This is a genomic window from Embleya sp. NPDC055664, from assembly GCF_053618075.1.
On the sequence record NZ_JBSHGZ010000055.1, the window covers coordinates 1 to 53,678 of the forward strand.

Here is a 53,678-nt window from a genome sequence, read left to right on the forward strand (position 1 = left end):
ACTTGGGCCGGGTGGCCCGGAGCGAAGCGGAGGGACACCCGGCCCCGAGCGAGGGGCCGCTTTTTCTTGGAGGAGCGAAGCGGGGGAAAGAAAAAGTGGTCCCTCGCGAGCCGGCGCGAAGCGCCCAAACAAGCAGCCCTCGCGAGCCGACGGCAAAGCCGCCCATCAGGCAGAGGACAATGGCCCCGTGAGCCCCCAACCCGATCTTCGTGCCGCGACCGTCCGCCGGCTCGAGAAATCCGCCGGTGCCCTGGCCGGCGCGGCGCTCGCGAGGATGGACGAGGCGCTTCCCTGGTACCGGAACATGCCCGCCGACAACCGGTCCTGGATCGGCCTGGTGGCCCAGGCCGGCATCTCCGCGTTCACCGAGTGGTTCCGGCATCCGGAGACCCCGCAAAAGGTCAGCGCCGACGTATTCGGTACCGCGCCGCGCGAATTGACCCGCACCATCACACTGCCGCACACGGTCGAGTTGATCCGCACCACCATCGAGGTGGTCGAGGCGGAGATCGCCACCCTGGCCGCGCCCGGCTACGAACAGGAGTTGCGCGAGTCGCTGCTGCTGTACTCCCGGGAGATCGCCTTCGCCACCGCGCAGGTGTACGCGCACGCCGCCGAGACGCGCGGCGCGTGGGACGCCCGCCTGGAGGCCCTGGTGGTGCACTCGCTGCTGCGCGGCGAGGCCGACGAGGGCATCCTGTCCCGGGCCTCGGCGCTCGGCTGGGGCTCGCCGGACTCGGTCATGGTGGTGGTGGGCAACGCCCCGGACGCGGACGCCCAGGAGGTCGTCGACGGCATCCACCGGGCGGGCCGACACGCCCGGCTGAACGTGCTCACCGGAGTACAGGGCGAACGGCTCGTGGTGATCCTCGGCGGCACCGACGACCCGATCCGCGCGACCCGGTCGCTGATCGGCCAGTTCGCCCCCGGTCCGGTGGTGGTCGGCCCCCAGGTGCCCGACCTGTTGGCCGCCGTACGCTCCGCCCAGGCCGCGATGTCGGGACACCGCGCGTGCGTGGCCTGGCCCGACGCGCCGCGCCCGGTTTCCGCGGACGATCTCCTGCCCGAGCGCGCGCTCGCGGGAGACGACGAGGCCCGGGAGCAGTTGGTGGAGGAGATCTACATACCCCTGCACGCGGCCGGCTCCGCGCTCCTGGAGACGCTCTCCGTCTACCTGGAGCAGGCGGCGAGTCTCGAAGGAGCCGCCCGGATGCTCTTCGTCCACCCCAATACCGTGCGCTACCGGCTGCGACGCGTCGTGGACGTCACCGGCCTGGTACCGACCGAGACCCGTTCCGCATTCACCCTCCAGGTCTCGCTGATCCTCGGCCGACTGGCCGCGATCGAGAGCTAGTCCCCATCTATTTGTACGAACCCAACAAAGTCACCATCGGATCTTCGTCCCTGCCGATAAGGGGATGCCACCCCTCGCAGGAGAGAGGCTTGACCTCGTGCTCGTACTCGTCGCCCCCGGACAGGGCGCTCAGACGCCCGGATTCCTCGCCCCCTGGCTCGACCTCGACGGCGTGGCCGACCGGCTCCGCTGGTGGTCGGCCGTCACCGGTCTCGACCTGATCCACTACGGCACCAAGGCCGACGCCGACGAGATTCGGGACACGGCGGTGGCCCAGCCGCTGCTCGTCGCCTCGGGTCTGGTGGCCGCGTTCACACTGTTCCCGCAGCCCGACGACGTCCCCGGTGCGGTACGCGCCGCCGCCGGTCACAGCGTCGGCGAGCTGACCGCCGCAGCCGCCACCGGCGTGATCTCCGCCGAGACGGCGCTGACCCTGGTGCGCGAGCGAGGCCGGGCGATGGCCGCCGCCGCCGCGGTCACGCAGACCGGGATGAGCGCGGTCCTGGGCGGCGACCCCGAGACGGTGCTCGCCAAGATCGCCGAGCACGGCCTGACCCCGGCCAACATGAACGGCGCGGGCCAGATCGTCGCCGCCGGCACCCTGGAGCAGTTGGCCGCGTTCGCCGCCGATCCGCCGGAGAAGGCGCGCCTGCGACCGTTGGCCGTGGCCGGCGCGTTCCACACCGAGCACATGGCACCGGCGGTGAACCGCCTGGCCGAACTGGTCCCGGGCGTGAGCGTGCGCAACCCGAGCGTCCCGTTCCTGTCCAACGCCGACGGCACCGTGCTGAACGACGGCCACGACGTGGTCGCGCGCCTGGTCAGCCAGGTCTCCAACCCGGTCCGCTGGGACCTGTGCATGGAGACCATGAAGGACCTGGGCGTGACCGGCCTGATCGAGGTCACCCCGGCCGGCACCCTGACCGCTCTGGCCAAGCGCGCCATGCCGGGCGTGGAGACGGTCGCGCTGAAGACTCCGGACGACCTCGAGGCCGCCCGGAAACTGGTCGAGGCGCACGGCGGCCCGACCGGCTCCCAGAGCCCGTCGTGACCCCCGTCGCGACACCCGCTCTGCACCCGGCCGCGAACCCACCCGGCCTCGAACCCGTACGGGAGGACCACGCGTGACCGCAACCATCACCCCCCGCGCCGGAGCCGCGCACGCGCGCATCCTCGGCGTCGGCGGTTACCGCCCGGCCCGGATCGTGCCCAACTCCGAGCTGGTGGACCGGATCGACTCCTCCGACGAGTGGATCCAGTCCCGTTCCGGGATCCGGACCCGGCGCTGGGCCTCCCCCGAGGAGACCGTCGCCGAGATGTCCATCGCGGCGGCCGGCAAGGCTCTGGCGCACGCGGGTCTGGACGCCTCGCAGGTCGGCTGCGTGATCGTCTCCACGGTCACCCACCTCAAGCAGACCCCGGCGATCGCCACCGAGATCGCACACCGCCTGGGCGCGGGCGGCGGCCGAGCGGCGGCGTTCGACGTCTCCGCGGCCTGCGCGGGCTTTTGCTACGGCGTCTCGCTCGCCAGTGACATGGTCCGCGGCGGCAGCGCCGAGTACGTCCTGGTGATCGGCGTCGAGCGGCTGAGCGACCTGACCAACCTGTCCGACCGGGGCACCGCGTTCATCTTCGGCGACGGCGCGGGCGCCGTGGTGATCGGCCCCTCGACCACCCCGGGCATCGGCCCCGTGGTGTGGGGTTCGGACGGTTCCCAGGCCGAGGCGATCACCCAGACCGTCGACTGGAACGACCTGCGCGACGACCGCGAGCAGGAGTTCCCCACGCTCAAGATGGAGGGCCAGAAGGTCTTCCGCTGGGCCGTGTGGGAGATGGCCAAGGTCTGCGAGCAGGCCCTGGACGCCGCCGGCGTCAAGGCCGAGGATCTGGACGCGTTCATCCCGCACCAGGCCAACATGCGGATCACCGACGCGATGATCAAGGCGCTCAAGCTGCCCCCCGAGGTACCGGTCGCCCGCGACATCGCCGAGAACGGAAACACCTCCGCCGCGTCCATCCCGCTCGCCATGGAGCGCATGCTCGAAAGCGGCGAAGCGGTCAGCGGCGGGACCGCGTTGATCATGGGATTCGGGGCCGGCCTCGTGTACGCGGGGCAGGTCATTACGCTTCCGTAGTCCCCCGTCGGTCGCCGCGAGGCGCCGATCGGACGAGCAGCACAGCTTTACGTCACCGCAAGATTCCAATCAAGGAGCATCATGGCTAGCCAGGAGCAGGTCCTCGAGGGCCTCGCCGACATCGTCAACGAGATCGCCGGCGTCCCCCAGGACGAGGTCGAGCTGGACAAGTCCTTCATCGACGACCTGGACGTGGACTCGCTGTCGATGGTCGAGGTCGTCGTGGCGGCCGAGGAGAAGTTCGAGGTCAAGATCCCGGACGACGACGTCAAGGGCCTCAAGACCGTCCGCGACGCGGTGGACTACATCGTCAAGGCCGCCGCCTAGGTCGGATGTAGCGCCGGTCGTTCTCCGGGCCGGACCGCGTTCGCGCGTCCGGCCCGGTCCGTCGCAGTCACATCACGGGCCCCGGCATCGCCGCACCCTCGGCCCGCCGGCCGCCCGAACCCACAGCGTGAGAGTGAGAAGACAGTGAAGTCGACCGAGCGCAACGACGCCACGCGGGCCGTGGTGGTCACCGGTCTGGGTGCGACCACGCCGGTCGGCGGCGATGTCGCGACCACGTGGTCCGCGCTGCTCGCGGGCACGTCCGGCGCGCGGGCGCTGACCGAGGAATGGGCCGAGCAACTGTCGGTCACCTTCGCCGCGCGGATCGCGGTCGAGCCCCTCGAGGTCATGCCGAAGGTCGAGGCGCGGCGCCTGGACCGCTCCGGCCAGTTCGCCATGATCGCCGCGCGCGAGGCCTGGCTCGACGCCGGCTACGCCGCGAAGAACACCGCGCCCGAGGACGCCCCGGACGCCCTCGTGGTGAACCCGACCCGCCTGGGTGTGGTCATCGCCTCCGGCATCGGCGGCGTCACCACCCTGCTCGACGCGTGGGACACCTTCCACGAGAAGGGCCCGCGCCGGGTCGGCCCGCTGACCGTGCCGATGCTCATGCCCAACAGCCCGGCCGCCAACGTCGGCATCGAGCTGGGCGCGCGGGCCGGTGTGCACACCCCCGTGAGCGCGTGCGCGTCCGGCGCCGAGGCGGTCGCCTACGGTCTGGAGATGATCCGCTCGGGCCGCGCCGACGTGGTGGTCTGCGGCGGCACCGAGGCCGCGATCCACCCGCTGCCCATGGCCGCGTTCGCGAACATGATGGCGATGTCCAAGCGCAACGACGAGCCGCAGCGCGCGTCCCGCCCCTACGACAAGGGCCGCGACGGCTTCGTGATGGGCGAGGGCGCCGGTGTCCTGATCCTGGAGAGCGCCGAGCACGCGGCGGCCCGCGGGGCCCGCGTGTACGCCGAGGTCGCGGGCGCCGGGCTCAGCTCCGACGGCCACCACATCGCCCAGCCCGAGCCCACCGGCCGCGACATCGCCCGCGCGATGGCGCTCGCCCTGGCGGACGGCGGCCTGGAGCCGGAGGAGATCGTGCACGTCAACGCGCACGGCACCTCGACCCCGGCGGGCGACGTCACCGAGCTCAAGGCGATCCGCGCGACGCTGGGCGACGCGGCGGCCGACAAGGTCACCGTCACCAGCACCAAGTCGATGACCGGCCACCTGCTCGGCGGCACCGGCGCGGTCGAGTCGGTGGCCACCGTGCTCGCCCTGCACCACCGCCTCGCGCCGCCCACGATCAACGTCGACGACCTCGACGACGAGGTCGACCTGGACATCGTGCGGGGCGAGCCGCGCACGCTGCCCGACGGCACGATCGCGGCGCTGAACAACTCGTTCGGCTTCGGCGGGCACAACGTCGTGGTCGCCTTCCGCAGCTTCGAGTAAGGCCCCACCATCGCACACCCGTTCGTGCCCCCGTCGCGGATCTCGCGGCGGGGGCACGAATGTTCGCGGCCGAACCCGGCGCCGCCGGCCGGGTGGTCGACGTGCCCGGGAGTACTCGCGTACCGGCGGCGACCGACCCGAGTCAACCCACAAGAGGGACGAATCACCCACGCCGGGGCGACCGTTCGTCCCGCGGTGCCCCCGGGGCGCATCCGCCGGCAACCCGCTCCGCCGGCCGCTCTCGATCCCAAGGCGGAGACGCGAGCGACCCTTCCGGATGATTCGGGAGGGCCGCTCGTATCGGTATGTCTATACGCATGTCTTCGTCTCGGGGATCCCCCACGTGCTCAGACCACCTGGTGCAGCCAACGCACCGGGGTGCCCTCGCCCGCGTAGCGGAAGGGCTCCAACTCGTCGTCCCACGGCTTGCCGAGCAACTTCTCCACCTCGGAGCGCAGATCGACCTCGCCCCGCGCCGCCCGACCGAGCACCGCGCGCAGCCGGTCCTCCGGGATCAGGATGTCGCCATGCGCCCCCGTGACGGCGTGGAAGATGCCGAGCTCGGGGGTGTTGCTGTAGCGCTCCCCCTCGGCGTTGGCCGAGGGCTCCTCGGTGGCCTCGAAGCGCAGCAGGTGCCAGCCGCGCAACGCCGAGGCGAGGCGCGACGCGGTACCGGGCGCGCCCTGCCAGCACAGCTCGGCCCGCAACATCCCGGGCGCCACCGGTTGGCGGACCCAGTCCAGACTCACGCGCACGCCAAGAACGCCCGCTGCGGCCCACTCGACGTGCGGGCACAGCGCACGCGGCGCGGAGTGCACGTACAGAACTCCACGTGTCGTCACCGGGACCTCCAGGCTTCAAGGACGAGGTTCGCCTTCCCCAGCGGCCTCAAGCCTTGTCTCGGACTGCCTGTTCGAATCCCGGTCTTCCATTGTGCCCCACAGACCACGGATGTACCACAGGCATCAGTTGCTGTCCGTAATCACATGTGGGCAATTGTCCGATGTGAGCGAACAATTCGTTACTCACCGTCTCGGAATGGTGAGCCACTGCACTCAACGTGCCCGGCCGTCGACGACGCCACTCCCGGCATTGTCGGCCTTCACACGAAGGAGTGACATACCGTCGATGGACATCGTCGTGTCGATGCTAGGGGGCGGAGGGGGCGGCGTGGGTCGGAAACGACGAGTAGGGGCGGCAACCGCGATGATGGTCGCGGCGTTGTTGACGTTGTCCTCCTGCATGGATTCGGGTGACGGCGACAAGGCCGATCCGGCTGCTGCCGGGGATCGACTTATTACCGGGCCGAGTGGTGGGCAAACCCCGACACCCGGCAACCCGACCGCGGCCGAACAGCCCAACGGCAAGGTGCTGTCGCCGGCACCCGAGAAACCACCCACCGCGACCGTGCCACCCCGACCCCATTCGATGGCGGCCCTCGGCGACTCGATCACCCGAGGGTTCGATACCTGTTCACCACTCCAGGACTGCCCGGAGAAGTCGTGGGCCACGGGCACCTCGGCCGATGTGAACAGCCACGCGAAGCGGCTCGGCCTGCCGGCCGACGCCGTGTTCAACAACGCGAAGACCGGCGCGAAGATGACCGATCTGGCGAGCCAGGCCCGACAGGCGGTCGGCCAGCGGGTCGACTACGTCACGATCCTGATCGGCGCCAACGATGCCTGTCGGCACACCGTGGACGAGATGACCTCGCCGGGCACCTACGAGAGCCAGTTCCGCGACGCGCTGGGCATCCTGCGCACGGGCCTGCCGAACACGCGTGTGCTCGTGGTCAGCATCCCGGACCTGGGTCGCATGTGGGAGACCGGGCACGACGAGTTCCTGGCCCGCACCGTGTGGTCGGTGGGCAACGTGTGCCAGTCGATGCTGGACGACCCGCAGTCGACCAAGCCCGACGCGCTGGACCGCCGACAGCGGGTCCGCGACCGGGTGACCGCGTACAACGCCAAGCTGCGCGAGGTGTGTTCGACCTGGACCAACTGCCGCTACGACGGCGGTGTGGTCAACACCCAGCGGTTCGGCAAGAACGACGTGAGCCACTGGGACTGGTTCCACCCGAGCGCGTCCGGCCAGCGCACGCTCGCCGAGGTGACGTCCCGCCAGGGATACACGTGGGGATAGCCCGTTCGAGTGATTTCACTCCCGGAATCCAGCAAGAGCCCGCTAAGCTCTGACTCGACTACGGAAAAGAGTCGCCCGACGACACACAGCAACCAACACATCGGGTGGGACGAGCCGACACGCAAGCACGCGGTACGAGGGCACGGCATGAGAGCACGAATGCGGTCGGCGCTCGACGGCGCCGAGAAGAACGGGTGGGGCGGGTGGGGCGGGTGGGACTCGAACCCACGGCCAGAGGATTATGAGTCCCCTGCTCTAACCAGCTGAGCTACCGCCCCTTGCCGTCCGCTGCCGGACAGCCTGACGCAGCATAACCGGTCAGGCCCGACCAACGCCCGGGGGGATCCTCGCGGGCGTGGTCTCGTCCTGCCCGAAACCGTTCGCATCCCGCCGTCGATCGCAGACAGTCGATCGTCCGTGCCACACGCGCGATCCGCTCGCCGCTTCCTCGCCCCCGGCGCCGGGGGCGGGGGGCGAGGCGCGGAGGGGTGGGGCGCGGGGGGTGGGGCGCCGAGGCAAGGCGCCGCGCTATGCCACCAGCGGCGCCAGGCGGGAGCACAGCGTGCTCACGTGGGCGCGGACCATGTCCTCGGTCATCCCGCTCAGCGAGGCGAAGAACCACACCGTCTCGATCGGCGTATCGGCCACGTACGCCCGGATCTCCCGCGCCGCGTCCTCCGGGGTGGCGTGCAGGAAGTGGCCGGGCGCCGCGGACAACCCGCGTGCCCGCCAACGGTTCGGGTCGATCGGGCGCGGCGGCGCGGCCCCGGTGCCCTCCGCCGCGTACCGGTGGTAGCCGTCCCACTGGTGCGCGAGATGGCGGGAGACCACCGGCCAGTCCCGCTCGGGGTCCTCGGTGATCCAGCCGTTGAGCAGCCCGGCCATCCGCGCGGTCGCCGGATCGTGGCCGCCGGCACGCAGGCCGTCCAGATACGGCGCGGCCATCGCCGGGTTCGCGGTGAGCAGCGACTCGCCGAGCAGTCCGGCCCGCCGCGCGCCCTGCGGCCCCTGGTAGCCCAGCCAGATCCGCGGCCGGCGCTGCACGGGCGGCGGGCTGATCGTGCCGGTCTCCCACAACCTGCGGATCTCGCGCGCGCTCGCGTCGGTGGCGCCGAATCGGGTCGCGAGCAGGTCGCCTCGGTCGAAGAGGTCGTATTCGGGCCTGCGGTAGCCGGTGCCGATGCCCAGTTCCAGCCGCCCGCCGCTGACCAGGTCCACGATCGCGGCCTCCTCGGCCAGGTGCGCGGGGTGGCGCAGCGGCGCGATGGTCACGCCCGTGCCGATCCGGGCCCGCCTCGTGCGCGCGGCGATCGCGGCGGCCAGGGTGAGCGGCTGGCTGAGGTAGCCGTCGTCGAAGCCGTGGTGCTCGGTGGTCCAGATCGAGTGCACGCCGAGCCGGTCCGCCTCCTCGCACAGCTCCAGCGTGAAGGCGTACAGCCGGGACCAGTCCTGCCGCCACTCGACCGGATTGCGCAGGTCCAGATAGATGCCGACGTCGACCATGCGCGCGCTCCCCACGGGTGGGCGTCCCGACGGGCCGACCCGGGGCGTGGTCCGGGGCGGTCGTCTGACACCGTGATATCTGACTGGTCGTCAGCTTACGGAGGCAGCATGTCGGATTCGATCACCACCCGGCTCGATCGCCTGGAGGCGTACGAGCAGATTCGCCAACTGGCCGCCCGCTACGCGCTGGCGCTGGACAGCCGGGACGTGCCGGCGCTGGCCGACCTGTTCGTGCCGGACGTGCGCACGGGGGCGGGCGGTGTGGGTCGGGCCGCGCTCGCCGAGTGGTTCGATCCGGTGTTGCGGCCGTACGGGATCACCTTCCACCTGATCGGGAACCACGTGATCGACCTGGTCGACGAGGACCACGCGACGGGTGTCGTGTACTGCCGTCCCGAGCACGAGGTGGGCGACCTGTGGGTGGTGATGCCGATGCAGTATCGGGATCGCTACGAACGGCGGGACGGGCGCTGGTACTTCCGCAGCCGCAAGCCCGAGGCCTTCTACGCCGCCGATGTGCTGGAGCATCCGCTGGCCGTGCCGGGGCGCTTCCACTTCCCCGACAACCCGATGATCACCGATGCGCAGTTGCCCGAGAAGTGGCCGTCCTGGCAGGAGTTCTGGGCCCGGACCGGGAGCGAGTGAGCCGGGGCGGCCCGGATACGCGACAGCGCCCGCCGGTGGACCGGCGGGCGCTGTCGATGGCTCCCGCAATTGGACTCGAACCAATAACCTGCCGGTTAACAGCCGGCTGCTCTGCCAATTGAGCTATGCGGGATTGCGTCGGACCGTCTGGCGGTCGCTGCGTGGAATACATTAGCGCATTCCGAGGGGTGGCCCGCACCAGGGTTTTTCCGGTAGGACCTCACAGGTTGCCTACGCACGTCGCCCGGGTAGGCGCTGACGTGCACGGGCGGGACAAACGACCGCGGAGGACATCATGATCAACAAGCTCACCTTCGTCACCGGCCTCGCCATCGGCTACGTCCTGGGGGCGAAGGCCGGGCGGGAGCGGTACGAGCAGATCCGCAAGCTTTCCGGCACGGTGGCGAGCAGCCCGCCGGCGCAGAAGGCCGGGCACGCGGCGGCCGGGCTCGGCCGCGAGGCGGGCGTCAAGGCCGGCCGCGCGATCGGCGAGCACCTGCCCGAGCGGGTGGGTCGGCACCTGCCGGACCGCTTCGGCGGACACGGCACGAACGGCACGTCGGTGACGTCGTCGCGCCACGGCCAGGGGCTGTAACACCTCGGACGACGCCCACAACGCGCCGGTGGTCCCGGGCGGACCGACGGGGACACCCGTGGGCCCGCCGGGGCCACGGGCGCGGGCACCCATGGCACGCCCGGACGGGCGAGCCGGCGTCTCCACCCACATCTGTCGATTCCCGCGGTGGTCGTGGGCGGAGCGGGTGGTCAGTCTCTTCGGTGGCGACCGCTTGTTTCGGCGTTTTCTCGTGGTGCGGTCACGGCGCCGGGGTGCAGGCGGTTGCGTACCTCGCGGTACTGGGCCCGGACCGCGTCGCCGAGGGCGAGTTCGTCCTCGTCGGCCCGAATGAACGTCTCGATGTCCGCGGGCCACTCCGGCAGCACCCCGAACAGCGCCCAGGCCGCCTGCCGGGCCGCGCCCCGGGCCACGAACCGGCCCGCGAGCGCCGCCGGCGGCACCGCGGTCGGCACGCCGAACAGCGCGGGCGCGATCCCCGCCACCGCCGCCGAGCGTGCCCCCGGGCCGATCAGGATCAGCCGCTCCACCGCCACGTCCCGATCGCGCAGCGCGTCCAACGCGTCCGAGATGCCGCACAACATCCCCTCCACCCCGGCACGCGCGAGCGCCGGCGGGGTCATGCTCTCCCGGCGCAGCCCGGTGAGCGTGCCCGCCGCGTGCGGCAGGTCGGGGATGTGTTCGCCCTCCAGGTAGGGGAGCAGGACCAGCCCGCTCGCACCCGGCGTGCACTCCAGCGCGATGCGATCGAACTCCTCGGCGTCCACGCCCAGCATCGAGGCGGTGCCGCGCAGCACCCGAGCCGCGTTGAGGGTGCGCACCAGCGGCAGGTGGCGCCCGGTGGCGTCGGCGTACGAGCCGACCACGCCCGCAGGGTCGGCAAGCGGCACGCGGTGGACCGCGAACGCGACGCCCGTGGTGCCGAGCGCCACCACCACGTCGCCGTCGGCCGGGTCCGCGCCGAGGGCCAGGGCCGCCTCGGCGCCGGTGCCGGGCGCGACCAGGATCCCCTCCGGCGTGCGCCCGGCGGCGGCGCCCGGCGGCAGCACGATCGGCGTGCGCGGCACCCGGCCGATGGCCAGGTGCATGAGGTCCTCGCGCCACTCCCCCGTGGTCGCGTAGTAGCCCGTGGTGGAGGCGTCCGCCCGGTCGGTGACCGGGTCCGGCGGGCAGCCGAGCAGTTGCCAGGTCACCCAGTCGTGCGGCAGCAGCACGGTGGCGATCCGGGTCACCGCCTCGGGTTCGAACCGGGCGAACCGGCGCAGCTGCGCGATCGCGGACGAGGAGCCCGGCACCGCGCCGGTGGCGGCCGTCCACGCGGCCGGGCCGCCGAGCGCGTCGACCAGGTCCGCGGCGGCACCGGAGGCCGAGGGGTCCTCGTCGGGCAGCGGATGCCCCAGGATCACCCCCTGGGCGTCCAGCGGCACCGCGCCGTGGTTCTGCGCGGCCACCGAGATCGCCGCCACGCCGTCGAGGAGACCGCCCGCCGCGGCCTCGCCGAAGGCCCGCAACCACGCGCCCGGCGTGGTCGAGGCGCCCTCCGCGTACGCGGCGCGCCCCTGGCGCAGCGGGGTACCGGTCGCGGCGTCGCAGACGAGAATGCGCAACTGGTGCGCTGAGCAGTGCACCCCGGCGACGAGGGTGGGTGTCGGGCTTGTCGGCATGGGCGAATTCTGACAGCAGACGTAAGCCGAAACGCCAGGGATCAGTCGAGATAGCCCCGCAGTTGCTCCGAGTACGACCGCTCGCGAAGCCGGGACAGCGTGCGTGACTCGATCTGGCGTATGCGCTCCCGGGTCACCCCGAAGACCCGGCCGATCTCCTCGAGCGTGTGTGGTTCGCCGTCGGCGAGCCCGTAGCGGAGCTGTACCACCTGCCGCTCACGGTCGCCGAGCGTGGACAGCAGCGCCTCCAGGTGTTCGCGCAGCATCAGGTAGGCGGCGGCCTCGGCCGGGGCGGTCGCGTCGGTGTCCTCGACGATGTCGCCGAGCAGCACCTCGTCCTCGCCGACGGGGGTGTGCAGCGACACCGGCTCCTGGGCCAGCCGCAGGATCTCGGTGACCCGCTCGGCGGTGAGGTCGAGCACGGCGGCGACGTCCTCGGCGGTGGGTTCCTCGCCGCGCTCCTGCAACAGGCGGCGCTGGACCCGGATGACCCGGTTGATCAGTTCGACCACGTGTACCGGGACCCGGATGGTCCGGGCCTGGTCGGCCAGCGCCCGGCTCATCGCCTGGCGGATCCACCACGTGGCGTAGGTGGAGAACTTGTAGCCCTTGGTGTAGTCGAACTTCTCCACCGCGCGGATCAGACCCAGGTTGCCCTCCTGGACCAGGTCGAGCAGGCCCAGGCCGCGGCCGACGTAGCGTTTTGCGATCGAGACCACCAGGCGCAGGTTGGCCTCGATCAGCCGGCGTTTGGCGCGTTCGCCGTCGCGGACCAGAGTGGCGAGCGCGTCCCGGGCGGCGGGATCGGCGGGCGGGTCGTCGAGCAGGCGGGCCCCGGCGAACAATCCTGCTTCGACCCGGCGGGCCAAGTCGACCTCGTCGGCGGCGCTCAGCAGCGCAACCCGGCCGATCTCGCGCAGGTACTGGCGCAGCAGGTCGGCGGAGGAGCCGGCGGATTCGGCGGGGCGGGCGAATTCGTCGGGTTCGCCGGCGCCGGCCGGCGCGGCGGTCGCCTCGACCGCGGTCGGGGCGGGTGGCGCGGTTCCTGGGGTGACGTGCTTCGTGAGGACGGTGGCCGGGCCCGGTTCAGGCTCATCCGTCCGTTCCATGTGGGAGGGGTCGCCGCCGGGCGTTTTCCCCCCTCTGGTGTGCCGATGCACCTTCCCCAGTCTGCTGCACGAGGGGGCCTGTAGCCGAGAGTCCGGGCACGGAAATCTCGCCCGGCGTGGGCGGTTCGCCCGATTCGGCCCGGCCGGGAGGGGGCTTTCGGGTGCCCGGCCGGGCCGTGGTCAGCCGCCGGGGGCGTAGAGGGCTTCGGCGCCGCGGTCGAGCAGGGCCCGCTTGTACGTCTCCAGGGTGGTCAGCTCCTGCCAGACCCACCCGTACTCCTCCGCGTCGCGGCCCGGGTCCAGGCGCAACAGGCGGGATTTGGCGTCGGCGATCCGGCGTTCGGCGGAGAAGACCCGCAGCCGGACCAGGTTGCCGTCGGCGTACGCCCGATCCGGGTCGCTGCTCAACCGCATGTTTTCCACGGCCAGTTCGGTGACCATGTGCCGCACGGCGTCGTCGGGCGCCGCGACGCGCACCTCGCCGACCCAGTTCGGGGTCTGCGCGAGGTCGCAGCACACGCCGCCGGCGGTCGCGATCGCCGTGCGCACCGCCGCGTACGGCGCGGCGGTGAACTCGTCCACCTCGTAGTGATCGAACGCGGGCGCGACCAGCGCGGGCGCCTGGAGCGCGAGCTTGAGCACCTCGCGCTGGACCGCCTGGCACATGTCGCGCGGGTCGGGTCGAAAGCCCACGGGCCGCTGCGGGGCCGCCGGCTGTCGGCCGTTGGCCGGGGTGGCGGGCCCCTGGGTGGGGCCGCCGCCGCGCTCGCCGCGCGCGGCCCGCTCGCGCTGCCAGCGGTTGACCTGGGCGACTCGGCCGACCACGAACTTCTCGTCCAGGAAGCCCAGCATCGAGTCGAGCCGAACCGCGTAGGTGTGGCGCAGTGCCTGGTCCTTGATGCCGGCGATGACCGGCGCGGCGGCGTCGAGGGCGGCGACCCGGCCCTCGGCGGTGGACAGGTCGTGGCCCTCGATCCGACTGCGGATGGCGAACTCGAAGAGCGGGACGCGCGCGTCGATCAGGGCGAGTACGGCCTCGTCGCCCTGTTCCAGGCGCAGGTCGCACGGGTCCAGGCCGCCCGGCTCGACCGCGACGAACGTGCGGGTGACGAACTTCTGGTCCTCCTCGAACGCGCGCAGCGCGGCCTTGCGGCCGGCGGCGTCGCCGTCGAAGGTGAAGATCACCTCGCCGCGGAACTCGCCGGAGTCCATCAGCAGTCGGCGCAGCACCTTGATGTGCTCGTCGCCGAAGGAGGTACCGCAGGTGGCGATCGCGGTGCCGGCGCCGGCGAGGTGGCAGGCCATCACGTCGGTGTAGCCCTCGACGATGACCGCCCGGCCGGACTTGGCGATCTCCTTCTTGGCCAGGTCGAGGCCGTAGAGCACCTGGGACTTCTTGTAGATGGGTGTCTCGGGGGTGTTCAGGTACTTGGGGCCGTTGTCGTCGTCGTAGAGCTTGCGCGCGCCGAAGCCGATCACGTCGCCGGTGATGTCGCGGATCGGCCAGACCAGCCGGCCGCGGAAGCGGTCCATCGGGCCGTTGCGGCCCTCGCTGGCCAGCCCGCCCTCCAGCATCTCCTGCGGGGTGAAGCCCTTGCCGCGCAGGAATCGCACCAGGTTCTCCCAGCCCTTGGGCGCGTAGCCGAGGGAGAACCGCTCCGCGGCGTCCTGCGGGAAGCCCCGGTCGGCGAGGAATCGGCGGGCGGTCTCCGCCTCGGGGGTGCCGAGCTGGTCGGCGAACCACGCGGCGGCGATCCGGTGCGCCTCGACCAGGCGGGTGCGCCGGCCCTGCTGGCGCCCGGGGGTGTAGCCGCCCTCCTCGTAGTGCAGCTCGATGCCGTACTGCTGGGCCAGCCGCTCCACCGTCTCGGAGAACGTGGTGTGGTCCAGGCGCATGACGAAGTCGAGAACGTCGCCGCCTTCGCCGCAGCCGAAGCAGTACCAGAGGTTCTTGGCCGGGCTGACCTGGAAGGAGGGGGACTTCTCGTCGTGGAAGGGGCAGAGCCCCTTGAAGTTTCCTCCGCCCGCGTTGCGCAGTTGCAGGTGTTGTTCCGCGATCTCCGCGATGCGTGCCGTCTCGCGGACCCGCCTGACGTCTTCTTCACGGATACGGCCGGCCACGATCGTCGAGTCTACGGGTCCGTCCGACACCCGGGGGCGGTGACCGGTCGGCGCGGTTCATCGGGTGGTCAGCGTGGCGTGCAGGGTGAGGGCGGCGCGGTCGGTCAGGGAGGCGACCTGGTCGATCACCACGCGCAGCCGGGCCGCGTCGGTGTCGGCTTCGATCCAGTCCTCGCGCAGGGACGCGTCCAGCCGCTCGGGGGCACCGGCGGCGAGCAGTTCGACCAGTTCGGTGAGGACGGTGCGCTGGTGCTCGCGCAGTTGTTCGGCGCCCTCGCGGGCCATCACGTAGCGCGCGGTGATCGCCTTGAGCACCGCGCATTCGAGGCGGATCTCGCGCGGGACGATCAGGTCGGCGGCGTAGCGAAGGACCGGCGCGGTGCCGTACAGCTCACGGGTGGCGTGCTCGGCGGCCAGGCAGAAGCGGCCGATCAGGCCGCTGGTGGCGTTCTTGAGCCGGGCCTGGGCGCGGCGCGAGCCGTCGTAGTCCGCCGGCCAGAAGTCGAGCGCGAGCAACCGGTCCAGCGCCTCGCCGAGTTCGTCGGCCACGCAGTCGGGGCGGTAGCGGCGCACGGTGAGGTCGAGCAGTTCGCGGCGCTCGCCCGCGTCGCGTAGGCGGACCAGGTCGAGGCGGTGCGACTGGACCGCGTCCTCCAGGTCGTGCACGGAGTAGGCGACGTCGTCGGACCAGTCCATCACCTGGGCCTCCAGGCAGCGGCGGCCGGGGTCGGCGCCCTCGCGCACCCAGTCGAACACGGCCCGGTCGTCGTCGTACGCGCCGTAGGCGTGCTTGTCCTGGCGGCGCGGCCACGGATATTTGAGCACCGCGTCGAGGCCGGCGCGGGTCAGGTTCAGGCCGACGCTGCGGCCGTCGGGGGCGAACGTCTTGGGTTCGAGCCGGGTGAGCAGGCGCAGGCTCTGCGCGTTGCCCTCGAAGCCGCCGCAACTCTTGGCCGCCTCGTCGAGGGCACGTTCGCCGTTGTGGCCGAACGGCGGGTGGCCCAGGTCGTGCGCCAGGCAGGCGGTCTCCACGAGGTCCGGGTCACAGCCGAGCGCCTGGCCCAGCTCACGGCCGATCTGGGCGCATTCGAGCGAGTGGGTGAGCCGGGTGCGCGGGCTGTCCTGGCCGGCCGGGGTGCTCTCGCCGGGGGTCACCACCTGCGTCTTGCCGGCGAGTCGGCGCAGCGCGGCCGAGTGCAGCACCCGGGCCCGGTCCCGCTGGAACGCGGTGCGCCCGCGTCGCTTGTTGGGCTCGGGGACCCAGCGGGCGAGGTCGTCGGGGCCGTATCGCCGCGGTACGGAGCGGGGTGTCGCCGGGTCTGCCGATGTGCTGTCCACTTGTCCACATTAAGGAATTGCTCCGACATTCGACGGAGGCCGGGCCGCGAACACTGCGCGAAGCCTTCACCGCGCGTCGGACAACTTGCCGCGCAGTTGGAGCACGGCCTTGGTGTGGATCTGGCAGGTGCGGCTCTCGGTCACCCCGAGCACCTGGCCGATCTGGGACAGGGTAAGTCCCTCGAAGTAGTAAAGCGTGACCACGGTCTTCTCCCGTTCCGGCAGCGCGTTGACCGCGCGGGCGAGCAGGTGGCGCATCTCGCGGCTCTCGGCCACCTCGACCGGGTCGTCGGCGGTGGTGTCCTCCAGCGTGTCGACCAGGCTGAGCCGGTCGCCGCCGTCCTGGCCGGTGTGCAGGAGTTCGTCGAGGGCCATCACGTTGATCAGCGAGAGCTGGCTGAAGATCGCGTGCAGGTCCTCCAGCGCGATGCCCATCTCGCGGGCCACCTCGACCTCCGAGGGGGTGCGGTTGAGCTTGGCTTCCAGTCCCGCGTACGCCAGTTCGACCGCGCGGGCCTTCTGCCGGACGGATCGGGGGATCCAGTCCAGCGCGCGCAGTTCGTCGATGATCGCGCCGCGGATGCGACTGATCGCATAGGTTTCGAATTTGATCGCGCGATCAAGATCGAACTTCTCGATCGCGTCGATCAGGCCGAACATCCCGTACGAGACGAAATCGGCCTGGTCCACATTGGCCGGAAGGCCGACGCCGACCCGCCCGGCGACGTACTTCACGAGCGGCGAGTAATTCAGGATGAGGCGTTCCCGCAGGGTGGGGTCCCCCGAGCGCTTGAAGTCGCTCCAAAGGTTCTCCAGCGCGCGGTTGGAAGCGCCACCGTCCTCGACGGTGACGGCCGGTCCGTTCTCGGACGCGGCCGCGGTGGCGCTCTTACGCCCTGGGGTGTGCTTGGGCATACGTGGCCTTGTGTCGTTCCACGGAAACGTGCGTGTAGATCTGCGTCCTCGCGAGCGTAGCGTGACCTGACGACTCCCGAGCGCTACAACGACGGGGCGCGGCCCCGATCGCCCGAATCACGGCATCCCACCCGAAGCCGCCCGGCGTGTGCCGAACCACCTCGGACCGCGGCGAAGGGGTCGCTCGGCGCCGCCCGGACCACGCCCCTCGACACACCCGCGCACGAGGCGACCCCCCTGCGGCGGCCCCACCGGCCCGGCCCGCACGGCATTGCCCACCGACGACACGCGCACCCTGGGGGGCGCAGACCCCACTCCCCGCACGCCCCCACGCTCCGGCACCGGCGCACAGGCAACCGACACCCCGGGTGGCGCGCCGGTGGTGGGGGTGGGCTCGGAGGTGGGGTGCGCAGTGGAGGTGGGCTCGGGGGCGGGGTACGCCGGGGGCTTCGTCGTGGGCCGTGTCGAAGTGTGGTGGGTGAGTCCTGCGGGGCGGCGACGGGTCGCCGTCGGGGCGACTGCGGTCGCCGGTGGGGTGATTCCGTCCGGGTCGGCGTTCTCGGGCGCGCGCTCGTCGGTCACGGGTATGGCACACCTCCTCGATCGGGCCTCCTCCCCTCACGGTGATGATCACTGCGGCCCCAGGTCAAGCACCGCCACGGCGACGCCACCCCTTCGGGGTGCGATCGACGAGTTCGCGGGCCGCCAGCACGTCGAGTCGGCGTCGCGTGGCCGCCGGCGCCGATCCCGCCTCGTGTGCGATCGCGGCCGTGGACAGCGCGCCGCGCCACGGCACCACGTCCAGGATCCGGCGGATCTCGGGCGGCAGATCGTCCCCCGGGCGGCTCGGGCCGGCCAGGACCGGCGCGAGGTCGTCGCCGATCGCCCCGACCTGCTCGATCACCTCGGCCGCCCGGGTCACCAGGACCGACCCCGGCTCGCGCAGCAGCACGTGTACGCCCGCCGAACTCGGCGAGCCGATCGGCCCCGGCACGCCCATCACCTGGCGGCCGAGCAGCGCGGCCCGGCGGGCACTGATCAGCGCACCGCTGCGCAGCGCCGCCTCGACCACCACGGTGCCCCGGGTCAGTGCCGCGATGACCCGATTGCGCTCGATGAAGCGATAGCGGGTCGGATGCGCGCCCGGCGGCAGCTCGGTGACCAGCACTCCCTCCTCGGCGATCCGGGCCAGCAGCCGCTCGTGCCCACGCGGATAGTTCACGTCGATGCCACATGCCAGCACGGCGACGGTGGACCCGCGCACCGCGAGCGCCCCCCGGTGCGCGGCCCCGTCCACCCCGTACGCGCCACCCGAGACGACCGTCCAGCCCGCCTCGGCCAGCTCGGCCGCGAACGCCCCCGCGACGTGTGCGCCGTAGTCGGTGCACGCCCGCGCGCCCACCACCGCCACCGACCGCAGCGCGGCGAGCCGCAGCGGGGTCGCGCCGCGCGTCCACAACCCCAGCGGCCGGGCGTCCCCGAGGTCGTCGAGTTGAGTGGGCCACCCCGGATCGCCGGGAACCACAAAGCTCCCACCCACTTCGGCGAGCCGAGCCAAGTCCTCGTCCGGATCACGCGCCCCGAGCCGAACCCGATACCCCGCCGGATCCCGCCGCGCCAACTCCCCCGGCAACGCCCCACGCCCCCGCAGATCCCGCAACAGCCGAGCGGCCCCGTACACCCGCACAGCCCGCCCGAACACCGCGTCCCCGGGCTCCACCAGCCGACTCAACACCGCCCGAGCCGCCCGCTCCCCCTCCACATCCCGCTCGGGAAAGTCCCCATCCCCCCACGGCAACGACTCCACCCCACCCACCCCCCACACCTTCCATCCCCCGACGCCCCCGTCGGGCCCAACAAAACCCCCGCACCCGCCAAAAGACCGCCACCCTTCGGACGCCGACCGCGTGCGGTAGCCGAACCGGTGCGGGCGTTGACGCTTGCCCCGGGCCACCCATGCGCAACTCCCACCCACCCCACCGTGGCCGCCCCCGACCGTCCGCCCCACACACCCGCACCGCCCCCACCCGCCGCACACGAGGCCGCGAGCCACCGGGGCGAGCATGGGGGCGCGGACCCGGTCGGGGGCTGCGGTGCGGGTGAGCCCCGGGGCGAGGCGACGGCGATGCCCCGGACGTGTGGTGACGGGCGAGTCCACATCCGACGCTGCCGGACGTACGTGGTGACGCGGTGGCGCGGGCGGTGATCCGATCGACCCGGACCACGCCCGTCGCAACTCCCATCCACCCCACGGGCCCGCGCCGGCCTTCCGCATCCGGACGCCCGCACCACCCTCCACCATCGCGCGAGGCCGCAGGCGGCCTGTCGTATCGGCGGTTCCTCATCTCTCGAACCCGTCGTCGTCCGCCGTGTCGCCTCGGATCACTCCCGTGCGCAGTTCGAGGGCCGTGTCCACGTCGGAGCGGGTGGGGCGGGGGTGGGCGTGCAGGTCGGCCAGGGTCCAGGCGACGCGGAGGACTCGGTCGAGGCCCCGGGCGGTCAGGAAGCCTCGCTCCATGTCGCGCGCCGCCCGGTCGAGGGCGTCGGCGTCGACCGTCCACCGCGTGCGCAGCTCGCGCCCCGGCACCTCCGCGTTGACCGTCCACCCCGTGTCGGCCAGCCTCCGCGCAGCCCGCTCCCGGGCCGCGAGCACCCGTGCGGCCACCACCTCCGACCGCTCCCCCGCCCCCTCCGGGGCGAACAATTCGGCGCGCGAGACCGTATCCACCGTGACCCGCACATCGATCCGGTCCATCAGCGGCCCGGACAGCCGGGCCAGGTACTTGTGCCGCATCAGCGACGAGCACGTGCAGTCCAGACCACGTCCGGAGAACCGCCCGCACGGGCAGGGATTGGCCGCCATCACGAGCAGGAACCGGGCCGGGAAGCACAACATCCCCCCGCTGCGCGCCACGGTGACCGTGCCCGACTCCAGCGGCTGGCGCAGCGCGTCCAGCACCCGCCCGCTGAATTCCGGGCTCTCGTCCAAAAACAACACGCCCCGATGGGCCAGCGAGACCGCGCCCGGGCGTGGGAGGCCGTTGCCGCCGCCGACGATCGCGGGCATCGTCGCGCTGTGGTGCGGCGCGCAGAACGGCGGCGTGGTCACCAGCGGCAGGTCGGGGCGCAGCGTGCCCGCGATCGAGTGCACCGCGCTGACTTCGAGCGAGGCCGGTCCGTCCAGCGCCGGCAGGATCCCGGGCAGCCGCTCGGCCAGCATGGTCTTGCCCGCACCCGGACTGCCGAGCAGGAACAGGTGATGCCCGCCCGCGGCGCACACCTCAAGGGCTCGACGAGCCCGGCCCTGACCGGCCACGTCGGCCAGATCGGCCGGCACCGACCCGGCCGGCGGGCCCGCCGTCAAGGTGCCGACCACGGCGAGTGGATCGGGCCCCAGACCGATGTCGCGCACCGCCTCCGGCTCGGCCGGCGCCGGCTCCCCGCGCAGCCTCGCCAGCAGGTGCCGCAGCGAGGTCACCCCCCACACGGCGACCCCCGGCACCAACTCGGCCTCGCCGGCCGCCACGGAGGGCACCACCACCCGGGCGCACCCGGCCGCCGCGGCGGCCATCACCGCCGGCAACACCCCGCGCACCGGCCGCAGCCGCCCGTCCAGGCCCAGCTCGCCGATCATCACCAGGTCCTCGATCGCGCGCGGGTCCAGTACGCCCGCCGCGGCCAGCATCGCGGCCGCGATCGGCAGATCGAAGCCCGATCCGGTCTTGGGCACCGTCGCCGGCGACAACCCCACCGTCAGCCTGCGCTGCGGCCACTCCTCGCCGCTGTTGACCACCGCCGCCCGGACCCGCTCCTTGGACTCCACCAGAGTCCGGTCCGGCAGGCCCACGAGGGTGAACGTGGTCACCCCCGGCTCCAGGTCGGCCTGCACCTCGACCACGACGCCGTCCACCCCGACCAGGGTGACCGACCGGGTGCGCGCGAAGCCCATGCTCAGCACACCCCCCGGACGTGCTCGACCCCGGCCGCCCCACGCACCGCCGCGACCACCGCGACCAGGTCGATCCGCACCTCGCGCCCCGGCGGCCCGGCAAGCGGGTTCGCCGCCCGCCAGCGCTCGGCCAGCACCCGCAGCCGGGCGGCCTTGACCGGGCCGATCGCCTCAAGGGGGTGCTCGAACCCGCCCGCGCGCCGGGTCTTGACCTCGCACACCACCAGGACCGGCCCGTCGCGCGCCACGATGTCGATCTCGCCGTCCCGACAGCGCCAATTGCGCGCCAGAACGGCCATGCCGGCCTCGGTCAGATAGCGCGCCGCGACCCGCTCGCCGTAGCGCCCCACCGCGCCGTTCCGGGACTGCCGGGCCGGGCCGCCCCGACCCTCCCTGCCACCCGCATCGGTCCGCACAACGACCACCTCCGGGCTCGACGCTGCCGGAGCCGGAGGTGGTCGTGTGTCGACCCACCATGACCTGTGGACAAACCGGTCGTTGTGGATGCCGCCCTTGCGGGCGCGCGGAGTCCGCTCAGCCGCCGAACCCTTCGTTGCCCGCGGGCATCTCGAATTCGCTCTTGGTCAGTTCCTCGACGTTGACGTCCTTGAACGTAAGAACCCGGACATTCTTCACGAATCGCGCGGGTCGATACATGTCCCACACCCACGCGTCCGCCATGGACAACTCGAAGAAGACCTCCCCGTCGGCCGACCTCACGTGCAGCTCGTACTGGTTGGTGAGGTAGAAGCGCCTTTCCGTCTCGATGACGTACTTGAAGAGACCCACGACGTCGCGGTACTCGCGGTAGAGCTGCAGCTCCATCTCGGTCTCGTACTTTTCGAGATCTTCCGCACTCATGCGCGCCCCTCGCTCCTGCGCTTCGCTGACGCCTCCCATTGTGTACCGGCGACCCTCGCGCCCACCGGCGCACCATGGCACGACCGTCCCGGGCGGCCCGGATCGACCGGCGGATCGACCGGCCGTCGACGCGCCGGCGTCGCGGCGCTCAGCCGTTCCACCACTCGAACGGCTCGTCGATCAGCTCGCCGGCCAGGAACCTCGGCAGCAGCTCGGGCAGCCGGCCCGGGTAGAACCGCGCCGGCGCCGCCCGGATCTCGTCCACCGGCCACCACACCGCCTCCTGGTACTCGGCCAGCTCGTCCGCGGTCCACAACGAACGGTCCTCGCAGACCGCGGGCGCCCGCTCGGCGACCCGGACCAGGACCACGAACTCGTGTTGCACCCGCCGATGCCCCGGTCGCACCCAGGTCACACTCCGCCGCCACGTCGGCGGCCCCACCTCGGCGGGCTCGATCCGCAGGCCGGTCTCCTCCCGGATCTCCCGAACGGCCGCGTCCACATAGGTCTCCCCGGGGTCCAGACCGCCACCCGGCAGGTCGTACCAGTCGGACGGGTCGGATTCGGGGACTCGGGTGCGAAACAGCAGCACCCGGTCGTCGGGGTCGAGAATCACCACGCGCACCGCGCGTCGTTCCAGGTCGGGAGCCAGGTCGGCGGGATAGTCCGGCACCGGCTCCGGTACGTCTCCGGGCCATGACACGGGTTGAGTCGTCATCCCCGGATTGTGCCCCGAGCCGCGAACGGCCGGGTCGCGCGGGAGGGATTCCCGAGCGCCCGGCCGAATGCGAGAGGTCGGCCGTCAGGCCGGCGGCGCCGCCGAGGGCGGGCGCGTGGCCATACGCTCCTCGGGCCCGCCGCGCCGCCTGCGCCGCCACCACACCAGCGGCACCGCCCCGATCAGCCCGGCCGCCATCGGGGTGCCGCCGATCACGTCGAGCCCGAGGCCCGGCTGGTCGAAGGTGCCCGGCACGCCGAGGCCGTGGATCCGGTTCAGCGGCCACACCACGGTGAACGCGCGCCCGATCACCTGGTCCTTGTCCACCGTCCCGTTGAACGGCTGGTCCATGTGATAGCGCGAGTCGGACGAGTTGTCCCGGTTGTCGCCCATCAGCCAGATCCGACCCTTGGGCACGGTCACGTCGAACACCTTCGTCGACGGGGCCACGCCCTTCTTCAGGTACGAGCTCTCGTCCAACGGCTTGCCGTTGACCATGAGCCGGCCCTGCGCGTCGCAACACTGCACCCGGTCGCCGCCGACCCCGATCACCCGCTTGATCAGGTCCTTCTCGTCGGCGGACGGCATCAGGCCGACCCAGGACATGCCCTTTTGCAGCCCGCGCACCACCGCGTTGTCGGACTGCTTCGGCGCCTCCTGGAGCCAGTTGCCCGGGTCGTGGAAGACCACGACCTGCCCGCGCTCCGGCTCCGCGCCGAACCACGGCGAGAACTTGTTCACCAGGACCCGGTCGCCGACCTTGATGGTGTTCTCCATCGACTCCGACGGAATCGAGAAGGCCTGCACGAGGAAGGTCTTGATGAGCAGCGCCAGGACCACCGCGATCACCAGAAGCAGCGGCAGTTCCTTCCAGAACGACCCCTTCTTCTTGCGCCGTTCGCCCGAGGCCGAGGCGCCCTCGTCGGTGCCGGCGCCCTCCGGTTCACCGGCACCCTCCGGCTCGCCGGAGTCGCCCGATCCCCCGGAGTCGCCCGGACCACCGGGACCGCCGGGGCCGTCCGCGTCCGGTGGTCCGCCCGCACCCGGACCACCGGACGCGGGGGTCGGCGCCACCGGCGGAAAGATCGGCGCCGCGTCGGCGGCGGCCCCGTTCTTCGGATGCTTCACCAGATCGGGCGACTGCCGGGGCCCGTCCCCGCTCGTTGGTTGGGTCGGTGGCGCTCCGGGATCGTGCGGCGCGTCGGTCGGATGCCGCTCGTGCGGCTCCCGCCCACGATCGTCGTCTCCACCAGCGGATCGCGCTCCGATCACGACTTCCCCCACGGCGCCTCCTCGTACCCGTGCAGGCCACACGGCACCCGGTCGGGGCTGTCCACCGGCTGCCCACAGCTCTGTCTTGATGATTTCCGACCCGTGCCGCGCACGTCGCCGGGTCGATGTCGACCCCACGGGGCCGGCATGCGCCGGCGCGAGCGTACACGTCGGCGTAGCAGGACCAGCGGAACCGCACCCACCATTCCCATAACGACCGGGGTGGGCGGGAGAATCGCAACCGACAGGGCTTTGTTCCCGAACGTGTCCGGAACCGGCAGTCGATGCGCTCGACCGAACGGCCAGGCCACCAGGACGGCCCGCCCGACCACATCGTCCACCGGGATCGTGCCCTGATAGGGCCGATCCATATGTGCCCGCGAGTCGGCCGAGTCACCACGATGGTCGCCCATCACCCACAGCCGCCCCTTGGGCACGGTCACACTGAAGCGCTTCTCCGAGGGCGCGTTGCCCTTGTACAGGTAGGGCTCGTCCAGCGGAACACCGTTGACGGTGATTCGCCCGGACGGGTCACAGCAGGCCACCGTGTCGCCGCCGACCCCGATCACCCGCTTGATCAGGTCCTGTTCGTCGTCCGACGGCAACATGCCCACGAACACCAGTCCCTGCTTGAACTGCTTGAGGCCGGGCGGCGGATCGTCCGTCTTCTTCTTGCCCAGCCAGCCGCCCGGATCCTTGAAGACGACCACCTGGCCGCGCTCGGGGGTCCACCCGAACCACGGCGAGAACTTGTCCACCAGGACCCGGTCGCCGACGTCGATGGTGTGCTCCATCGATCCCGACGGGATGTAGAACGCCTGCACCAGAAACGTCTTGATCAGCAGCGCGAGGGCGAGCGCGATCACCGCGAGCATCGGCAGTTCGCGCCACAGCGGCACCACCTTGTCCTTGCGCCGCGAACGCCTGCCCCGACGCCGGCGCACGGGAGCGGGGGTCGGCGCCTCGACCGACGGCGCCGCACGGACCGGTTCGGCCTCGCCGAGCGCCACCGCGCCCACGACCTCCGGGGTCGGCAGCGGACCGGCCCCGCCCTCGGGGTGGGCACTCGGCCGCGCGGGCACCGGATCGGCGGCCCGGGCGCCCTTGGGCTTGCCGCGTTTACCCACGGCGGTCGAAGTCCGACCGATCGAACGTCTTCGGCCGATCCGCGCCCTGGATCCGCCCGAACGGCCAGATGATCCACTGCGCGCGCCCGATCACCCGGCTCTCCGGCACCATGCCGCCGCCGGGGTCGCCCAGGTGGTCGCGCGAGTCGGCCGAATTGCTGCGATGGTCGCCCATGACCCAGAGCTTTCCCTTGGGCACCTCGGCCTCGAACGGAAAGTCGGAGGGCTTGTCGCCCGGATGCAGGTAGTCGCCCTCGTCCAGCGGCACCCCGTTGACGGTGACCCGACCCTGCGTGTCGCAACACTTGACCACGTCGCCGCCGATCCCGATGACGCGCTTCACGAAGTCGTTGTCGTCGGGGTTGGTGAAGCCGAACACGCCGCCGAGCTTGCGCAGCGCGCCGCTCACCGGGTCGGGCGAGCCGGTGCCCTCGGGGGTGAACGAGCCGCGCCCGTCGAAGACGATCATGTCGCCGCGGTGGATGTCCCCGTACTTGTAGGCGAGTTTGTTCACCAGGACCCGGTCGCCGACCTCGAGCGTGTTCTCCATCGAACCGCTGGGGATCACGAACGGCTGGGCGACCCACGAGTTCACCACCAGGACGACGACCATCGCGATCGCCACCAGGAGCGGGAGTTCGACCCACGCAGGCATCCGCCGCCGACGCGGCGCATCGGGAGCATCGGCCTCGGGGCTCGACTCGGCCTCGGAACCGCCCTCGGCGGCGCCATCGGGGTCGCCGTCGGACTCGGTCCCGGCAACAACGTCGGTCCCGGATGCGGTCACGGTCCCGGTCGCGCTCTCGAACGCGGTCTCAGCCTCGGCGGTCCCGGCCCCGGTCCCGGATACGGTCACGGTCCCGGATGCCGTCTCGGTCCCGGGCTCGGGTGCCGTCTCGACCGCCGAACCCGCCCCGTCCGCGGGGGTGTCGGCCTTCTCCGGACCCTTCGACGGCACATCGACACTCGCATCGGCCGCCGAGCCGACGCCCGCACCGATGCCCGTGCCCGCCGTCGAATCCTTTGCGAAATCAGGGGACTTCGGCGCCGCCGGCACCGTCCCGAGCGCCCCGTCGAGCCCGCCCCCGTGACCGCTCCCGCCCGACGCCCGTCCCGGGACACGCGAAGGCCGCGCCTCCACGACCTCGGTGGACGAGGTACCGGCGGATTCCTCCGCCGTGGAGGCACGGCCTCTGCTCTGCTCTGCGTCGTCCATCACGAACGAGCCTAGCGTCCGGGTCGGCTCGCCATGGGCGAGGCACCCCGGGTGTGGCGCACGGGTCAGCGCGTCGGACGGTCCGAGCGCTTCTCCTTGATCTTCGCGGCCTTGCCGCGCAGGTCACGCATGTAGTAGAGCTTCGCGCGACGCACGGCGCCGCGGGTGACCAGCTCGATCTTCTCGATCACCGGGGTGTGCACCGGGAAGGTGCGCTCCACGCCGACGCCGTAGCTGACCTTGCGGACCGTGAAGGTCTCGCGGACGCCGTCGCCCTGGCGACGCAGCACGAAGCCCTGGAAGACCTGGACGCGGGACTTGTTGCCTTCGATGACGCGCACGTGCACCTTGAGGGTGTCACCGGGGCGGAAGTCCGGGACGTCGTCCCGCAGGGATGCGGCATCGATGTGGTCGAGCTTGTTCATCTCGCGTCGCTTTCTCGGGGGTGCCACAGGTCACCCACGGGGATTCGTGGTTACGAAAGGGGGGTCGCCGGTCCCGAATGGCGCTCCCCCTGTGGCAGGGGTGCCGTCCGGCTCCCGGGGAACCCGGTCCGGATCGGGACATGGCAACAGCGTCTCAGTCTGCCACAGGTGGGTCGGCCCGATGAAACCGCCCGTCCCGCTCGACCCAGCCCAGCTCGGCGAGCAGCGCCCGGTCCTTCTTGTCCACCGCCGCGGGGTCGATCCGGCCGATCAGATCGGGCCGGTGCGCCGACGTCCGGCGCAGCGCCTCGTCCCGTCGCCAGCGGGCGATCGCGCCGTGGTTCCCGGACACCGTGATCGGCGGCACCTCGCGCCCGCGCCACTCGGCGGGCTTGGTGTACACCGGCCCCTCCAGGAGGTTGGCCATCGCGCCCGGCGCGAACGAGTCGTCCCGGTGTGATTCCGCGTTGCCCAGCACTCCCGGCAGCAGCCGCGCCACCGCCTCGACGATGACCAGCACGGCCACCTCGCCGCCCGCGAGCACGTAGTCGCCGATGGACACCTCGTCCACCCGCATCCGGGTCGCCGCCTCGTCCAGGACCCGCCGGTCGATGCCCTCGTATCGGGCGGGCGCGAACAGCAGCCACGGCTCCTCGGCCAGTTCGACCGCGAGGTCCTGGGTGAACGGCCGGCCCGACGGCGTGGGCACGATCATCCGGGGCACCGGGGCCGCCGCGCTCTCGCCCTGCTCCAGCACGGCGTCCAGCGCGAGCCCCCACGGCTCGGGCTTCATCACCATGCCGGGGCCGCCGCCGTACGGGGTGTCGTCGACGGTCTTGTGCACGTCGTACGTCCAGTCCCGGAGCTGGTGCAGGTGCACGTCCAGCAGGCCCTTGGCGCACGCCTTGCCGACCAGCGAGACGTCCAGCGGGGCCAGGTATTCGGGAAAGATGGTGACGACGTCGATCCTCACGACGGGTCCTCGGACGTGTCGCCCTCCGCCGGATCCGGCACCGCGAGCACCGCGTCCTCCGCGTCGAGCAGCCCCGGCGGCGGGGTGATCACCGCGCGCTGGTTCTCCAGGTCGATCTCGGGGACGATCTGCTGCACGAACGGGATCATCACCTCGCGCCCGTCCGCCCGGCGGACCATGAGCAGGTCCTGCGAGGGCAGGTGGGCCACCTCGGTGATCTCGCCGACCGCCTCGCCGTCGGCGGTGACCACGTCCAGGCCGATCAGCTGATGGTCGTAGAACTCCTCGGGGTCCTCGGGGAGTTCGTCCGGGTCGATCTCGGCGATCAGCAGCGTGTTGCGCAGCGCCTCGGCGCCGCTGCGGGTGGTCACGCCCTCGATGCTCAGCAGCAGTCGACCGCTGTGCACCCGACCGTCGGCGATGGTCAGCGGACCCACCGACGGCGGGTCGGTCATCAGCACCGCTCCGGGCGCGAGCCGCAGTTCGGGCTCGTCGGTACGGACCTCGACGGTCACCTGGCCCTTGATGCCGTGTGCCTTGCCGATACGGCCGACCACAAGCTGCACCTGCGACTCCTCAATCTCTGCCTGGAAACCCTGAAACCCGACTGGACCCGACGGCCCGACCGCCGAGCACCGGAAATGCCAAGAAGCTGCCCGGCGGATGTGACTCCGCCGGGCAGCTCCCGGTTGGACGTGATGTCCGGGTACGTCAGCGAACCTGGTCGACGTCGACGAGGTCGACGCGGACTCCCCGGCCGCCGAGCGCGGTCACGACGGTACGCAGCGCACGCGCGGTGCGGCCACCTCGCCCGATGACCTTCCCGAGGTCTTCGGGGTGGACCCGGACCTCGAGAATGCGGCCGCGGCGAAGATTACGCGCCCGTACCTTGACCTCGTCCGGATGCTCGACGATGCCCTTGACCAAGTGTTCGAGGGCTTCCTCGAGCACGGTCAGCCCTCGTTAGCGGCGGTCTCGGCGGCGGCTTCGCCCTCGGCGGCCGGAGTCTCGGTCTCGGCGGCGGCCTCGACCTTCTTCTCCTTCTTGGCCTTCGGCGTGGTGGCGCCGTCCTTGGGCTCGTCCATCGCCTCGCGGGCGGCGGCCTCGAAGAGCGACTTCTTGTCGGCCTTCTCCGCGGCGACCAGGAGCGGGGCCGGGGCCGGCTCGCCCTTGTACTTCTGCCAGTCGCCGGTCAGCTTGAGGATGTGCGCGACGGGCTCGGTCGGCTGCGCGCCGACGCCCAGCCAGTAGAGCGCACGCTCGGAGTCGACCTCGATACGCGAGGGGTTCTCCATCGGGTGGTAGATACCGATCTCCTCGATCGCCCGACCGTCACGCTTGGTGCGGGCGTCGGCGACGACGATGCGGTAGTGGGGCGAACGGATCTTGCCCAGGCGCTTCAGCTTGATCTTGACTGCCACGAGAGTGGTGTCTCCTGCATCTTGACGTGGGTGAACAGCCGGCGTTCACGTGGGGACATGAGGCTCGGCTGATCGTGGACACGGTAAGCATGCGGAGAGAGGGTCCGGCAATGCCCCGGGTACTCAGCTCGCCATTCTGCCAGACTTCCGGGCGCCGACCAAAGCCGGGGCGAGGACCGAGGGAAAACCCGGGCGGTCGAGCCTCGCGCGGCTTTTAGAATGCAGGTCGCACGCCCTTCCCCCTAGTCGTTAGGTCGCCACGGTCTCATGCGTTGGTCCGAACTGTACGTACCCACTCTCCGTCAGGACCCCGCCGACGCCGACGCGGTCAGCCACCGTCTGCTCGTGCGCGCGGGCTACATCCGGCAGCTGATGGCCGGCCACTATTCGCTGCTGCCGCTCGCGGTGCGGGTGCGCGCGAAGGTCGTGCAGATCATCCGCGAGGAGATGGACCGGATCGGCGCGCAGGAGATGATCCTGCCGACCATGCATCCGGCCGAGATCTGGCAGAAGAGCGGTCGCTGGGAGGTCATGGGCGACGAGATGTTCCGGCTCAAGGACCGCAAGGGCACCGACCTGGCCCTGGGCATGACGCACGAGGAGATCTTCACGACCCTCGCGCTCGAACTCAGCTCCTACCGCGACCTGCCGCAGACCTGGTACCAGTTCCAGACCAAGTTCCGGGACGAGCCGAGGCCCAAGAGCGGCCTGATCCGGGTGCGCGAGTTCACCATGAAGGACTCGTACAGCTTCGATCTGGACGCCGAGGGACTGGACCGTTCGTTCGAGGCGCACCGGCAGGCGTACGTCCGCATCTTCCAGCGGCTGAACATCCCCGCCATCGCGGTGCAGGCGTCCAGCGGCACCATGGGCGGCAGCGGCTCGACCGAGTTCATGTGCCCGTCGGCGGCCGGCGAGGACCTCGTCGTGCACTGTCCGAACTGCGACTACGCGGCCAACGTCGAGAAGGCCACGTCCACGCTCGCGGCGATCGAGGACGGTCCGGGGCTCGACGCGCCGGAGCGGTTCGACACCCCCGGCGTCAAGACCATCGAGAACCTGACCAGGGCTCACGGCGTCGCGGCCGACCGGCAGATCAAGACGCTGGTCTACATGGTCGGCGGGCAGCTCACGCTGGCCCTGCTGCGCGGGGACCACGCGCTGGTCGAGCAGAAGCTGATCGACACCACCGGCTCCAACGACGTGCGCCCGGCCACGCCGGACGAGATCAAGGCCGCGCTCGGCGCGTACCCGGGCAGCCTGGGTGGGGTCGGCGTGACCGACCTGCCGATCCTGGCCGACGAGGCGCTGCGCGGTCGCCGGGACATGGTCACCGGCGCCAACGTGGACAAGATGCACGTGCGCGGCGTGGACGTCGAGCGCGACATCGCGGTGGGTCGCTGGGTGGACCTGCGCGAGGTGGTGGCCGGCGAGCCGTGCCCGAAGTGCGGCACCGGCCTGGAGGTCGAGCAGACGGTCGAGATCGGCCACATCTTCAAGCTCGGCGACAAGTACACCAATGTGCTCGGGGTGAACGTGCTCGGCGCGGACGGTGAGCGGATCACCCCGGTCATGGGCAGCTACGGCATCGGCGTCGAGCGCGCGATGGCCGCGATGGTCGAGACGCATCACGACAAGAACGGCATCGTGTGGCCGGTCGCGGTGGCGCCGTTCGAGGTCGCGGTCGCGCTGCTCGACGTCGAGGACGAGAAGTCGCGCACCACCGCCGAGAAGATCTACGCGGAACTGCAGCGGCAGCGGGTGGACACGATCCTGGACGACCGCGCCGAGCGCCCCGGGGTGAAGTTCAAGGACATCGAACTGGTCGGCATCCCGTTCCGGGTGACCGTCGGCGCCCGCAGCCTGGCCGAGGGCAACGTGGAGATCGTCTCGCGCGCGAGCGGCGAGAAGGCCCTGGTCCCGGTCGCCGAGGCGGTCGAGTACGTACGCAAGCTGGTCCTCGACGCGAGCTGACCCCCTCGCGTGAACCCCGAGCGCCCCCGCCGAACACACCCGGCGGGGGCGCTCGTCGTGCGGGGGTCAGCGCAGCGTCAACTCGGTGGGCCTGCGCGGCTGGAGCGGGTCGAACAGGTCGAGCAGGGCCGCCGCCTCCGCCGCGCCGCCCCGGATCGCCCGGGCGTCCCCGCCGGCCAGCGCGCCGCGCAGATCGGTCCGGCCCAGATGCAGCGACTCCACGGTCTCGCGCGGCAGTTCGAGCACCACGGCGGCGTCCGCCGGGATCTCCCGCAGGAAGCGGGCCACGCCGCGATGGATGTGCAGCGCCACCTCCTCCTCGCCGTGCACACCGCCGAGCACCCGCCAGCCGAGCACGGTGTCCACCTCCAGCGCCTCCTCCGCGCGCAGCCGGGTGGTGTACAGCTCGATCAGCCACGCCGCCGGGATCCGGGCGACCAGGTCCCTGGGCGCGAAGACCGCGGCGAAGTTGATCAGCGGCAGGATCGGCTGGATCCGGTCCTCCAGCTCGTCCGCGCTGGTCAGGTACCAGTTGCGCCAGTTGACGTTGAGCTGGGCATAGCCGAGTCGGCGAAACGCGGCGGCCTTGACGGCGCGCGCGTCCGTGTCCTCGCGGTCGATCCGGGTCAGGTGGGTGGCCAGCTCGGCCGCCCACTGGTACTCGCCCGCCTCGTACGCCTCGGTCGCCGCGCCGAGCACCCGCTCCCGGCCGCCCATCAGGGCCACCGTCCGGCGCGCGTGTTCGGCCCGGGGCAGCGGATCCAGGTCCACCGGATCGCCGCCGAACCAACCGAGGTAGCCGAAGAAGATCTGCCGCACGGTGTGCTTGACGGTGCCGTAGTACTCCCGCGCGTACGGCGCGTACGAGGCCAGGTGTTCGGGCAGTTCGATCGTCTCGGCCAACTCGTCCGGGGTCAGCCCCTCGTTCATCCGGCGCACGGTCTGGTCGTGGATGTACTGGATGCAGTCCCGCTCCACGGCCAGCACCTCGGCGACCCGGTCCGCCCCCGACACCGGTTGCCCGTGGCTGGGGATCAGGTGCGCGGCCCCGTGTGCGCGCAGCGCGTCGATGCTGCGCACCCACTGCATCGGGTCGCGGTAGCGGCACCCGCGCAGGGTGTGGATGTTGGGCAGGGTCGGTCCCTGAATGGTGTCGCCACACAGCAGCACGTCGCTGTCCGGCAGGTACACGCTGATCGCGTCGTCGGTCTCGCCGGGATTGTGGAACAGCCGCAGCCGCACCCCCGCGACCTCGGTCTCCAACGCGTCGCCCACCAGTACGGTGGGCATCACGAACGACGGCGTGCCCACCCCGGCGTGCGGGCCGACCGCGTCGTTGACGCCCTCGGTGTCCGAGGGGCCGAGGAGGTTGCCGAGCGAGTACACCGAGCGCAGGCCCATGATGTGCAGCGTGGGCCCGGACTGGTCGGTGAGCGCGGCCAGGAAGGTCCGGTGCGCGTACACGTCCACGTCGGGCGTCGCGGCCCAGTGGCTCAGCCCGTTCACATGGTCGGGGTGGTGGTGGGTGACCACCACGGCCCGCACCGGGGCCCGGGGGTCGCGCAGTTGCGGTCGCAGTTCGGCCTCGATCACCGCGGCCAGGTCCGCCCCGCTGCCGGTGTCGACCACCACCAGTCCCTCGGGGCCCTCGATCACCGCGGCGTTGGCCGAGGACCAGCCCACGGCGACGTGCACGTGTCCGGCCACGGTGTATACGCGCTTGGCGAAGTGCGCGGTGTGCGCGGCGAGTTCTGGATGAACGGCAGGCTCGACCTCGTACGTCATGGGCGGGCAGCCTGCCATGTCCGGCCCTACGAGGGAAGAATGGTCTTCTCCGCGCCCGGCCACTCCTCGGCGGTCAGCGCGAAGCGCTCGTGGTCGCGCCAGGCGTCGTTGATGAACAACATGCGCGGGGTGAAGCCCTCGTAGCGAAAACCCATCCGGCGCGCGAGCGCGATCGAGGCGTCGTTGCCGGGCTGCACGTTGATCTCCAGGCGGTGCAGCGCGAGGCCGTCCGCGGCGAACACCCGATCGATCACCAGGGCCAGCGCCTCGGTCATCCGCCCGGTGCCCGCGTAGGGCGTGTAGGCGTCGTAGCCGAGCGTCGCGTTGCAAAAGCGCGCCCGCACGATGTTCGAGACGTTGATCCGGCCGGCCAGGCCGCGCTCGGCGAGGTCGATCACCAAAAACGTGCGGAAGGTGTCGCCCTGGCGGCGGATCAGGTCCGGCAGGTCGTTCGGGTCGGCCGGGTTCCAGTGGGAGATGTGCTCGGAGCGGCGGATCGCCTCGGCGGAGGCGGCCGCGTCGGTCCCGGTCGGCGGTCGTACGCCCACCCGGCTCCCGGGCACGGTGTACAGGTCCATGGCCCCCGTCATCTCCATCCTCGCCTCGTCGTCCCAGCGGGTCGGGACCGCACCTGGGGGTGTGCCGCGACGTGGTTCGCCCACGTCGCGGCCCCCGCCCGCCTGTGCCCCGCCGCTACTTCTGCCCCGGCGGCAGGAAGTTCTTGAACTCGTCGGGCAGTTCGAAGTCGGCCGCGCCGCCGCCCGCGCCGTTTCCGGCCGGCAGCCCGAACGGGTTGGCGGCGCGCTCTTCGCGCCGCGCCGCCTCGGCCGCCGCCTCCTGCTTGCGCTTCATCGGGTTGCCCGACTGGCGCTTGCCCTTGGCCTGCTTGGGCGCCTTGCCCTTCTTCTTGCCGGCGCCGCCCATGCCCGGGATGCCGGGCATCCCCGGCATGCCGCCGCCCTTGGCCATCTGGCCCATCATCTTGCGGGCCTCGACGAACCGCTCGATCAGGTTGTTGACCGCGTTGACCTCGGTGCCGGCGCCCTTGGCGATGCGCGCCCGACGCGAGCCGTTGAGGATCTTCACGTCGGCCCGCTCGGCCGGCGTCATCGACTTGATGATCGCCGCAACCCGGTCCAGGTCGCGGTCGTCGATGTTGTCGATCTGGTCCTTCATCGCGCCCATGCCGGGCAGCATGCCGAGCAGCTTCGAGATCGAGCCGAGCTTCTTGACCTGCTCCATCTGCTGGAGGAAGTCCTCCAGGGTGAAGTTGTTGCCGCCGCCGTGCAGCTTCTCCGCGGCCTTGAGCGCGAGGTCCTGGTCGTATTTGGCCTCGGCGATCTCGATCAGGCTGAGCATGTCGCCCATGCCCAGGATGCGCGAGGCCATCCGGTCGGGGTGGAACGCGTCGAAGTCCTCGAGCTTTTCCCCGCTGGAGGCGAACATGACCTGCCGGCCGGTCACCGAGGCGACCGACAGGGCCGCACCACCGCGCGCGTCGCCGTCGAGCTTGGAGAGCACCACGCCGTCGAAGCCGACGCCGTCGAGGAACGCCTGCGCGGTGACCACCGCGTCCTGGCCGATCATCGCGTCGACGACGAACAGGATCTCGTCCGGCTTGACCGCGTCGCGGATGTCGGCGGCCTGCTGCATCATCTCGGCGTCGATGCCGAGCCGGCCGGCGGTGTCGACGACGACGACGTCGTACTGCTTGGTCTTGGCGAACTCGATCGAGTCGCGGGCCACCTTGACCGGGTCGCCCACGCCGTTGCCGGGCTCGGGCGCGTAGACCGCGACGCCCGCGCGCTCGGCGACCACGGAGAGCTGGTTGACCGCGTTCGGGCGCTGGAGGTCGCAGGCGACCAGGAGCGGCTGGTGCTTCTGCGCCTTGAGCCACTTGCCCAGCTTGCCCGCGAGCGTGGTCTTGCCCGCGCCCTGGAGGCCGGCGAGCATGATCACCGTGGGGCCGGTCTTGGCGAAGCGCAGCCGGCGGGTCTCGCCGCCGAGGATCCCGACCAGTTCCTCGTTGACGATCTTGACGATCTGCTGGGCCGGGTTGAGCGCGCCCGACACCTCGGCGCCGCGGGCGCGTTCCTTGACCCGGGCGATGAACTCGCGGACCACCGGGAGCGCCACGTCGGCCTCGAGGAGGGCGACCCGGATCTCGCGGGCGGTGGCGTCGATGTCGGCTTCGGAGAGCCGCCCCTTGCCGCGAAGGTTCTTGAAGGTCGCTGCGAGGCGGTCGGAGAGAGTGTCGAACACGTCGGCAGAGGTCCTTCGTCAGATACGGGTGGTGTCGGGCCCAGCCTAACCGCCCACCGAGCGGTCGTGACGGGGGCACGCGTCCCGGTTCCGCCGGCGGCGGGCCCGATCGGTCACGGCGCCAGCGCCTTCTCCAGGGTCCTGGCCAGGCCGCGGGCCTGGGCGGCGGCCAGCGGCGCACCGTCGGGGGCGACCACGTAGAAGGCGTCCACCGCGTCCGCGCCGTGGGTACCCACCCGGGCCTGCCGGACGCTGACGTGCGCATCGGCCAGGGCCTGGCCGATGCGGTGCAGCAGGCCGGGGCTGTCGGGCGCGCGTACCTCCAGGACCGTCGCGGTCGCGGACGCGTCGGGGATCACCTCGACCCGGGCGGGGGCGCGCGAGGCGCCGCGCCGGGGCGGGTAGGCGGCCTCGCGTTTGGCCAGCCGGGCGGCCACGTCGAGGCCGCCGTCCAGGGCCTTGCGCACGTCCTCGCGCAGCGCCGCCGGGTCGGGCAGCCGGCCGAACTCGGTCTCCACCGTCCATACCGTGACGCCGAGCGCGTCGACCACGTCGATCGCGGCCGAACGCACGGTGAGCCGGTGCAGCGCGAGCACGCCCGCCGCCAGCGCCAGCAGGCCGACCCGGTCGGCGGCGGCGATGGTCACCTCGGCGCCGAACGGCAGCGGCTCCAGGCGCACCACCGGCAGGTCGCCGGAGACCTCGGCGAGCACGATGCGCTCGGCCGGCAGCGCGAGCGCCTCCGGTGCCGGGCGGCCGGCGAACACCGCCCTGGTCCGGGCGACGAGGTCCCGGACCAGGGCGTCCCGCCAGTCGCTCCACGCGGCGGGTCCGGTGGCGGCGGCGTCGGCCTCGGTGAGCGCGTGGAGCAGTTCGAGGGTTTCCACGCTGCCCACCGCCTCGGCGAACGCCGCCACGGTGGTCGGGTCGTCCAAGTCACGCCGGGTCGCGGTGTCCACCAGGAGCAGGTGTCGGCGCACCAGTGTGCCGATCACGTCCACGTCGTCCTTGGCGAAGCCCATCCGCGTGGCCGCCTCGCGCGCGATCACCTCGCCGCTGACGCTGTGGTCGCCGGGCCAGCCCTTGCCGATGTCGTGCAGCAGCGCGGCCACCAGGAGCAGGTCGGGCCGGGCCACCCGGCGGGTGTGCGCGGCGGCCTCGACCGCGGTCTCGATCAGGTGCCGGTCGACGGTGAAGCGGTGGACGGCGTTGCGCTGCGGCCGGCAGCGCACCCGCTCCCAGTCCGGCAACAACCGGGTGATCAGCCGCCGCGACTCCAGCGCCTCCCAGACCGGCAGCGCGTCGCGCCCGGCGCCGATCAGCGCCACGAACGCCTCGCGCGCGTCGGCCGGCCACGGATCGCTCGGCGGCGGGCACTCGTTCGCCAGCCGGTCCACGGTGTGCCGGGACAGCGGCAACCCGGCCCGGGCCGCGGCGGCCGCGGCGCGCAGCAGCAGGACCGGGTCCCGGGCGGGCCGGGCGGCCTGGGCGAGCACCACCTCGCCGGCGTGCTCGACCACGCCCTCGGCCAGCGGCGTACGGGCGGACACCCCGGCGCGCGCCCGGCGCAACCGGCGCAGCCCCGCGCCCGCCTCGCGCGCGGCCAGCACCCGGGAGACCTCGCGCCAGGTCACGTCGCCGGCGTAGGCCAGCGCCCGGGCCGCCTCGGAGACCCGGCGCAGGAGGGTGTCCGCGTCGAGCAGGCCGAGCCGGCGGGCCACCGCGTCCTGTTCCTGGAGCAGCAGCCGGTCCGCGCCGCGCCCGGTGACCAGGTGCAGCGCGTCGCGCACGTCGAGCAGCGTGGCGCGGGCGGCGTCCACCTCCTCGTGCGGGGCGTCCGCGATCCAGGAGGCGGAGATCGCGCGCAGCGCGGTGGCGTCGCGCAGCCCGCCGCGGGCCTCCTTGAGGTCGGGTTCGAGCAGGAAGGCGACCTCGCCGTGGCGTTCCGCGCGCTCGCGGCCGGCCCGCTGCAGTTCGGGCAGCCGCTTGACCGCTGCGGCGCGCCACGCGGTGAACATCGACGTGCGCAGCGCGGCGGTGGGTTCGGGGTCGCCGGCGATGTGCCGGATGTCGAGCAGGCCGGTCTGTACCCGCAGGTCGTCGGCGGCGGCCCGGCGGGCCTCGTCGGGGGTGCGCACCGAGTGGTCGAGGGCGATGCCCGCGTCCCAGACCGGGTACCAGATCGCCTCGGCGAGTTCGGCGACGCCGGCGCGGCCGTCGTGCAGCAGGACCACGTCGAGGTCACTGCCCGGGGACAACTCCCGGCGGCCGTAGCCGCCGACGGCGACCAGGGCCACGCCTTGCGACGGGGCGCCGGCGGTGGTGAACAATTCGGTCAGCCAGCGGTCGGTCAGTGCGCAGAGCGCCTGCCGGCGGGCGGCGCCGGCGGGCCCGGCCGGATCGGCCAGGAGGTCGTCCCGGGCTCGGGTGTAGCGCGAGCCGGCGGTCGGTTCCATGGTGACTGCTCCCTCGTTCACGGGCATCGGCGCGCGCCGCGCTCGACCCGAAAAGGCCGATGGCCGGACCCGTCCCCGAACACGCGCTTCGGGGCGGGACCGGCCATCGGGTCCTACAGGGCTTCCGGGCCGCGTTCGCCGGTGCGGACCCGGACCACGCTGTCCACGGGGACGATCCATGCCTTGCCGTCGCCGATCTTGCCGGTGCGGGCGGCCTTGACCAGGACTTCGAGCAGTTCCTCGGCGTCCTCGTCGTCGGCGAGCACCTCGATGCGCACCTTGGGCACGAGGTCGACCTGGTACTCGGCGCCCCGGTAGACCTCGGTGTGGCCGCGCTGCCGGCCGTAGCCGCTCGCCTCGGTCACGGTGAGGCCGTGCACGCCGAACGCCTGGAGGGCGTTCTTGACGTCGTCGAGCCGGTGCGGCTTGATCACCGCCGTGATGAGCTTCACGCATCCACCTTCGTGTCGGCGGGTGCCGCGGCACCCGCGCCGGTAGCGGTGCCGATGCCCGCCGTCGGTCGGGTGGAACCGCCGAGAGCGGCGAAGTCGTACCCGGTCTCGGCGTGCTCGACCCGGTCGATGCCGGCCACCTCGTCGTCCTCGGACACCCGGAAGCCGATGGTCTTGTGAATGACCGTGCCCAGGATGTACGTGACCACGAAGGAGTAACCGAGGACGGCACCGACGCCGATCAGCTGCTTGCCCAGCTGGTCGAAGCCCCCACCGTAGAACAGGCCCTTCGCGTCGCTCTGGACGTGGCCGGTGGCCAGCAGGCCGGGGGCGAGCGAGCCGATGATGCCGCCGACCAGGTGCACGCCGACCACGTCGAGCGAATCGTCGTAGCCGAGCCGGTACTTCAGGCCCACCGCCCACGCGCAGACCGCGCCCGCGACCACGCCGAGCGCGATCGAGCCGAGCGGGCTGAGCGCGCCGCACGCGGGGGTGATCGCGACCAGGCCGGCCACCGCGCCGGACGCGGCGCCGAGGGTGGTCAGGTGTCCGTCGCGGATCTTCTCCAGGAACAGCCAGCCGAGCATCGCCGCCGCGGTGGCGATCTGGGTGTTGATCAGGGCCCGTCCGGTGACGCCGTCGGCGGCCAGCCAGGAGCCGGCGTTGAAGCCGAACCAGCCGAACCACAGCAGCCCGGCGCCGATCATCACCAGCGGCAGGTTGTGCGGGCGCATCGGATCGCGCTTGAAGCCGACCCGCTTGCCGATCACCAGGACCAGGGCCAGTGCCGCGATGCCCGCGTTGATGTGTACGGCGGTGCCGCCGGCGAAGTCGATCACGCCCTTCTCGAACAACCAGCCGTCCGCGGCCCAGACCCAGTGCGCGACGGGGAAGTAGACCAGGGTGACCCAGAACGCGACGAACAGGGCCCAGGCGGTGAACTTGGTACGGTCCGCGACGGCGCCGCTGATCAGCGCGGGGGTGATGATCGCGAACATCAGCTGGAAGGCCGCGAACACCGTGACCGGGATCGTGTAGCCGTCCCACAGTTCCGCGACTCCGATGTCGCGCATGCCGTACCAGTCGAGATTGCCCACCACTCCGCCGAAGGCGTCCGTGGAGAACGTCATGGAAAACCCGTAGAGCACCCACAGCACCGTCACGACAGCCAGGCAGATGAAGCTCATCATCAACATGTTCAGGACGCTCTTCACGCGGACCATGCCGCCGTAGAAGAACGCCAGCCCGGGCGTCATGAGCATCACCAGTGCGGCGCTCAGGAGTACGAATGCGGTGTTACCCGTGTCCATACTCTGCCTCTCTTCTCCGTGGCCCCGGCCGACCTCCGGGAGCTCATGGGAAGGAGCTTCGGGGTGTGAGGTTTCACGCCGTGGCGCCCCGTGTTTCGCCGACGTGACGCTTGCCGCACGAGTGTTTCCGGCGGATGAACGTCCGCTCACGCCCCCGGACGGCCGGATCCCGCCGGTCACCGGACGCATCCGGGGTGGTCACCGGGAGCATCCACGGCGCCGACCCGCACCCGCCGAGCCGGTCACCGAGACCGTCTCGGCCGGTCGCAGGGAGTGTCCGAGGGATGTCCGCGAGGTGAGCGGAACGCGTCCCGCACACGGCCCGTCGACGACATCTGACGCACCGTCAGTTAGCTGCTCTCCACACCTTGTTCCCGCAGGTCGACACGTGCCGACGGCCGGCGGCGCGCCGGCTCGCGACGGACGTTTTCGACCCGCTAACGGTTGCGATGAATCCATTGACATTGATCGCGCCCACTGCCGTAATTAATCACCGCGCTTAACTGACGACCCGTCAAGGCACGTGTCACCACCGGTGATCCGGCCGACCCGGGCCTCGTCGCCTCGGCGCGGGTGTACCACCGCACGGAATGTTCAACAGACCTCGTCAACCGACCAGACCAGCGAGAGGGGGTGACACCGTCGTGTTGCGCCTGCTCGGTCGCAAGTTGCTGGCCCTGATTCCGGTGCTGTTCCTGGTCACCTTCGCGACCACGGCCCTGCCCGACCTGGTGGACGGTTCACCGGTCGCCCAGATGCTCGGCCCCGGTTCCACGCCGCAGGACCTGAAGGACCTGGAGCACGAGTTCGGGTACGACAAGTCGCTGCCCGTCCGATACGTGACGTGGGTGGGCGATGCGCTCACCGGCGACCTCGGGGAGTCCCTGAAGACCCGGACCTCCGTGATGGACGGCATCGCCGAACGTTTCCCGGTGACCCTGGAACTCGCCGTCTTCGCCCTGCTCATGGCCCTGATCGTGGCCGTGCCGCTGGGCGTGTGGACGGCCGCCAAGGCCGGCGGCCGAGTGGACCGTGTGATCGGCGGCGTCTCCTCCGGGCTGCTGTCCATCCCCACCTTCGTGAGCGTGTTCATCCTCGTCTACTTCTTCGCGAACCCGAAGATGATGCTCGCGTTCAAGCCGACCGGATGGGAGTACATCTCGGTCGACTTCGCCAAGAACATCGAGTTCGCATTCCTGCCCGCGCTCGCCCTCGCGCTCGCCGAGATCCCGCAGTTCCAGCGCCTGTTGCGCAGCGACATGCTGGCCACGCTGCAGGAGGACTTCATCCTCACCGCGCGCTCCAAGGGCCTGTCCACACCGTACGTGCTCTTCCGGCACGCGTTGCGGCCCTCGTCGTTCTCGCTGCTGACCGTCTCCGGGCTGACCCTGGGCCGGTTGATCGGCGGTACCGTCATCGTCGAGTCCTACTTCGCCATCCCCGGCCTCGGACAGGGCATGTACCAGGCGATCAACGGCAAGGACATCCCCGTCGTGCAGGGCACGGTCGTGGTCATCGCGCTGATCTACGTGCTGCTCAATACGCTCGTGGACATCGGCTACTCCCTCATCGACCCGAGAGTGAGGGCCCGATGAGCACACTCGAAACCGCCCCCGCCGTCGGCGAGACCCCCGCGACGGTGGCCGCCGCCAAGAGCGGCAAGGCTCGCAAGCGGCCCAGCTTCCTGCTCTGGTTCGCCATCGCGTGGATGGCCGTCGTCCTGCTCGGCGCGCTGCTCAGCCTGGTCGCCTCCGGCGTCTTCCCGCACGGGTACGACAAGGCGTTCGGCGAGGCCAAGCAGGCACCGTTCTCCAGCTGGCCGGAATTCCTCGGCACCGACGGCCTCGGCCGCAGCCACCTGACCCGGCTCGCCTTCGGCGCGCGCGTGTCGATGATCGTCGCGCTGGTGTCGGTCGTGGTCGGCGTGCTCGTCGGCGGCCTGCTCGGCCTGGTCGCGGCCTACTTCCGCGGCGTCACCGAGATGGTCATCGACCTGTTCTCCGACGCGCTGCTCGCCTTCCCGCCGCTGATCCTGCTGCTCGCGCTGTCCTCGGTGTACGAGCCGTCGCAGACCAGCATCACCGCGGGCCTCGCCGTGCTCACCATTCCCGGCTTCACCCGGTTGACCAAGGCGAGCGCGATCGCCCAGTCCAACCGCGAATACGTCACGGTGGCCAAGGCGATGGGCGCGGGTCCGGGCCGGATCATCTTCAAGGAACTGTTGCCCAACACCTTTCCCGCGGTGATGTCCTACTCGGTGATCGTGATGGCCGTGCTGATCGTCGCGGAGGGCTCGCTGTCCTTCCTCGGGCTCAGCATCCCGCCGCCGATGCCCAGTTGGGGCGGCATGATCAACTCCGCGAAGGACGATCTGTCGCTGTATCCGTCCCAGGTGTTCGTGCCCTGCGCCGTGCTGTTCCTGACCGTCTTCTCGCTCAACGTCATCGGCGACCGGCTGCGCGCGAAGTTCGACGTCCGCGACACCAAGCTGTAGCCGCGGCACCGGCGACGGCCCCCCGAACAGCCGTCGCCGGTGCCCTGCTTCGACCCCCATCACACAGACGGGACCGCTCTCATGAATGGGATCCAACGGCCGCGCGGCACGAAGGTGGCGTGGTGACCATGGCGGAGCCGACCACGACCGGCTCGCCCACGCCGGACGAGCCCCTGCTGCGGGCCGAGGACCTGCGGGTGCACCTGGACACCCCGCGCGGCCTGCTCAAGGCCGTGGACGGTGTGTCATTCGCCATCGAACGCGGCGAAACCCTCGGTCTGGTCGGCGAGTCCGGCTCGGGCAAGTCGATGCTGGTGCGCTCGCTGATGGGCATCTGCCCCTCGATCGCCAACATCCGGGGCAGCGTGCGCCTGGACGGACGCGAACTGGTCGGGGTGCCGCGCAAGGAGGCCCGGAAGATCTGGGGCAACCGGATCGCGATGGTCTTCCAGGACCCGATGACCTCGCTCAACCCGGTGTTGCGGATCGACCGCCAGCTCACCGAGTCGATGCGGCTGCACCTGGGCCTGGGCAAGAAGGAGGCCGGCGAGCGGGCGATCGAACTGCTCACGCTGGTCGGCATCCCCGAACCGCTCAAGCGCTCCCGGCAATACCCGCACCAGCTCTCCGGCGGCATGCGCCAGCGGGTGACCATCGCGATGGCGCTCGCCTGCGACCCCGACGTGCTGATCGCGGACGAGGCCACCACCGCGCTTGACGTGACCGTGCAGCGGCAGATCCTCGACCTGCTCCAGGAGATCCAGGCCGAACGCGGCATGGGCATGATCCTGGTCAGCCACGACCTGGGCGTGGTGGCCGGACGCACCGACCAGATCGCCGTGATGTACGCCGGTCGGATGGTCGAACACTCGCCCACCGCCGACCTGTTCGCGCATCGCCGGCACCGCTACACCGAGGCCCTGCTCGGCGCCGTGCCGCGCCTGGACGTACCGCGGGACCAGCGGCCGCGCGCGATCCCGGGCAGCCCGCCCGACCTGATCACGCTCGCCTCCGGCTGCGCGTTCGCGGCCCGCTGCGGCGCGGCCGACGACCTGTGCCGCGCGCAACGCCCCGAGCTGGGCGAGGACTTGGGCACGCATCGGTTCGCCTGCCACCACCCGGTCGGCACCGACGCGCCGGCCGACGGCGCCGCCTCGGGCACCGGCGCCGACGAGAAGCCGTCCCTGATGAAGGAGACCCCCGCATGACGGCCGACGACACCGCGCCGGGCGCGCTCGTCCTCGACGACAAGCCCGCGGCCGCCACGGGCACCGACCCGCTGCTCACGGTCACCGACCTGGTCCAGCGTTTCCGGGTGCCCGGCGGGATGATGAACGCGGTCGCCGGGGTCAGCTTCGAACTCGGCCGCGGCCGCACCCTCGGCCTGGTCGGCGAATCCGGCTGCGGCAAGTCCACCCTCGCCCGCGCGATCCTGCAGCTGACCAAGCCGTCCGAGGGCTCGGTGCGGTTCGACGGGCAGGAGTTGACCACGCTGCCCAAGGCGGGCCTGCGCACCATGCGCCGGCGCATCCAGATGGTGTTCCAGGACCCCATCTCGGCGCTGAACCCGCGCCGGAAGATCTTCGACATCGTCGCCGAGGGCCTGGTCATCTCCGGCCTGCCCGCCGAGCAGATCCGCCCGCGCGTGGAGGCGGTGCTGCGCCAGGTGGGACTGGACCCGGAGCTGGTCTCCGATCGCCGGCCGCACCAGTTCTCCGGCGGCCAGTGCCAGCGGATCGCCATCGCCCGGGCCATGGTCGTCGACCCCGACCTGCTGATCTGCGACGAACCGGTGGCGTCGCTCGACGTGTCGGTACAGGCGCAGGTGCTGGACCTGCTCGACGAGATGAAGCATCGCACCGGCGTGTCGATGATCTTCGTCGCGCACGACCTCGCGGTGGTGCGCAACATCAGCGACGACGTCGCGGTGATGTACCTGGGCACCATCGCCGAGACCGGGGACACGGCGGCGATCTACGACACGCCCGCGCACCCGTATACCCGGGCCCTGCTGGACGCGGTGCCCGCGCCCGACCCGGCGGCCGCCCCGTCCGGTCCCGCGCTCGGCGGCGAGATTCCCTCGCCGATGAACCCGCCCAGCGGGTGCCGGTTCCGCACCCGCTGCCCGATCGCGCGCGCGGAGTGCGCCGCGCATGTGCCCACGCTGCGCGAGATCGCGCCGGGGCACCGGGTCGCGTGTCACTTCCCGCTGGTGGGCGAGGCGGCGGTGTTCGCCGGCGAGGCGACCGCCGGCACGCCGAAGGCCGAGGCCGCGCCCGCCGCCGCGGAGCCCACAACCGCCGAACCGGCCGCGGAGCCCGGTTCCGAGGCCCCGAAGCAGGACTGACGCACCCTCGTCCGACGCGGTACGGCCCACGACCGGCCGTACCGCGTCGCTGTGCGTACACAGCCGTGTCCGGGCCGGCCGATCGGGGCCCGAATCGGGCCTCCCGCCCTCGATGCGGCACGTGTCGAGCTATAGCCTCACGGCGCTGACCGCGCTGTTCGCGCGGCAACCGGCCTCCGGCCGGCCTGCTCCACGCTTGAGGACGTTTTCTGTGGCACACGCACGACCTTTCGCCCTTCGGGCCCGCCGCCGCGCCGCCGCCGTCGTCGCCGTGATCGGCCTGCTGGCCGCGGCCGGCTGCGGCTCCGACTCCGGTGAGCCGCCCAGCGCGGCGGGCAAGCCCCGGGCCGGCGGCTCGCTGGAGATCCTGGCCACCTCCGACGCGCGCAGCCTGGACCCCTTCCTGCCCTCCTACGCCGCGCAGGCCGACGGCAACCGGATGGCGGCGCTGTACGACAGCCTGCTGTGGACGAACCCGGTCACCGGCTCCGTACAGCCGCAGTTGGCGGAGAGCCTGAGCCCGGTGGAGGGCGGCGGGAACAAGATCTGGAGCCTGCGGATGCGGCCCAATCTGAAGTTCACCGACGGCACCGTCTTCGACGCCGCGGCGGTCAAGATCAACTGGGACACGCACGCGATCCCCACCACCAACTCCCGCCAGCGCGACGCCACCGTGGGGGTGAAGAGCCAGATCGGCGCGGACGCGCTGGAGCTGCGGATCATCCTGGACAAGCCGAACGGCAACTTCGACCGCCTGGTCGCGCGCAGCCTGTCCTTCATCGCCTCGCCCAAGGCGATCGCCGAGGGCATCGACAAGCTCGCCGAACACCCGGTCGGCGCAGGACCGTTCATGCTGGCCCCGGGCGGCTGGGTCAAGGGCGACCACCTGACCCTGGTGAAGAACCCGACCTACTGGCAGGGTCCGGCCAAGCCGTATCTGGACTCCCTCACGTTCCGCTACGAGTCGGACGGCCTCACGGCGATCAACCGGGTGAAGAAGGGCAAGGCCGACGTCGCGAACATCAGCGACGCGTTCACCCTCAAGGCCGCGCGCGCGCTCGGGATCGGTGTCGAGTCACTGGCGCTGTCCGGCGGCCAGTTGCTCAGCTTCGACACCTCCGGCGGCCCGACCGCCAACCCGGAGGTGCGGCGCGCGATCGTGCTGGCGCTGAGCAGCGAGGAGATCAACCGGCGCGTCTTCGGCGGCGCCGGCACCCCCGCCCGCGGCATCTTCAACCAGTCCACCGCACTGGCCAATCCGCAGTTGTCGGCGCCCGAGAACAAGCCGCAACAGGCGGCCGAGCTGTTCGCCAAGGTGACCGACAAGGGCGCCAAGCCGATGCGGATCAAGTTCATCGCGCCCAAGAGCCCCGCGATCGACGAACTCGGCCGCTACATGAAGGAGACGCTGGAGAAGTTCCCCGGCGTCACCCTCGACGTGGAGACCGCCGACCTCTCCGAGTTCGTCAAACGATCGAATCTGGCCGATGCGTTCGACGTCAAGGTCAGCCAACTCCTCGCCGACGACCCGGAGCCGGTGGTCTACCAGTACCTGCACCGCGGCAGCCCGGGCAACTGCTGCTTCTACGGCGACGACGCGGTGGACCGGGCGCTGGACGAGGCGCGCAACACCACCGACCCCTCCCGCCGGCGCGCCGCCTACACCCAGCTCCAGCTGCAGTTGGACCGCGACATGCCGCTGTGGGTCTACCAGGAGGCGGTGGTCGCGGGCGCGTTCCACTCCGGGGTCACCGGCGTGCAGCTGTGCAACGACGGCATCTTCCTGTTCGACCGGCTCGGCAAAAAGGGCTGACTGGTCATCAGAAGTACAACGGTGACCCGATCTTGATGGACCCGTTCGCCGGAAGGCAGTAGAAAGGGACGGCGCCCTTACCAGTCGGTTCGTGGAGGCCGGGAATCATTCCTCGATTCCCGGCCTTCACGCATCTCGTCTCCAGGTCGCAGACAGTCGAGTACTCCCGTACACCCCGTACCACCGCACGACAGCACAACCGCACGGACGCACCACCATGCTCCACCCGGGGCACCGTCGCCCTCTCCCCCCGAGTCGGCCGGCGCCCCCGGCACCAAGCACGTCCGCCGCCCGGGCCCGGTTGCCCGGACGGTCCGTCAGGTGAAGGTTGGCCTTGCAGTGACTCGTACTTCCCTGTTGTCCCTTCGATCCTCGTGTCGTACCCACCGCCGAATAGTCGCGCTGATCGCGGCGACCGCGCTGGCCGGCGGCCTCGCCGGCTGCGGGAACGACGACGACACCAAACCGTCGGCCGCGGGCACGCCCAAGCAGGGTGGCTCGCTCACGATGAGCCTCCCGGGCGACTCCACGAGCCTGGACCCCTTCTCCACCTCGTACGTGAACGTCGCCGACGGAAGTCGGATGTCCGCGCTGTACGACTCGCTGGTGTGGACCGATCCCACCACCGGCAGCGTGCGCCCGCAGCTCGCCGAGTCGCTGGCCGTCCTCGGCAGCAAGGCCGACACGTGGCGACTCAAGCTCCGCCCCAACGTGAAGTTCAGCGACGGCACGGTGTTGGACGCCGAGGCGGTCCGCTTCAACTGGGACCGGCACAAGGACCCCAAGGTCGGTTCCTTCCAGCGGGGCGCGGCGAGCAACATCCTCTCGCTCACCGTCAGCGACCCGCTCACGCTCGACGTGAAACTGATCTCCGAGAACGCGAACTTCGACCACCTGGTGACCCGTTCGCTCGCGTTCATCGCCTCGCCCACCGCGCTGCGGGCCAGCCCGACCGGAATCGCCGACAAGCCGGTCGGCGCGGGCCCCTACAAGCTGGTGACGTGGGAGCGCGGGGTCAAGCAGACCTTCACCCGCAACCCCGACTACTGGCAGCGCGAGAAGGGGCTGCCGCACCTGGACAACCTGACCATCACCGTCGACACCGACGTCACCCACTCGGTGGCGGCGGTCGACGACGGCAAAACCGATCTCACCGTCGCGGTGGACCCCCTCGCCGTCGCGCAGGGCGAGGACAAGAAGCTCGGCGTGTTGCGGATCGGCCTCAACGGCGGCCAGATGGTCGTGTTCAACATGAACGTCGCGCCGTTCAAGGACCTGCGCGCCCGCCGCGCGTTCGTCTTCGCGTTCAGCGGCGCCGAGATCAACCAGAAGTTCTTCGGCGCCAAGGGCATCCCCGCCAAGGGCATCTTCGCGGCGTCCTCCCCCGTCGCCAACATCCAACTGGCCGCGTCGGAGAACGACAAGCAGCGGGCGAAGGAACTCTTCGACGACGTCACCGCGAACGGCACCAAGCCGATCAAGTTCACGTACTGGGTGCCGCAGGCGCCGGCCTCGATCCGGGTCGCGGAGTACATGAAGCAGGTGCTCGGCACGTATCCCGGCGTCGAGATGGAGGTCAAGGTTGTCGACATCGCGACCTACGTCAAAACCGTCCGCGGCGGCGGCAGCACCGAGTGGCAGGCCGCCCTCGGACAGCAGTGGATCGACGACCCGGAGCCGGGCATCTACGATCTCCTGCACGGCAAGAGCATGACGAACAACAGCGGTTACGAGAACGCCTCGGTCGACACCGCGCTCGAGGACGCGCGCAGGACGACCGACCCCGCGGCCCGACGTGACGCTTACACGCGTGTACAGCTGCAGGTGAACAAGGACATGCCGTTCTGGGTGTACCAGGAAGCGGTCACCGCCGCGATCTACGCCCCCAGGATCACCGGCGTCCAGCTGATGAACGACGGCATCGTCCTGTGGGACCGGATCGGAACCACCGGCTAGTCGTTCCACCCCGTCCCGCCCGGAATCCGTGAACCCGGGCGGGACGCCCCCGGCGCATCCGGGTCCGCCCCTCCCCCGAACCGCGGACGGGCCCGATCCCTCCGCCGATCCGCGCCCTCGCACCACAGCGCTACCGCACTTTTGGAACGACTGCACGACTGCACCGACGCACGACGCACGTTCGAACCCCACAGTGATAGGTAGGTAGGCCGGCAGTGGTACCCGATAAGAAGACACCCTTACCACCAGGACGCCGGGGCCCGCGCCGCCGGCTCTCGCTCGCCCTCGCGCTCGCGGCGACGACGGTGCTGGCCACGGCGGGCTGCGGGCTGGGCTCGTCCGGCTCCAAGGGCTCGTCCGGCGAGCCTCCACACGGCGGTTCGGTGACGATCCTGATGCCGGGAGAGGAACGCGGGCTCGATCCGTTCACCGCGTCCTACTCCAGCATCGCCGACTCGAACCGACTCTCCGCGCTGTACGACGTCCTCGTGTGGACCGATCCGACCACCGGCGGGGTGCGCCCGAAACTGGCCGAGTCGCTGGTGTCGGACCAGACCTCGCGGATCTGGACGCTGACGCTGCGCCCGGACGTGCGCTTCACCGACGGCAGCCTGCTCGACGCCGGCACGGTCAAGGCCAACTGGGAGGCGCATCGCGATCCTTCGGTGCGTTCGCTGGTCGGCGGCCCGCTGCAGAAGGTGCAGCTGACCGAGGTGTCGGCGCTCCAGCTCAAGATCGAACTCCCGTCTCCCAACGCGAACTTCGACCACACGGTCGCCCGCAACCTGTCGTTCGTGGCGCCCCGGCGGCTCGCCGCCACCCCGGAGGGCCGCTTCGAGCTCAAGCACGCGCCGGTCGGTGCGGGCCCGTTCAAGCTCAAGAGCTGGGAGCCGGGCAGGGAACTGCGTCTGGAGCGCAACCCCCAGTACTGGCAACACGATCGCCCCTATCTGGACGAGGTGGTCTTCCGGGTCGACAAGGACGCGGAGTCGGGCAACAAGACGATCCGCGCGAAGCGGGCCGACCTCACGCTGAGCACCGATCCGCAGAGCATCGCCCAGGCCCGCGCGGACGGGCTCGTCGTCGAGGACGCCCGGCTCAACGGCGGCCTGATGGTCGCCTTCAACGTGCGCAAGGGCCCCTTCCAGGACCCGAACGCCCGCCGGGCGGTGGCGCTCGCGCTGAGCAGTACGGAGATCAACCGGCGCTTCTACGGCGGCCGGGACGACTCGGCGCGGGGCATCTTCGACGCCTCCTCGCCGCTGGCGAACGTCAACCTGGCCGCGCCGGAGAACCGGCCGGAGGAGGCCAGGGCGCTGTTCGCGCAGATCACCGCGAACGGGAAGAAGCCGTTCGTCTTCCGCTATCTGGTGCCCGACGCGGGCAAGATGCGGGACACCGCCGAATACATCCGGCAGACCCTGGAGGGCTATCCGGGCGTGACCGTGATCGTCGAGGTCACCGACATGGCCTCGCTGGTGACCCGACTGGCCGGCAACGACTTCGACGCCACGGTGTGTCAGCTGTGGGCCGACGACGTGGAACCGACGATCTATCAGTTCCTGTACAGCAAGGCCGGGTTGAGCAATATCACCGGCTACGCCAACGACGTCGTGGACGCCGCCCTCGAGGACGGCCGACGCTCCACCGACGCCGCCTCGCGACGCGACGCCTACACCCGGCTGCAGAACCAGGTCAATCGTGATCTGCCGTTCTGGGTCTACTCGTCGGCGGTGATCGGAGCGGTGCACCGCTCCGACGTGGTCGGGATCCAGCTGTACAACGACGGGCTGATCCACTTCGACGCCATCGGGCGGCGCTGATGGACGGCTGACCCCACAAACCCGGCCGGGTGGCCGCCACGACGCCGCGTTTCGGGCGCCGCGGGCACCACCCGGTCGTGCACCACCGCACCACCACATCCGGTCCGAACGGGGACCGGTGTGCCTTGTGACAACGGAGGAGTCACATGAGCAAGCACCACGGCACCATCGCACGACGGCGTACGGCGACCCTCGCCGGCGCCTCGGTCCTGGCCCTGACCCTCGCCGCGTGCGGCGGTGGTGACGACGCCCCGGGCGGAAAGGCGGACCCGAACGCCTCGGCGGGCGCGAAGAAGGGCGGCAACCTCACCCTGCTGACCGTGTCCGACGCCCGCAGCATGACGCCGTTCAACGCGTCCTACGCGGCGGTCACCGACCTCAACCGCATGCTCGCGGTCTACGACGCGCTGTTCTACGTGGACAACACGCAGAACAAGGTCGTCCCGCAGATCGGCGAGAGCCTGAAGAGCGACGACGGCGGCAAGACCTGGGAGCTGAAGGTCAAGCCGAACGTCAAGTTCAGCGACGGCACCCCGCTGGACGCGGCGGCGGTCAAGTTCAACTGGGAGATGCACGCCAAGCCGGAGGTACTCAGCCAGCACCGCCCGGCGGCGTCCGGCCTGGGGTTGGAGGTGGCCGACCCGCTGACGCTCAAGGTCACCCTGCCGATGCCGAACGCCAACTTCGACCGCACCGTGGCCACGGAGTTGTCCTACATCGAGTCGCCCAAGCAGTACGGGATCGACCCGAAGGGCGAACGGCCGGTCGGCGCGGGCCCGTTCATCCTCAAGACCTGGAACCGGGACAGCCAGATGGTGTTCGAGAAGAACCCCAACTACTGGCAGGGCGCCGACAAACCGTATCTGGACACGCTGACCATCAAGGTGGTCAACGACGTCAAGCAGCAGGTCGACACGATCAAGGCCGGCGGCGCCGACATCACCTTCACGATCGACGCGCAAAAGACCAAGGCCGCCCAGGAAGCGGGCCTGGGCGTCACGCCGTTCACCCTCGACGGCGGCCAGATGATCGTGTTCAACACCTCGCAGGCGCCGTTCGACGACCCGCGCGCCCGCCGTGCGGTCGCGCTCGCGCTCGACCCGGCCGACCTGAACCAGAAGATGTTCGCGGGTACGGCGACCCCGGCCAAGAGCATCTTCCACAGCGGCAAGAACTTCACCGACTCCACCGCCGTGCAGCCGAGCCCGAACAAGGTCGAGGCGCAAAAGCTCTTCGACGAACTGGCGGGCGAGGGCAAGCCGGTCAAGTTCAACTACCTGGTCCCGGAGAACCCGACCTCCAACGCGACCTCCGAATACACCATGACGGCGCTGAACGCCTTCAAGAACGTCGAGGTCAAGCTCGACAAGGCCGAGGTCGGCAGTTACTACCTGCGACTGACGGTGCAGAAGAACTACACCGCGGCGCTCTACCAGATCTGGTCGAGCGACCCGGAACCGATCCTGTTCAACAGCCTGTTCTCGCAGACCCCGCTGAACTTCACCGGCTACAAGAGCCCCGAGGCGGACGCGGCGCTGATCAAGGGCCGCTCCACCACCGACGAGACGGTGCGCAAGGCCGCCTACGCGGATCTGCAGAAGGCGCTGGTCAAGGACCTGCCGATGCTCGCCTACCAGGAGGCGGTCACCAACATCATCTCCGGCCCCCGGGCCGTGGGTGTGGTCGGCGTCCAGGACGGTGGCATGCTGATGGACCGGGTCGGGCTGAAGTAGCCGATCCCGCGCGCCGGATCGACCCCGGCCGGATCCGACGCATCGTCACCGACGGTGTCCGGGAGGCCCGTTCGCACATCGCGGACGGGCTTCCCGGCCGGTTCCGCGGGGCCGTGCGGGGCAAGGTTCCGACACGATTCAACGACTGCCTGTAACGATGTAACAGATCGGCGTACAGGTCGTGCATGTTGCGCCGAGTGGATCTACGGTGTGCCGCACGCAGTACCGATTCGGCAGTCCCCGCTCCACGCTCCACGCTCAAGGCTCCCGGCACCACTTGTGTTGTTCCCCGGCGGAGGTGGCAAGAACGTTGTCTGCACGACGCACGACCGCACGTCGCACTGCTCTGGTCTCGATGACGCTGGCTCTCGGCATCACGGCCACCGCGTGTGGCGGTTCGGACGACTCGAAGTCCTCGGGCGGCAATCAGTCCGCGGTCCAGGGCGAGGCCAAGTCCGGCGGCGGCATGACCATGCTGGCCGTCCAGGACTCCGCCTCGCTCGACCCGTTCAAGGCTTCCTCGGTCGCGGTGGCGGACGAGCCGCGCCTGGCCGCGCTGTACGACCCGCTTTTCTACATAGACAAGGACAACTCGGTCAAGCCGCACCTGGGTGAGGCGCTGACCACCGCGGACAACGGCAAGACGTGGCTGCTCAAGCTCCGCCCCGGAGTCGTGTTCTCCGACGGCACGCCGCTGAACGCCGAGGCGGTCAAAACCAACTGGGACATGCACGCCAAGGCCGACGTACAGTCCCTGCACCGCCAGATCGCCGCCGGGCTGACCACCAAGGTGGTCGACCCGAACACCATCGAGATCACCCCGCTCGGCATGCCGAACGCCAACCTCGACCGGGCGATCGCGATCGACCTGACCTACATCGCCTCGCCCGCCTCGCTGGCCAAGGGTCCGGACGAGTACCGCAACCGGCCCGTGGGCGCGGGGCCGTTCAAGCTGGAGAGCTGGACGCGCGGCAGCCAGCAGGTCTTCGTCAAGAACGACAAGTACTGGCAGAAGGACAAGGGTCTGCCCAAGCTGGACAAGCTGACGATCAAGAACGTGCCGGACATCAAGCAGCAGTACAGCACGGTCACCAGCGGTGGCGCCGACGTGTTCGTCAGCTCCGACAACGCCACCATCGCGCAGGCGGAGAAGGAGATCGGCGTCGTCCAGCGCACGGTCGACGGCGGCCAGATGATCCAGTTCAACATGACCCGACCCCCGTTCGACGACCTGCGGGCGCGCCAGGCGATCACGCTGGCCCTGGACCCGGCCGGCATCCCCAAGACGCTCGCCAACGGCTACGTGCCGGCGAAGGGCTTCTTCGCCCAGAAGTCGCCGTTCTACGACCCGGCCGCCGTGCAGGCCGCACCGGACAAGGCCAAGGCCAAGCAGCTCTTCGACGAGCTGGAGCGGGAGGGCAAGAAGGTCGAGTTCAGCTACCTGCTGCCGCAGAACCCGTCGTCGATCAAGGTCGCCGAGTGGATGCAGACCCAGCTGGCCGACTACAAGAACGTGTCGATGAAGCTGGAGCCGCTGGAGATCGGCGCGTATGTCGAGAAGTACGCGTTCCGCAAGGACTTCCAGGCGATGCTCTTCCAGCAGTGGCTGGCCGACCCCGAACCGGTGACGTTCAACAACTGGTTCTCCAAGAGCCCGACCAACTTCGTCGGCTGGAAGAGCGACGCGGTGGACACCGCGCTGCTGACCGGCCGCAACTCCACCGACCCGGCCGTGCGCAAGAAGGCCGCCTCGGACCTGAGCAAGGCGATGGTCGCCGACCTGCCGGCGTGGACCTACGCGGAGTCCTCGATCGCGGTGATCTCCAACAAGAAGATCACCGGCGTCGTGCAGTTCAACACCGGCGTCTTCTTCATGGACCGGATCGGGTTCAAGTAGTCGCCGAACCCTCGCGCGCGTCGGCCCCCTCCCGGGGGCCGGGGGGGGGCGCCCCGCGGGCTCCGGGGTTGTCTGGGGGGTGGGCCGGGGGGCTGCGTGTAGGACGATCAGGCCGGAGACCGCGCGGGTCAGTACCACGTA

Annotated in this window: 44 protein-coding genes and 2 tRNA genes; 18 read left to right on the plus strand and 28 right to left on the minus strand. The window is 71.1% G+C overall.

What is annotated here, in order from left to right:
- The first annotated feature begins 187 nt into the window (after positions 1-187).
- From ACWGR4_RS45125 to fabF, 5 genes are all read left to right on the plus strand, one after another.
- Positions 188-1,354 (plus strand): PucR family transcriptional regulator, encoded by a 1,167-nt coding sequence (locus tag ACWGR4_RS45125; protein ID WP_078975217.1) that lies wholly within the window; start codon positions 188-190, stop codon positions 1,352-1,354.
- A 97-nt stretch (positions 1,355-1,451) separates the two neighbouring features.
- The gene (locus ACWGR4_RS45130) at positions 1,452-2,405 is read left to right on the plus strand and encodes an ACP S-malonyltransferase (protein WP_379995332.1); all 954 of its coding nucleotides are present in this window, start codon (positions 1,452-1,454) and stop codon (positions 2,403-2,405) included.
- A gap of 73 nt (positions 2,406-2,478) precedes the next feature.
- Positions 2,479-3,489, plus strand: coding sequence for a beta-ketoacyl-ACP synthase III (locus ACWGR4_RS45135; protein WP_379995329.1), 1,011 nt, complete (start codon positions 2,479-2,481; stop codon positions 3,487-3,489).
- Between the two features lie 81 nt (positions 3,490-3,570).
- On the plus strand, positions 3,571-3,816 hold the full coding sequence (locus ACWGR4_RS45140; RefSeq protein ID WP_371863166.1) for an acyl carrier protein: 246 nt from the start codon (positions 3,571-3,573) through the stop codon (positions 3,814-3,816).
- Positions 3,817-3,960: 144 nt separating this feature from the next.
- Positions 3,961-5,262, plus strand: coding sequence for a beta-ketoacyl-ACP synthase II (fabF, locus tag ACWGR4_RS45145; protein ID WP_452133844.1), 1,302 nt, complete (start codon positions 3,961-3,963; stop codon positions 5,260-5,262).
- A 347-nt stretch (positions 5,263-5,609) separates the two neighbouring features.
- Here the strand turns inward: fabF and ACWGR4_RS45150 are convergent, their stop codons facing one another.
- Positions 5,610-6,104, minus strand: coding sequence for a DUF3145 domain-containing protein (locus ACWGR4_RS45150; RefSeq protein ID WP_126642859.1), 495 nt, complete (start codon positions 6,102-6,104; stop codon positions 5,610-5,612).
- A 328-nt stretch (positions 6,105-6,432) separates the two neighbouring features.
- On the opposite strand from ACWGR4_RS45150, the gene ACWGR4_RS45155 reads away from it, so the two are divergent.
- Positions 6,433-7,404 (plus strand): SGNH/GDSL hydrolase family protein, encoded by a 972-nt coding sequence (locus ACWGR4_RS45155; RefSeq protein ID WP_379995323.1) that lies wholly within the window; start codon positions 6,433-6,435, stop codon positions 7,402-7,404.
- Between the two features lie 204 nt (positions 7,405-7,608).
- On the opposite strand, the gene ACWGR4_RS45160 is transcribed toward ACWGR4_RS45155, so the two are convergent.
- Positions 7,609-7,682: transfer RNA gene (locus ACWGR4_RS45160), tRNA-Ile, on the minus strand.
- Between the two features lie 250 nt (positions 7,683-7,932).
- Positions 7,933-8,907, minus strand: a complete 975-nt coding sequence (locus ACWGR4_RS45165; protein ID WP_452133845.1) for an LLM class flavin-dependent oxidoreductase — start codon at positions 8,905-8,907, stop codon at positions 7,933-7,935.
- Between the two features lie 108 nt (positions 8,908-9,015).
- Here ACWGR4_RS45165 and ACWGR4_RS45170 point away from each other — a divergent pair, with 108 nt between their 5' ends.
- On the plus strand, positions 9,016-9,552 hold the full coding sequence (locus ACWGR4_RS45170; protein ID WP_379995319.1) for a nuclear transport factor 2 family protein: 537 nt from the start codon (positions 9,016-9,018) through the stop codon (positions 9,550-9,552).
- A gap of 57 nt (positions 9,553-9,609) precedes the next feature.
- Here the strand turns inward: ACWGR4_RS45170 and ACWGR4_RS45175 are convergent.
- Positions 9,610-9,685: transfer RNA gene (locus ACWGR4_RS45175), tRNA-Asn, on the minus strand.
- A gap of 162 nt (positions 9,686-9,847) precedes the next feature.
- Between ACWGR4_RS45175 and ACWGR4_RS45180 the strand changes: the two genes are divergently transcribed.
- Positions 9,848-10,147, plus strand: a complete 300-nt coding sequence (locus tag ACWGR4_RS45180) for a YtxH domain-containing protein (RefSeq protein WP_379995317.1) — start codon at positions 9,848-9,850, stop codon at positions 10,145-10,147.
- 170 nt (positions 10,148-10,317) lie between these two features.
- On the opposite strand, the gene ACWGR4_RS45185 is transcribed toward ACWGR4_RS45180, so the two are convergent.
- The 18 genes from ACWGR4_RS45185 to rpsP form a co-directional block, all read right to left on the minus strand.
- Complete coding sequence (locus ACWGR4_RS45185; RefSeq protein WP_452131076.1) at positions 10,318-11,790, minus strand: FGGY-family carbohydrate kinase; 1,473 nt, start codon at positions 11,788-11,790, stop codon at positions 10,318-10,320.
- 41 nt (positions 11,791-11,831) lie between these two features.
- Complete coding sequence (locus ACWGR4_RS45190) at positions 11,832-12,899, minus strand: RNA polymerase sigma factor (RefSeq protein ID WP_452131075.1); 1,068 nt, start codon at positions 12,897-12,899, stop codon at positions 11,832-11,834.
- Positions 12,900-13,079: 180 nt separating this feature from the next.
- Positions 13,080-15,020, minus strand: a complete 1,941-nt coding sequence (dnaG, locus tag ACWGR4_RS45195; RefSeq protein ID WP_379995311.1) for a DNA primase — start codon at positions 15,018-15,020, stop codon at positions 13,080-13,082.
- A 57-nt stretch (positions 15,021-15,077) separates the two neighbouring features.
- A complete protein-coding gene (locus ACWGR4_RS45200; RefSeq protein WP_379995309.1) occupies positions 15,078-16,358 on the minus strand; it encodes a deoxyguanosinetriphosphate triphosphohydrolase in 1,281 nt (426 codons plus the stop codon).
- Positions 16,359-16,424: 66 nt separating this feature from the next.
- Complete coding sequence (whiG, locus tag ACWGR4_RS45205; RefSeq protein ID WP_379995307.1) at positions 16,425-17,273, minus strand: RNA polymerase sigma factor WhiG; 849 nt, start codon at positions 17,271-17,273, stop codon at positions 16,425-16,427.
- Positions 17,274-17,919: 646 nt separating this feature from the next.
- On the minus strand, positions 17,920-19,089 hold the full coding sequence (dprA, locus tag ACWGR4_RS45210) for a DNA-processing protein DprA (protein ID WP_452131074.1): 1,170 nt from the start codon (positions 19,087-19,089) through the stop codon (positions 17,920-17,922).
- A gap of 525 nt (positions 19,090-19,614) precedes the next feature.
- Positions 19,615-21,222: a YifB family Mg chelatase-like AAA ATPase gene (locus ACWGR4_RS45215; RefSeq protein WP_379995303.1), complete on the minus strand. Its 1,608-nt coding sequence runs from the start codon at positions 21,220-21,222 to the stop codon at positions 19,615-19,617.
- Positions 21,223-21,224: 2 nt separating this feature from the next.
- Entirely contained in the window at positions 21,225-21,638 is a 414-nt protein-coding gene (locus ACWGR4_RS45220) for a YraN family protein (RefSeq protein ID WP_395788096.1), read from the minus strand.
- 118 nt (positions 21,639-21,756) lie between these two features.
- Positions 21,757-22,083, minus strand: a complete 327-nt coding sequence (locus ACWGR4_RS45225; RefSeq protein WP_078979196.1) for a DUF2469 domain-containing protein — start codon at positions 22,081-22,083, stop codon at positions 21,757-21,759.
- Positions 22,084-22,231: 148 nt separating this feature from the next.
- Positions 22,232-22,801: an NUDIX hydrolase gene (locus ACWGR4_RS45230; RefSeq protein WP_380036300.1), complete on the minus strand. Its 570-nt coding sequence runs from the start codon at positions 22,799-22,801 to the stop codon at positions 22,232-22,234.
- Positions 22,802-22,885: 84 nt separating this feature from the next.
- A complete protein-coding gene (gene lepB / locus ACWGR4_RS45235; RefSeq protein ID WP_452131073.1) occupies positions 22,886-23,929 on the minus strand; it encodes a signal peptidase I in 1,044 nt (347 codons plus the stop codon).
- Between the two features lie 140 nt (positions 23,930-24,069).
- Positions 24,070-25,200, minus strand: a complete 1,131-nt coding sequence (gene lepB, locus ACWGR4_RS45240) for a signal peptidase I (RefSeq protein ID WP_452131072.1) — start codon at positions 25,198-25,200, stop codon at positions 24,070-24,072.
- Entirely contained in the window at positions 25,193-26,056 is an 864-nt protein-coding gene (gene lepB / locus ACWGR4_RS45245; RefSeq protein ID WP_452131071.1) for a signal peptidase I, read from the minus strand. The genes lepB (ACWGR4_RS45240) and lepB (ACWGR4_RS45245) overlap by 8 nt, the downstream gene beginning before the upstream one ends.
- A gap of 425 nt (positions 26,057-26,481) precedes the next feature.
- Positions 26,482-26,841 carry a 50S ribosomal protein L19 gene (gene rplS / locus ACWGR4_RS45250; protein WP_078975236.1) on the minus strand — a complete coding sequence of 120 codons (360 nt, stop codon included), beginning with the start codon at positions 26,839-26,841 and terminating at the stop codon, positions 26,482-26,484.
- A gap of 154 nt (positions 26,842-26,995) precedes the next feature.
- Complete coding sequence (gene trmD, locus ACWGR4_RS45255; RefSeq protein ID WP_379995290.1) at positions 26,996-27,814, minus strand: tRNA (guanosine(37)-N1)-methyltransferase TrmD; 819 nt, start codon at positions 27,812-27,814, stop codon at positions 26,996-26,998.
- Positions 27,811-28,380 carry a ribosome maturation factor RimM gene (gene rimM, locus ACWGR4_RS45260; RefSeq protein ID WP_379995288.1) on the minus strand — a complete coding sequence of 190 codons (570 nt, stop codon included), beginning with the start codon at positions 28,378-28,380 and terminating at the stop codon, positions 27,811-27,813. The genes trmD and rimM overlap by 4 nt, the downstream gene beginning before the upstream one ends.
- Positions 28,381-28,525: 145 nt before the next feature.
- The gene (locus ACWGR4_RS45265) at positions 28,526-28,765 is read right to left on the minus strand and encodes an RNA-binding protein (RefSeq protein ID WP_020553237.1); all 240 of its coding nucleotides are present in this window, start codon (positions 28,763-28,765) and stop codon (positions 28,526-28,528) included.
- A 2-nt stretch (positions 28,766-28,767) separates the two neighbouring features.
- Positions 28,768-29,235: a 30S ribosomal protein S16 gene (rpsP, locus tag ACWGR4_RS45270; RefSeq protein ID WP_078975239.1), complete on the minus strand. Its 468-nt coding sequence runs from the start codon at positions 29,233-29,235 to the stop codon at positions 28,768-28,770.
- Between the two features lie 267 nt (positions 29,236-29,502).
- On the opposite strand from rpsP, the gene ACWGR4_RS45275 reads away from it, so the two are divergent.
- On the plus strand, positions 29,503-31,209 hold the full coding sequence (locus tag ACWGR4_RS45275; RefSeq protein ID WP_452131070.1) for a proline--tRNA ligase: 1,707 nt from the start codon (positions 29,503-29,505) through the stop codon (positions 31,207-31,209).
- 66 nt (positions 31,210-31,275) lie between these two features.
- Here the strand turns inward: ACWGR4_RS45275 and ACWGR4_RS45280 are convergent, their stop codons facing one another.
- From ACWGR4_RS45280 to ACWGR4_RS45305, 6 genes are all read right to left on the minus strand, one after another.
- On the minus strand, positions 31,276-32,994 hold the full coding sequence (locus tag ACWGR4_RS45280) for an alkyl sulfatase dimerization domain-containing protein (protein ID WP_379995283.1): 1,719 nt from the start codon (positions 32,992-32,994) through the stop codon (positions 31,276-31,278).
- 26 nt (positions 32,995-33,020) lie between these two features.
- Positions 33,021-33,584: a GNAT family N-acetyltransferase gene (locus ACWGR4_RS45285; RefSeq protein WP_379995281.1), complete on the minus strand. Its 564-nt coding sequence runs from the start codon at positions 33,582-33,584 to the stop codon at positions 33,021-33,023.
- 103 nt (positions 33,585-33,687) lie between these two features.
- A complete protein-coding gene (ffh, locus tag ACWGR4_RS45290; protein ID WP_395788080.1) occupies positions 33,688-35,256 on the minus strand; it encodes a signal recognition particle protein in 1,569 nt (522 codons plus the stop codon).
- A gap of 113 nt (positions 35,257-35,369) precedes the next feature.
- Positions 35,370-37,712: a [protein-PII] uridylyltransferase gene (locus tag ACWGR4_RS45295; protein WP_452131069.1), complete on the minus strand. Its 2,343-nt coding sequence runs from the start codon at positions 37,710-37,712 to the stop codon at positions 35,370-35,372.
- Between the two features lie 113 nt (positions 37,713-37,825).
- Positions 37,826-38,164, minus strand: coding sequence for a P-II family nitrogen regulator (locus ACWGR4_RS45300; protein WP_078975244.1), 339 nt, complete (start codon positions 38,162-38,164; stop codon positions 37,826-37,828).
- Positions 38,161-39,474, minus strand: coding sequence for an ammonium transporter (locus ACWGR4_RS45305; RefSeq protein ID WP_379995275.1), 1,314 nt, complete (start codon positions 39,472-39,474; stop codon positions 38,161-38,163). Before ACWGR4_RS45305 ends, ACWGR4_RS45300 begins: the two co-directional genes overlap by 4 nt.
- Positions 39,475-40,118: 644 nt before the next feature.
- Between ACWGR4_RS45305 and ACWGR4_RS45310 the strand changes: the two genes are divergently transcribed.
- From ACWGR4_RS45310 to ACWGR4_RS45350, 9 genes are all read left to right on the plus strand, one after another.
- Positions 40,119-41,069: an ABC transporter permease gene (locus ACWGR4_RS45310; protein WP_078975246.1), complete on the plus strand. Its 951-nt coding sequence runs from the start codon at positions 40,119-40,121 to the stop codon at positions 41,067-41,069.
- Positions 41,066-41,968, plus strand: coding sequence for an ABC transporter permease (locus ACWGR4_RS45315; RefSeq protein WP_379995273.1), 903 nt, complete (start codon positions 41,066-41,068; stop codon positions 41,966-41,968). Before ACWGR4_RS45310 ends, ACWGR4_RS45315 begins: the two co-directional genes overlap by 4 nt.
- Before the next feature lie 128 nt (positions 41,969-42,096).
- Positions 42,097-43,176, plus strand: a complete 1,080-nt coding sequence (locus ACWGR4_RS45320) for an ABC transporter ATP-binding protein (RefSeq protein WP_379997264.1) — start codon at positions 42,097-42,099, stop codon at positions 43,174-43,176.
- Positions 43,173-44,315 (plus strand): ABC transporter ATP-binding protein, encoded by a 1,143-nt coding sequence (locus ACWGR4_RS45325; protein ID WP_452131068.1) that lies wholly within the window; start codon positions 43,173-43,175, stop codon positions 44,313-44,315. The genes ACWGR4_RS45320 and ACWGR4_RS45325 overlap by 4 nt, the downstream gene beginning before the upstream one ends.
- Positions 44,316-44,526: 211 nt before the next feature.
- Positions 44,527-46,128: an ABC transporter substrate-binding protein gene (locus tag ACWGR4_RS45330; RefSeq protein ID WP_379995269.1), complete on the plus strand. Its 1,602-nt coding sequence runs from the start codon at positions 44,527-44,529 to the stop codon at positions 46,126-46,128.
- Positions 46,129-46,467: 339 nt separating this feature from the next.
- The gene (locus ACWGR4_RS45335) at positions 46,468-48,084 is read left to right on the plus strand and encodes an ABC transporter substrate-binding protein (RefSeq protein ID WP_452131067.1); all 1,617 of its coding nucleotides are present in this window, start codon (positions 46,468-46,470) and stop codon (positions 48,082-48,084) included.
- A gap of 215 nt (positions 48,085-48,299) precedes the next feature.
- A complete protein-coding gene (locus ACWGR4_RS45340; RefSeq protein WP_379995265.1) occupies positions 48,300-49,907 on the plus strand; it encodes an ABC transporter substrate-binding protein in 1,608 nt (535 codons plus the stop codon).
- 146 nt (positions 49,908-50,053) lie between these two features.
- Positions 50,054-51,640, plus strand: coding sequence for an ABC transporter substrate-binding protein (locus ACWGR4_RS45345; protein WP_379995263.1), 1,587 nt, complete (start codon positions 50,054-50,056; stop codon positions 51,638-51,640).
- A gap of 355 nt (positions 51,641-51,995) precedes the next feature.
- Positions 51,996-53,537 (plus strand): ABC transporter substrate-binding protein, encoded by a 1,542-nt coding sequence (locus ACWGR4_RS45350; protein ID WP_379995261.1) that lies wholly within the window; start codon positions 51,996-51,998, stop codon positions 53,535-53,537.
- Positions 53,538-53,678: the final 141 nt, after the last annotated feature.

What these genes read in the sequence shown, in the direction of transcription:
- ACWGR4_RS45140 (WP_371863166.1), top strand. Translation starts at nt 3,571, where the DNA reads ATGGCTAGCCAGGAGCAGGTCCTCGAGGGCCTCGCCGACATCGTCAAC.
- ACWGR4_RS45165 (WP_452133845.1), bottom strand. Translation starts at nt 8,907, where the DNA reads ATGGTCGACGTCGGCATCTATCTGGACCTGCGCAATCCGGTCGAGTGG.
- ACWGR4_RS45170 (WP_379995319.1), top strand. Translation starts at nt 9,016, where the DNA reads ATGTCGGATTCGATCACCACCCGGCTCGATCGCCTGGAGGCGTACGAG.
- ACWGR4_RS45180 (WP_379995317.1), top strand. Translation starts at nt 9,848, where the DNA reads ATGATCAACAAGCTCACCTTCGTCACCGGCCTCGCCATCGGCTACGTC.
- ACWGR4_RS45185 (WP_452131076.1), bottom strand. Translation starts at nt 11,790, where the DNA reads ATGCCGACAAGCCCGACACCCACCCTCGTCGCCGGGGTGCACTGCTCA.
- ACWGR4_RS45190 (WP_452131075.1), bottom strand. Translation starts at nt 12,899, where the DNA reads ATGGAACGGACGGATGAGCCTGAACCGGGCCCGGCCACCGTCCTCACG.
- whiG (WP_379995307.1), bottom strand. Translation starts at nt 17,273, where the DNA reads ATGCCCAAGCACACCCCAGGGCGTAAGAGCGCCACCGCGGCCGCGTCC.
- ACWGR4_RS45215 (WP_379995303.1), bottom strand. Translation starts at nt 21,222, where the DNA reads ATGGGCTTCGCGCGCACCCGGTCGGTCACCCTGGTCGGGGTGGACGGC.
- ACWGR4_RS45225 (WP_078979196.1), bottom strand. Translation starts at nt 22,083, where the DNA reads ATGAGTGCGGAAGATCTCGAAAAGTACGAGACCGAGATGGAGCTGCAG.
- ACWGR4_RS45230 (WP_380036300.1), bottom strand. Translation starts at nt 22,801, where the DNA reads ATGACGACTCAACCCGTGTCATGGCCCGGAGACGTACCGGAGCCGGTG.
- rplS (WP_078975236.1), bottom strand. Translation starts at nt 26,841, where the DNA reads ATGAACAAGCTCGACCACATCGATGCCGCATCCCTGCGGGACGACGTC.
- ACWGR4_RS45275 (WP_452131070.1), top strand. Translation starts at nt 29,503, where the DNA reads ATGCGTTGGTCCGAACTGTACGTACCCACTCTCCGTCAGGACCCCGCC.
- ACWGR4_RS45280 (WP_379995283.1), bottom strand. Translation starts at nt 32,994, where the DNA reads ATGACGTACGAGGTCGAGCCTGCCGTTCATCCAGAACTCGCCGCGCAC.
- ACWGR4_RS45285 (WP_379995281.1), bottom strand. Translation starts at nt 33,584, where the DNA reads ATGACGGGGGCCATGGACCTGTACACCGTGCCCGGGAGCCGGGTGGGC.
- ACWGR4_RS45295 (WP_452131069.1), bottom strand. Translation starts at nt 37,712, where the DNA reads ATGGAACCGACCGCCGGCTCGCGCTACACCCGAGCCCGGGACGACCTC.
- ACWGR4_RS45305 (WP_379995275.1), bottom strand. Translation starts at nt 39,474, where the DNA reads ATGGACACGGGTAACACCGCATTCGTACTCCTGAGCGCCGCACTGGTG.
- ACWGR4_RS45315 (WP_379995273.1), top strand. Translation starts at nt 41,066, where the DNA reads ATGAGCACACTCGAAACCGCCCCCGCCGTCGGCGAGACCCCCGCGACG.
- ACWGR4_RS45320 (WP_379997264.1), top strand. Translation starts at nt 42,097, where the DNA reads ATGGCGGAGCCGACCACGACCGGCTCGCCCACGCCGGACGAGCCCCTG.
- ACWGR4_RS45325 (WP_452131068.1), top strand. Translation starts at nt 43,173, where the DNA reads ATGACGGCCGACGACACCGCGCCGGGCGCGCTCGTCCTCGACGACAAG.
- ACWGR4_RS45345 (WP_379995263.1), top strand. Translation starts at nt 50,054, where the DNA reads ATGAGCAAGCACCACGGCACCATCGCACGACGGCGTACGGCGACCCTC.
- ACWGR4_RS45350 (WP_379995261.1), top strand. Translation starts at nt 51,996, where the DNA reads ATGACGCTGGCTCTCGGCATCACGGCCACCGCGTGTGGCGGTTCGGAC.